Here is a 55,301-nt window from a genome sequence, read left to right on the forward strand (position 1 = left end):
GCCGGCGTCGCGTCACCGCCGGCCACCTGGAGCGAGTTCCTCGCGCTCTGCGACAAGCTGAAGAAGGCCGGCGTGGTGCCGATCGCGCTGGGCGCGCAGACGCCGTGGGTCACCCAGCTCATCACGTACGCGCTGGTGCCCTCGACCGTCTACGCCAAGGACCCGTCCTTCGACGACAAGCAGCTGGCCGGGCAGGCGAGCTTCGCCCAGTCGGGCTGGCGCCAGGCCATGGAGATGTACCTGGAGCTGCAGAAACGCGGCTTCTTCAACGACAAGCCGAACGGCACCACCTTCGAGCAGCAGACCTCCATGGTGGCCACCGGCAAGGCCGCCATGGCGATCCAGGTCTCGGCCGTCCTGCCGGACTTCCGCAAGGCCGCCTCCTCGCCCGACGACCTGTCGATGTTCCCCGTGCCGGGCGCCGACGACGCGAGCTCCGTGTGGATCCCGGCCGGGGTGGTCGTCGGGCTCGGCGCCGGCGCCAAGGGCAAGAACGCCGAGGAGGCCAAGGCGTTCATCGACTTCCTCGGCAAGCAGGAGAACATCAACGCCTGGGCCAAGGAGATCGCCGCCATCCCGCTCACCCAGGACGCCTCCTCGGCCATCGACCCGGCCGTGGAGTCGTTCCTGCCGTTCACCAAGGACCGGGCGGTGCCGTTCATGGACCAGCGCTGGCCCAACGCCGAGGTGCAGCCCGTGCACTTCGCGGTGATCCAGGAGCTGCTGGCCGGTGATGCGACGATCGACGAGGCGCTGAAGAAGATGGACGAGGCGTACCGGAAGTGACCTCGATGACCGCTCGGCGGGCGCGCCGGGCCGGCGTCGCGCGGCGCCGTCGATTCGGGGGGCGCTTCAGCGCCGAAACCCCGCCCTGGCTGTTCGCCGCGCCCGCTCTCGTGGTGTACGCGCTGGTCGTGCTCTATCCGGCGGTCAGCGGCGTGGTGTACGCGTTCACCGACTGGAGCGGGATCGGCCGGGACATGTCCTTCGTCGGCCTGGCCAACTTCCGCACGCTGCTGGGCGACGAGCAGGCCATGGGCTCGATCGGCAACACGTTGCTGCTGACCCTGGCCATCGTGGTCGTCCAGAACGGCGTCGGGCTGCTGCTGGCCCTCGGCGTGCACGCCAGGCTGAAGAGCCGCGCCCTGCTCCGCGTGATCTTCTTCGCGCCGGTCGTGGTCAGCCCGGTCATGGTGGCGTTCCTGTGGAAGTACATCTACAACCCCGACCCGTCCGCGGGCCTGAACGGGCTGCTCGGCCTGCGCGTCGACTGGCTCGGCGACCCGTCGGTGGCGCTGTGGTCCATCGCCGGCATGGTGGTGTGGCAGTACGCCGGGTACTCCATGGTCATCTTCCTGGCCGGGCTGGAGGGCGTGCCTCGCGAGCTGCACGAGGCGGCCATGATCGACGGGGCGGGCACCTTCCAGCGTTTCCGCTACGTGACCTGGCCGCTGCTGGCCCCCGCCGTGACGATCAACCTGATGCTGTCCACGATCGGCGGCCTCAAGCTGTTCGACCAGGTCTTCGCCGCCACCAACGGCGGCCCCGGCTATGCCACCGAGACCCTGTCCACGGTGCTGTACAAGCAGGCGTTCGTGTTCGGCAAGTTCGGCTACAGCACCGCGGTCGCCCTGGTGCTGGCGCTGTTCGTGGCCGCGGTCTCCCTCGTCCAGGTCTCCTACCTGCGCGGCCGGGAGGTGAGCACGTGAGAAGGACCTTCCTCCTGGAAGTCGTCATGATCGCGGTGGCGGTGGCGTTCCTGTTCCCCGTCTACATCCTGGTCTCCCTGTCGCTGAAGGATCCGGCGCAGATCGCCCAGACACCGCTGGCACTGCCGGACCCGCCCACGTCCGGCAACTTCACCACCGCCTGGTCGGCCGCGGCGCTCGGCCCGTCTCTGGTGAACAGCACCGTGATCACCGTGGCGAGCCTGGTGGCGCTCATCGTGCTCGGCTCCTTCGCCGCCTACTTCCTGGCCCGCGTGCGGACCCGCCTCGGCTACGGCCTGTACATCCTGTTCCTGCTGGGCATCGTCCTGCCGTTCCAGCTCGGCATGATCCCTCTGTACGAGCTGGTGAGCGATCTGGGGCTGATCGGCACGCACGCCGGGATGATCCTCTTCTACACCGGCATCCAGCTGCCGTTCACCGTCTTCCTCTACACGGGATTCATCCGGGCGCTGCCCCGCGAGTACGCCGGCGCCGCCCAGATCGACGGCGCCTCGCACCTGACGGCGTTCACCCGCGTGGTCTTCCCGCTGCTGCGGCCCATCACCGGCACCGTGCTGATCCTCAACGCCGTCTTCATCTGGAACGACTTCTTCACCCCGCTGGTCTACCTGGGCGGCTCCGGCTACGAGACGGTCCCGGTGAGCATCTTCGCCTACGTCGGCCAGTACGTCTCGCAGCACGGCCTCGTCTTCGCCGGGCTGGTGCTCGGCGCGCTGCCGATCGTGGCGGTGTTCCTGGCGCTGCAGCGCTATGTGATCAAGGGCTTTTCCAGCGGGCTCAAGGGATGAACGTCTTCGACGTGTTCCGCGGCGAGCCGCCCCGGGCGTACTCCCCGGCGGCCATCTGGTGGTGGAGCGGCGAGCCGCTGCGCCGCGACCGGCTGCGCTGGCAGCTCGAGCGGCTGGTGGCCGGGGGAGTGCGCAACCTCGTCATCCTGAACCTCGCCCCCTCGGGGCCGATGTTCGGCGCCGACGCCGACGACCCGCCCTTCCTGTCCGAGGCGTGGTGGGAGCTGCTCGACGGGGTGTGCGCGGACGCGTACGAACTGGGCGCGTACCTGTGGTTCTACGACCAGCTCGGCTTCTCCGGCGCCGACCTCCAGGCCCGGCTGGTCCAGGAACGTCCGGAGTTCGCCGGCCAGTGGCTGGCCGCCGACGGCTCCGTCAGGCTCCGCGGCTTCGACTACCTGTCGCCGGAGGCGTGCGCGGTGCTGCTGGACCGGGTGCACGGCGAGTTCGAGCGGCGGGCCGGGCACTGGTTCGGCCGGGTGATCGCCGGGTCGTTCCAGGACGAGCTGCCGACGCTGCCCACCTGGTCTTCCCGCTTCGCTCAGGAGTACCGCACCAGGCGGGGCGCGGAGTTCTCGGCGGCCGAGCCGGACTGGCAGGCCTACCAGCGGACCAGGGCGGAGCTGGCCGAGGAGGCGTTCTTCCGGCCGCTGGCCGAATGGCACGCGCGGCACGGGCTGCTGGGCGGCTGCGACCAGCAGGACCCGGCGCGGGCCGGGCATCCGGTCGACGGGGTGCGGCTGTACGCCGACTACGCGCGTACGCACCGCTGGTTCGGCGCGCCCGGCTCCGACCACCACGGCGACGCCCGCCTGCACTCCTCCCTGGCCCACCTGTACGGGCGGCCGCGCACCTGGATCGAGGCGTTCCACTCCAGCGGCTGGGGCGGCACGCTGGAGGAGACTTTCGACTGGCTTCTGCCTTGGCTGCGGGCCGGGGCGACGCTGTACAACCCGCACGCGGTCTACTACACGACCAAGCGCGGCTGGTGGGAGTGGGCGCCGCCGTCCACCGACTGGCGGCAGCCGTACTGGCGCCACCACCGCGTCTTCGCCGACGCCGTGACCCGCCTGTGCGCCGCCCTGTCCCTGGGGCGCCACGCCTGCGACGTCGCGGTCCTCCTGCCCACCGCCACCGCCCAGGCGGGCACCGCGCTGGACGGGACTCCTGGCCGGGCCGTATCCGATCTGCCCGCGTCCGTGGCGCGGGTCGATGCGGCGCCGTCCCACCCGGTCCCTTCCGGCCCGCTTCCAGACGTGGCCGCTTCGGGCGCCGCGGCATCGGGCACGGCACTGCCGTCCGGCGTCCGGCCGGAGTGCTCCGGGCCGGAGGTGCCTCATGGTGAGAGGGCCGGGCCGGAGGTGCCCCGGGGCGAGAGGGCCGGGGCGGGCGGGGACGTGCTGGACGAGGCGGCGTCCCCGGCCGGCGGGGCCGGATCGCAGGTGGCCGGTGAGGCCGGAAGGCGGGCCTTGCGGGCGCAGGAGGTGTACCGGGAGATCGTCGGTGACATGGCGTGGTTCGCCGCCAAGCCCGGCGTTCTCGACCGGCTCCGCCTGGACGCCGACGTGATCGACGAGGACTCGGTGCGGCGCGCGGCCGTCGCCGGCGGACGGCTGACGGTGTCCGACGAGGCGTACCGGGCGATCATCCTGCCCGCCGTGACGGTCCTCGACGACGACGTCGCCGCCAGGCTGGGCGAGTTCGCGGCGGCCGGCGGCCTGCTCGTCGCCGTCGGCGCGGTCCCGGACGCCCTGCGCGGCCGGGTCCGCTACGTGGAGACCCCCGGCCACCTGGGCGAGGCGCTGGCCGGGATGCCCCGGCGGGTCGAGGCCCCGGTGCCCACCCTGGTGCGCGAGGCGGGCGACACCACGCTGGTGTTCCTGACGGCGGCCTTTCCCATGGCCAGCAGGATCTCCGTCGGACGGCCGGAGGAACGCGGCGTGGAGCTGGGCTGGCTGGACGCCGAAATCGACTTCGACCCGGCCCGCTACGCCCGCGAGACGCGGGTCGTCGTCCGCGGCGTGCGAGGCACCCCGAAGCTGGCCCGGCCCTTCGCCGGCGGCGAGCCCGTCGCGCTGCCGCACACGCGGGACGGGGACGCGGTGGAGGTGGTCGTGCCGTTCGACGACGGGCCGGCCGCGCTGCTGGTGTTCGACGGATCGCAGGTGGAGCCCGCGCCGCCCCGGCCCGCGTACCCGGTGGAGGCCGAACTCGGGGACGAATGGGACGTCGAGCTCGTTCCCACGCTGGACGACACCTGGTCGGACTTCGGCGGCGGCGCGACAGTCGAACGCTGGACGCTGCGGACGCCGGACGGGGAACCCGTGGCCGTGACGTTCGGGCCGCGGGGGGAGCAACGCGTAGGCGACGGCCCGTGGACGCCCTCGGTGTGGTCGGCCTCGCGTGGCCTGCGCAAGGATCCGATCCACCGGGAGACGCTCGGCCCCAAAGGGCACGTCCCGGCGGAATTCCTCGCATTCGGCCGCGTGTCGGCGGGCGCGCGGGCCCGTTTCCGTACGGTGCTCACCGTGCCGCCCGGCGGCGGCCGGCTCGCCATCGGCGCCGGGGCCGCCAAGACCCTCTGGCTCGACGGCGTGGAGCGGACACTGGACGACGCGGGGTACGCCGCCGTCGCCCGCTCGCCCGTCGCGCCCGGCGAGCACCTGCTGGAGCTGCTGCTCGTCCCGGACGAGGAGCTCGACCTGCGCGCCTACGTCTGCCTGGTGGCCGACCCGGCCGACGCCGCCCGCCCCGAATGGATCTCCGGCACGCCGCTGGAGACCGTCGTACGCCCCGATCACGGCGATGCGCTGCTCCAGGTGGCCTCCACCGCGTTCTGCCGGGTGCTGGTCAACGGGTCGGAGGCGGGCCGGCAGGGCGGCTTCGACCCCTACGCGGAGGCCGACGTCCCGCGTGTGCGCCGCTACGACGTGTCCTGCCTGCTGCGACCGGGCGACAACACGATCCGGATCGAGTCGGACGGCTGGGTTCTGGTCGACGGCCTGGCCGTCTCCGGCCCCGGCTGGTCGCCCCGCCCCCGGGTACGCAGACGCCAGCACGGCGACCCCGCCGCCCTCTGCCTGCGCCCACGCCCGCACCCGCTGCCCGAGGCCGGCTGGCTCGACGGGCGTCCGACCGCCCTGCCCGCCACGTTCGCGGTCCCCGGCGCCCGCGCGCGGGCCGAGCGCTTCCTCCTGGACCCGCCGCCCGGGATGACCGGCGTCGACGTGGACGCGGCCGGCCCGGTGGAGGTCGTCCCCGCGAGCGGCGGGGGCCTGGAGCTACGCGTGGCCACGGTCCCCGGCGCGCAGGCGGGGGCGGCGTTCGCCGGACCCGTCCGGTTCACCTGCGGGCCCGGCCGCATGCGGCTCGGGGACTGGGAGGAGCAGGGGCTGGCCGGCTACAGCGGCGGCGTGCGCTACCGCACCACCGCCGCGGCCCGGTCCGGGCCGGGCGTCGTAGATCTGGGCCGGGTGCGGGGCACGGCGGAGGTCACGGTCAACGGGCGGCCCTGCGGCGTCAGGGTGTGCTCGCCGTATGTCTTCGACGTCGAATGGGACGACGGCGACAACACCGTCGAGATCCTCGTGCTCGGCACCCTGGGTCCGTACCTCGACGAGGTCAGCCCCACGCACTTCGTCTTCCCCGGCCAGCGCGGCACCGGCCTGTTCGGCCCGGTGCGCCTGCGGCACCCATGACCACGCGCACGGAAGCTCACCCGCCCTCGGTCGCGTAGCTCACCGCCCGCTCCTGGCCGAGCCGCGTCCCGCCCTGGAACGCGCGCTCGAACGCCCGCTGGCCCAGAACGCCGCGGGCCTGCTCGGCGCAGTGCTCGTGCCAGGTCGCGTGGTAGCACAACCGCTCCGGCGCGGCGCCCACCGCCTGCCACAACGCGTGCGCGGCGCCCAGCAGCCCGGCCGCCCGTTCTTGATCGCCGCGCGCGCCGGCCACCCACGCCAGCACCTCCAGGCACTGGGTGAGGCACCACCGGTCCTCGATCCGGCCGGTGAACTCGGTGGCCTCCGTCACCAGCGCCTCCGCCCGCGAGCAGTCGCCCAGGCTCCACCGCGCCACGCCGAGGGCCAGCTGCGCGTACGCGCGGGTGACCAGCGCGTGGTGCCGGTCGCACAGCGTCAGCAGCTCCTCGCCGAACTCGGCGGCCAGGCGGGGATCCTCGATCGAGCCGTACGCCGCGGCGAAATAGAGGTTGAACATCGTCCCGTCCACATCGTCCAGAGCCCGGTGCAGGTCCAGGGACTCACGCAGCAACTCCAGGCCGCGCCGTGCGTCGCCGGTGGAGAACGCGGCCACGCCCGCGGTCCGGATGGCGTACGGCAGGATGTGCTCGTACCCGCCTTGACGCACGAGGACGAGGCATTCCTGCAGCCGCGGCAGCGCCGCCTCGACGTCGCCCTGGCGCAGGGCCAGCATGCTGTCCACCCACAGCGCCGTGGCCCGCGCGCGGCCGCGGTCCGGCACCAGCTCCAGCCCGCGCTCCAGCCAGTAGCGGCCCTCGGCCAGCGAGCCGACGAGCATCCAGAAGCACCACATGGCCGACGCGGTGCCCAGCCCCACGAGCGCCAGCCGCGGATCGCCCAGGCACGCCTGGAGCGCCGCCCGCACGTTGGGCAGCTCCCTCCGCAGCAGCCGGTACCGCTCCAGCTGGTCGGGAACTATCCGGTCGATCCGGTGGGTCTCCACCAGATCGCGGTAGTGGTGGACGTAGCGGGAACGCAGAAGCCGCCGGTCGGCGGGCGGCAGCCGCTCGCCACCGTAGGCGCGCAGGCTCTCCAGCATGCGGTACCTGACCGCGCCGTCGCGCCGCTCGCCGACCAGGACCGACTTGTCCACCAGCCCGGCCAGCAGGTCGAGCACCTGCGGGGAGGCGATCCCCTCGCCGGTGCACACGCCCTCGACGGTGTCCAGGTCGAACCCGCCGGGGAACATCGACAGCCGCGCCCAGAGCCGCCGCTCCCCGGCCGAGCACAGGCCGAAGCTCCAGTCCATGGTGGCGCGCAGGGTGCGGTGGCGCGGCAGGGCGTCGGGGGCGTCGGCGGCCAGCACGTCGAACCGCTCGTCGAGCTCGCGCGCCAGCTGCTCCAGCGACGAGGTATGCAGCCGCGCCGCGGCCAGCTCGATGGCCAGGGGGATTCCCTCCAGGCGCTGGGCCACGTGCACCACGTGCGCCATGTTGCCCGTGGTCAGCGTGAAGCCGGGCAGGACGCGGGCCGCGCGCTCCACGAACAGGCGGACGGAATCGTGGCGGGCGATCTCCCGCAGGGTGTGGCCGGGCTCCGGCACCGACAGCGAGGGCACGGCGAGCACTTGCTCGCCGTACACGCCGAGGGTGTGCCTGCTGGTCACCAGGAGCCGCAGCCGGGGTGCGGCCCGTAGCAGCCGGTCCACGAGGCAGGCGCAGCCCGTGCGCAGATGCTCGCAGTTGTCCAGCACCAGCAGCATCCGCTTGCCCGACAGGTAGTCCACCATCACCTTCATGGGGTCCGGGGCCGCGTCGCGCAGGCCCAGCGAGGCCGCGATCGTGGCCTCCAGCAGGTCGGCGTTCTCCAGGGCGGCCAGCTCGACGACCTCCACGCCGTCCGGGAACGCGTTCTGGACGGTCTCGGCGATCCGCTGCGCCAGCCGGGTCTTGCCGACGCCGCCGGGGCCGGTCAGGGTGAGCAGCCGGCTCGTGAACAACATCCGCCTGGCCGTGGACAGTTCGAGCCGGCGCCCGACGAAGGTGGTCCCGCCTGTCAGCAGACCGGCGGTCATGACGAGCTCCCGGGGGGCGAGTGGCCCTGCTCGCCGACCCAGGCGGCGATCTGGGCGCGCGAGTTGAACCCGAGCTTGCACAGAATGTGCTCGACGTGGGCCTCGGCGGTGCGCTGCGCGATGACCAGCTTCGCCGCGATCTCCTTGTTGCTCATGCCCTGCGCGACGAGGCGGGCGATCTCCAATTCGCGCCGGGTCAGCGGCGAGGGCTCGCTCTTGCGCTTGGCGGACGGCGGCGGCGTGACGCGGCCCATCGCGTACGCGAGCGTCTCGGCGGAGCCCAGCTCGGTCCCCTTGCGGAAGGCGGCCTCGAAGCCCCCTTCACCCAGGCGCTCCCGCGCCACCGTATCGGCGGTGTCGTGGTAGCCGGAAAGGTAGCCGAACAGCGGGCCGCCGAACGACCGCCAGCTCTCCCGCGAGGCCCCGAGCAGCACCGCGGTCCGCTCGGGCGCGTCGTCGGCGGCCATCCACGCCAGCGCCTCGACACAGAGCGCGATGCCCAGACGGTCGTCGAACGGCTGCTTGAGCCGGATGGCCTCGCGCTCCATCTCGATCGCCCGCGCCGTGTCACCCTGCCGCCACATCTCGATCCCGAACAACCACAGCGTGTACGACTTGAACCAGTGCTCGCGGCGGGTCTCGCAGATCGCCAGGCACTCCTTGAACTGGGCGGTGGCCTGGTCGGAGTGGCCGAGCAGCGAGTGCGCGGTGGCCAGGTACATCAGCGCGTTCACGACGCCCATCTCGTCGCCCACCGCGAGGTTGCCCTCGGCCGCCTCGCCGAGCTGGTCCACGGCGCCGGCGGGGTCGCGCTGGATCAGCGACGAGAGGCCGGCGACGTAGGCGGCGCCGGCGAGCACGGTCGCGTCCCCGAGCCGGCGGCCCAGGTCCCGGCACTCGTCCAGCAGCGCCCCTGCGACCCCGAAGTCGCTCTGCAGGACCGCGAGCCGGGCGTTGACGCACAAGGCTTTGGCCCGCGCGGGCGTCGGCCCGGATGTCGTCACCGCGGCGGCGGCCAGCAGCCGGTCGAGCCAGCCGCGTCCCTCGCGCAGCGCGCCCGCCGCGATCCAGTAGAACCGCAGCGCCGTGGCGATGGCCAGCCCGGCCTCCGCCTCGCCCGGCGTGGTGAGGCAGTAGTCCATGGCCGTGCGGAGGTTGCCGTGCTCGGCGCGCAGGCGGGCGAACCAGGTCACCTGGCCGGGACCGTACCAGTCGTTCTGGGCGCGGGTGGCGAGGTCCAGGTACCAGTCGCGGTGCCGTCTCTTCAGCGCCACCTCCTCGCCCGACTCGCGCAGCCGGTCGCGGCCGTACTGGCGGATGGTCTCCAGCAGCCGGTAACGCACTGCCTGCGGCTGCTCCTCGCGGGCCAGCACGGACTTCTCCACCAGGCCGTTCACCAGGTCGAAGACCTCTTCGGACGCGATGCCGTCGCCGGCGCAGACATGCTCGGCCGCCTCCAGGTCCAGCCCGCCGGAGAACACCGAGAGCCGGCTCCAGAACAGCCGCTCCTCGTCGGTGCACAGCGCGTAGCTCCAGTCGATCAGCGCACGGAGCGTCTGCTGACGCGGCAGGGCGGTCCGCGGCCCCGTCGTGAGCAGCCGGAAGCGGTCGTCCAGCCGGGTCAGCAGCTGCTGCACGGAGATCGCCCGCAGCCGCACCGCCGCCAGCTCGATGGCCAGCGGGATGCCGTCCAGCCGCCGGCAGATCCGCGTCACGCTGTCCCGGTTGGCGTCGGTGACCTCGAAGCCGGGGACAGCGGCCTGTGCCCGCTCGACGAACAGCCGCACCGCGTCGGACTGCCGCAGCGCATCGGCGGGGCCCGCGCCGTCGGTCTCCGGCACCGACATCGTGGGCACCGGCATCATCCGCTCGCCCGCGGCGCCGAGCGCCTGCCGGCTGGTCGCCAGGATGTGCAGGTCCGGCACGGAGCGCATCAGCGCCTCCGCCATTTCGGCGCACTCGGTCAGCAGATGCTCGCAGTTGTCCAGGATCAGCAGGATCTGCCGGTCCCGCAGGTGGTCGACGAGCACCTGCACCGGAGGCCGGAGGGAACGGTCATGGATCTCCAGGGTTTCGGTCACCGTCTGGAGAAGCAGCTCGGGGCTCTCCAGCGCCGCCAGCTCGACCAGCCACACCCCGTCGCGGAAGGCCCGCCGCAGGTCGAAGGCGACCCGCAGCGCCAGCCGGGTCTTGCCGACGCCGCCGACTCCGACCAGCGTCACCAGCCTGCCCTCGGACAGCAGCCGCTTGATCTCGGCTATCTCGTGTCGTCGGCCCACGAAGGTGTTCAGCTCCGCGGGGAGTGCGCAAACGCTCGGAACGTTCGGCGCGGCCATGGTCATGATCGCTCCAACGGCTCGGTCGAACTCCGAGCCCCATAACCAGGTTATGTCCAGTCCCTTTTCCTCCTCACCAGGCCGCGTCCCCGAACGGTATGGCGCGGGTAAAACCCGCTCATGCGTTGAGCGCCGAGTGGCGGCGGCTGTAGGCGAAGTAGACGAGCAGGCCCAGCAGGAACCACAGGACGAAGCGGAGCCAGGTCTGCGGATCCAGGAAGGTGATCAGCCAGAGCGAGAAGACCACGCCGATGGCCGGCACCACGGGCATGCCCGGCGTGCGGAACTCCCGGTGCAGGCCGGGCTGCCGGTAGCGGAGCACGATCACCGCCGCGCACACCACCACGAACGCCAGAAGGATCCCGATGTTGGTCAGCTCGGCCGCCTCCCTGATGGGCAGGAAACCGGCGATCAACGCCGAGACGGCGCCCACGATCCAGGTGACGCGTGTCGGCACCCGCCGTACCGGATGCAGCCGGGCGAACCACTGCGGCAGGAGCCCGTCCCTGCTCATGGCGAACCAGACCCGGGTGACGCCCAGCATGAACGTGAACATGACGGTCAGGATGCCGACGATGGCCCCGGCCGCGATCAGCGTGGCGACACCTGACAGGCCGACGGCGGCGAACGCCGAGGAGAAGCCGCTCTCCGGGTCGATGTCCCGGTAGTTCTGCATGCCGGTGAGCACCAGCGTCGCCAGCACGTACAGGATCATCGAGATCACCAGGGAGTACACGATGGCCTTGGGCATGTGCCGCCGGGCGTCCTTGGACTCCTCGGCGGCGGTGCTCATCGCGTCGTAGCCGAAGACGGCGAAGAACACCGTGGCCGCGCCGGTGATGGCGCCGCCGACGCCGAAGGGGAAGAACGGCGTGTAGTTGGCCGTGTTGACGTAGAAGAAGCCGACCGCGATCACCAGCAGCACCACCGCCACCTTGACGGCGACCACGAACGTCTCGAACCTGGCCGCCGCCCGGATGCCGAGGTTCAGCAGGAAGGCGATCAGCAGGCACAGCACGACCGCGAACAGGTCCACCACGCGCCCGTCCCCGGTGCCCGGCGCGCCCAGCATCCAGGCGGGCAGGCCGAAGCCGAGCTGCTGGACGAGGAAGCCGAAATATCCGGAGATGCCGATCGCCACGACGGCGACGATCGCCGTGTACTCCAGCAGCAGATCCCACCCGATGAACCAGCCCACGATCTCGCCCAGCACCGCGTAGCCGTAGGTGTAGGCCGACCCGGCCTTCGGGATCATGCCGGCGAACTCGGCGTACGAGAAGGCCGCCGCCGCGCTGGCCACCCCGGCGACCAGGAACGACACGAGCACCGCCGGGCCCGCCGTCTGGTTGGCCACCGCCCCGGCCAGGGCGAAGATGCCGGCGCCGATGATGCCGCCGATGCCGATCGCGGTGAGCTGCCACAGCCCGAGGGACCGGGACAGCTCGCCCTCGTGCTCCTCCGCGATCTGCTCGACCGGCTTGCGGCGGAACACGCCGTGCGTCGCAGCCATCACAGCCTCCCGATCACCCGTTGGCCTGCTCTTCCTGGCTCCTTTCCTGTGCTGACCGGCCCATACGGCCCGGCGGCGGGATTTGACGACTTCGTGGCGGTGTTCGCGGCGTTCCTGCGGGCACGGGGGAACGGATGGATCTCGACACGGCGCTCGAACGGCGGACGGTCAGGGTCGGCGACTGGTCGCTGGCCGGGTGGCGGCGCGGGCCGCGGGAGGACGGCGGGACGACGCCGGTGGTCTGCGTGCACGGGGCCGGCGTGTCGAGCCGGGAACTGGGGCCGCTGGTCGCGGCGCTGGGGGAGCGTGTGCCCGCCTGGACGGTCGACCTGCCGGGGTTCGGGAAGAGCACGAAGCCGCCCCGTCCGCTGGACCTGTCCGCTCTCGCCGACGCCCTGGCCGGCTGGCTGGCCGCCGCCGAGCTGCCGCCCGCCTGCCTGGTAGGCTGCTCGTTCGGCTGCCAGCTCGCCGTCGACGTGGCGGTGCGTCACCCCCGGCGGGTGCGTTCGCTCGTCCTGGTGGGGCCGACGGTCGATCCGCGGGCGCGATCCTGGTCGCGGATGATCGGCAGGTGGATGCGCAACTCCGTACGGGAGGACCCGCGCATGACCCCGCTCAACGTCGCCGACTACCGGGACGCGGGGCTGCGGCGGGTCGTGGCCACCTTCCAGGTCGCGATGCGCGACCGGGTGGAGGACAAACTGCCGCACGTCTCCGTGCCCACGCTCGTGGTCAGGGGAGAGCACGACCGGATGGTCCCGCAGGACTGGGCGGAGCAGGTCACCAGCCTGACGCCGGGCGCCAGGCTGGTCGTCGTGCCGGGAATGCCGCACATGATCCCGTTCCGCGGTCCCGAGGCTCTGGCGCCGATCATCACGGGCTTCACCTCGTCGTAGTGCCGAAATCCGCAGGGATCGGGCGGCCGGCTCCCAGCGTGGCGAATAACTCCTCCCACAGCGGCATCACGACCTCGGGCGTGTAGTCGTGGGCCGTCTCGGCTGCGCCGGCGCCCAGGCGCCGGCGCAGCTCCGGGTCGCCCATGAGGCGCCCGAGGGCCTCGCCCAGCTCGTCGACGTCGCGCGGCGGCACCAGCACGCCGTCCCTGCCCGGCGTCAGCACGTCCGCCGGGCCGGTCGGGCAGTCGAAGGCGACGATGGGCAGGGCGTGGCCCATCGCCTCGATCATCGCCATCGGCAGCCCCTCGATCCGGGAGCTGAGGGCGTAGATCGACGCCTTGGCCAGCTCCTCGTGGATGCGGTCGGTGCGGCCCATGAGCCGGATCCGCCCGCCCATTGCGTGCTCGTCGATCCGCTCCTGCAGGCGCTGCTGGGACGGCCCGGTGCCGAAGATCCGCAGCGTCCACTCCGGGTAGGCGTCCGCGACCCCGGCGAAGGCCGGGATCAGCATGTCGAAGCCCTTCTGCGGCACCAGCCGGCCCACCGCGATCACGACCGGGTTGCTCTGGTCGGAGTGCTTGCGGTGCTCCATGTGCACGGCGTTGGGGATGCGCACGATCGGCGTGCCGGGGCTCAGCAGGGCGCGGTATTCGGCCCGGCTGGTCTCGGTCAGCACCACGATCGCGTCGAAGCGGCCGTAGTGACGGGCGACCTGCTCGCGTACGGCCGGGTGGTAAGCGGCCAGGTTCATGTGCTCCTGGGCCACCCGGATGACCTTGCGCGAGGCCCGGCGGGCGGAGATCAGGTTCAGTGCCGGGCGGGTGGTGACCAGGATGCCGTCGTTCAGCGCCGACACGTAGTCCATCGCCGCCGCCTCCACCCGCTCGGTGAAGTACTCGGCGGCGAACTCGCCGTACGGCACGATCTTGCCGCGGGCGCGCCGCCACACCTTGCGGGCCAGCGAGTCCGACGCCACCCCGTCACGCTGGTCCACCAGCGCCGACAGCCGCACCCGCGGGTCGATGGCGAACTGCGGCTTGGTGCGCCGCCGCACCAAGCTGACGATCTCGACGTCGTGGCCCGCCTCGGCCATCGCGCCGGCCTGGTTGATCACCGTGCGGATGGTGCCGCCCATGCCGTAGGCGTGCAGGAGCATGTAGCGGATCTTCACGGCAGGTACCCCCACGTCCGGCACATGCCCGTGAGCGCGCCGGGGATCTCCTCCGGGCGCGGCAGGTCGCGTCCCGGCTGCACCTGCCCGGAGCGGATCTTGTCTTTCCAGTCGCCGAGGCCCTTGGTGACCACGTCCGGCGTGCCGTAGGAGAGCATCTCCGGCGCCCACGGCAGGTCGAGGAACTCGCAGATCCCGCGAAGGGTCTTCTCCGGCTCCGCGGTCAGGTCCTCGTAGCGCACCGTCAGGCCGGGCAGAGCCGCCCTGGCACGCTCCACCGCCTTCATGTACCGCAGCGCGTCGGCCGCCGCCTCGGCCGGGGTGCGCTTGTCCGGGCTGGCCTCGTGCCACGAGGTCGCGATCGAGGCCGGGTGCCGCAGCAGGAACACGTACCGGGCGTCCGGCCAGCACGCCGCGATCCGCTCGTAGGCGAAGGCGTTGGCGGGGGTCTTGTCCACGATGAACCGTTTGCCGGCGCGCACCAGCTCGCGGTGGAGCACCCGGTCCCACAGCAGATGCTCCAGATCCGCCCGGTCGTGCCCGAGCGCGGCCATCGCCTTCTCGGCCAGGCCGGTGCCGAACTCCACGCCCAACCGGCGGACGTGCAGCTCATGGGGCGCGTGAAGGTCCGGGTGGGCGTTCAGCATCGACCGCAGCAACGTCGAGCCGGATCGGACGGGGGACAGGACGAACACGGGAGCCGTGAGCAGGCGATCCACCTGGGGGTCGGCCGGTGGCCGGAACGGCACGTCAGTAGGCTTCTTCGGCTTCTCGGCGGGTTTGCCGGACTTGTTCACCCGTTCGATCCGAAGGCCCGCGTGCCTGGCCAGCGCGCCGGTGATCTTACGCTGCCACTTCATGGCGGGCAGAGTACTGACTTTTTCTGGGGATTGACTGAGAACGAGAGGTACCGTGCCGACGCCCGTGGCCGGCGTGCACCGGCTGCTCGTGCGCGCCGGGGGAGGTTCGCTGCGCGGAGAGCCGTTCACCGGGGAAGTGCTCCGCACCGTCGCGGTGTGGGCCCGCGGCGACGACCGCGTCAACGATGCCTCCGCGTGGACAAGGAGATGCCCGTGCTGCCTTCAGCACGTTGAGCGGCGCGCAGGTGCGCCCGGCTCCCAGAATGCGGGAGCCGGGCGCGGTGCTCGCTGTCCACCGGCTGGAAGGGCCCGCAGACCGTGCCCTTCGCATGCGGCGTCGTCAGCCACGCGTGGTGGCGGGCTCGGGCTCGGCGCGGGCGGCCCTGGGGCTGCGCAGCGTCGCGGCGGCCAGCACGGCGCCGGCGACGGCGATGCCGGCTGCTCCGACGAACGCGGCGGAGAAGCCGCTGGTCAGGGCGGGCAGGTTCCCGAGCTGGGCGGCGCCGTTGGCGGCGGCGACGGCGGTCATGGCGGCCAGGCCGAGCGCGGAGCCGACCTGGTAGCTGGTGTTGACGATGCCCGAGGCCAGGCCGCCCTCCTCGGGGCGGGCGGAGGAGATGGCCGTGCCGAGCGAGGGGATGAAGGCCAGCGCCATGCCGAGGGCGGCGACGAGGCTGGCGGGCAGGACGTCGGCGGCGAAGCTGCCGTCCGGGCTGATCAGCGACAGCCATGCCATGCCTGCGGCGAGCAGGGCGAGGCCGGTGACGGTCATCGCCTTGGGGCCGAACCGGTTGATGGCCCGCGGCGCGAGGACGATCATGCCGATCATGATGAGGACGGTCATCGGCAGCAGCGCGGCTCCGCTGGGGAAGGCGCTGTAGCCCAGGACCTGCTGCAGGTAGAGGTTGAGGAAGAACCACATCGGGATCCACGCGCCGCCGAGCAGCAGCTGGGTCAGGTTGGCGGCGGCCAGGTTCGGCGTGCGGAAGATGGACAGCCGCATCAGCGGCTCGCGGCGGCGGGCCTGGATGGCGACGAACGCGCCGAGCAGCACCACGGCGGCGGCGAGCGCGAGCCACGTCTGCGCCGAGCCCCAGCCCACTTCGGGCGCCCGGACGATGGCGTAGACCGCCGCGCCGAGGCCGGCTGTCACGGTGAGCGCGCCGGTCACGTCGACGGAGCCGCGCTGGGCCTGGGCGGCGGGCATCAGCGGGCCGGTGGCGAGCAGGGCGACGAGCGCGATGGGGATGTTGATGTAGAAGACCCACGGCCAGCTCAGGTATTCGGTGATCACGCCGCCGAGGAACACTCCGGCTGTGCCGCCCGCGGGCGCGGCGGCGCCGTACAGGGCGAGGGCCTTGGTGAGCTCCTTGGGATCGTGGCCGAACAGCATCATGAGCAGGGTGAGGGCCGACGGGGCGATCAGGGCGGCACCGACGCCCTGCACGGCGCGGCCGGTGAGCTCGACCCACACCTCGGGGGCGATGCCCGCCACCAGCGAGCCGATGAGCAGGATGAGCCAGCCGGCGCCGAAGAGGCGGCGGGCGCCGAACAGGTCGGACAGCCGGCCGCCGAGGAGAAGCAGCCCGCCGAAGGCGACCACGTAGGCGTTGAAGACCCAGGACAAGCTCTCCTGGGAGAAGCCGAGCTCTTCCTGGATGCGGGGGAGGGCCACGCCGATGATCGACGTGTCCATGATGACGATGAACTGGGCTGTGGCGATCAGGGCCAGGGCGGTCCATCGCCGGGGGGATGGTGCTGACATGGAACTCTCCAGACGCTAACCCTACGGGGGTAGGGTATAGAGGGATGAAGACGACCCCGTGTAGTACCTCTAGGGGGTATGGGCAGGAACATACATACACCGGGGGGGTATATGTCAAGTGGGGTGTCGGTGGACTTGGACCTCCCCTGCCTCTGAGCGCAGTACTATCGGCCCTAGTCGAGCATGAGCCGCAGTGAGCAGGCGTGTGGCCGCACGTTCGGATTCTGAGTACTAGAGGCATGGTGGAAGGAGGGGCGCATGGGCGGACCGGCCCGGTGGTCGTCCCTTCGCTTGCCGCGATGGCTGTTGCCGGTGGTGCTCGTGCTGGGTGTCTGGGGCATGCACACGCTCGGGCACCTCGCCGCCCATCATGGTCGGACCGCGGTGTCCGGCCCGTACGCTCTGGCGCACGCGGAGCCGCCCGCGAAGACGACACACGGCGGTGAGATGCCGGAGCGCCGCACCGAGCTCATCGGGCCGGCCTCGCCCGCCGAAGGGCCCATGCTCGGCCCCGGGATCTCGCTCTGGCTGGATCCGACCGATGTGTGCCTGGCCGTACTGCCCTTGGTCCTGTCCCTGTTGATCGCGCTGACCTGGGCCAGAACGCGGCCGTGGCCGGAAGAGGCGGCTGCCGGGACGCCGTGGGTGGGCGCAGTGGCCAGGTCGCCGCCACGCCGCCTGGCGCCCACCCTCGCCGGGCTCTCGGTGATGCGGACATAGGCCGATCCATTCGCGGACGATCTCCAGGGTCGTCCGTGATGCCAGGCCATGTACCTCAATCACCAGAGAGATCACGATGTTCAGGAATGTCAGGGACTTCTCCGCCGCCGTCGTCACCTCGGGTGCCGCACTGGTTCTGCTGACCGCATGCGGCGGCGGCACGGACGGCGCCTCCATGGGCGGGCACGACATGTCCAGCAGCGCGCCGGCTGCCACGACGACGAGCGCTCAGCCTGTGGCGGCGTTCAACGACGCGGACGTGATGTTCGCGCAGATGATGATCCCGCACCACGAGCAGGCGGTCGAGATGGCCGGGCTGGCGGAGACGCGGGCGTCGGACAAGGAGATCAGGGAGCTGGCGGCGAAGATCAAAGCGGCCCAGGACCCGGAGATCCAGACCATGCGGGGCTGGCTCACCGAGTGGGGCAAGCCGATGCCGTCCGAGGGCATGGACCACGGGATGGGTCATGACATGCCCGGGATGATGTCCGAGGAGGACATGAAGAAGCTGAAGGACGCCAAGGGGGCCGCGTTCGACCGGCGGTTCGCCGAGCTGATGATCGCCCACCACGACGGCGCGATCGAGATGGCGCGCACCGAGCAGTCGCAGGGGTCCGACCCTGAGGCGAAGGAACTGGCCAAGGCCATCGAGGCCGCTCAGCAGGCCGAGGTGGAGCAGATGCAGGCGATCCTCAAGCGGCTCTAGCGCGAAGGCCGCCTGGCCGGCCGCCGGGCGGCCGGCCAGGCTCGGCCGCTCCGGCGAGCAGTGATGAGCAGGGGATGAGTGCTCCGCGGCACGACATCCGCGTAGAGGTGAGCCGGTTCACGTGTGATCCAGAGCGGGGCCGGAATCCCGGGTTGGAATACCATAGGGGGGTATGGTACGTTCAGGATGCCGGAAGGGGGACGCATGGTTGGATACCGCAGTCCGTCGCCGTCTCCCTGCTCGAGGAACATCTGGCGCACTGCGTCGCCGAAGCCGCCGCCAAAGCGGTCCCGAGGCGCAGGCCAAGGTCAAAGAGGCTTCCGACGCCATCGCACGGCTTGTCCGTTCCTGACGAACACCACTGGAAAGGGTTGATTCACATGGCTACCGCTACCTACACCGTCAAGGGCATGACCTGCGGCCACTGCGTCAGCTCGGTGAAGGAAGAGGTCGGCGAGGTCGCCGGCATCACCTCGGTGGAGGTGGACCTGGCCGGCGGCCTGCTGACCGTTGACAGCGACGAGCCGATCGACGCGGCGAAGATCGTCGCCGCCGTCGAGGAGGCCGGATACGAAGTGGCGAATCAGTCATGAACGCCGCCACCAAGCTCGGCGCTTACGTCCTGGGGCTGGCCGTCGTCTTCGGCGGCGCCCTGGGCGCGGGGCGGGTCGTCGGCCCGGCGGCCGCCCCGCCGCCGGCCGAGGACCACAGCGCCATGGCCCCCGCCCAGCAGGCCACGGCCGACGGCCATGGTGACACGCACGGCGGCGCCACACAGCAGACGACGCAGCAGACGACGCAAAGCGATACCCCTGGGGGGCTCCAAGTGTCCGACAACGGTTACACCCTCAATCCCTTGACCACGATCAAGGCCGGCGAGCCGGCCGATTTCCGCTTCACCGTGACGGGGCCGGACGGCAAGCCGGTGACCGACTACCAGGTCGAGCACGACAAGAAGCTGCACTTCATCGTGGTCTCGCGGGATCTGTCGACGTTCCAGCACCTGCACCCGGTCGAGGCCGGCGACGGCGTGTGGTCGGTGAAGCTGACCCTGGACGACCCGGGCGCCTACCGCGCCTTCGCCGACTTCGTCCCGGCCGGAGGCAGCGGCCTGACGCTGGGCACGGATCTCCTGGTCGCCGGTGACTACGCGCCCAAGGCCTTGTCCGAGATCAGCCGCACGGCGAAGGTGGACGGCTACGCGGTCACGTTGACGGGTGACCTGATCCCCGGCCAGTCCAGCAAGCTCACGTTGAGCGTGAGCAAGGACGGCGAGCCGGTGACGGATCTCCAGCCGTACCTGGGTGCCTACGGTCACCTGGTGGCGTTGCGCGCGGGTGACCTGGCGTACCTGCACGTGCACCCGGACGGCGAGCCGGGCGACGGCAAGACCGCGGCGGGGCCGGAGATCACCTTCTACGCCGAGGTGCCGAGCGGCGGCGACTACCGGCTGTTCCTCGACTTCCAGCACGCAGGCAAGGTCCGCACGGCGGACTTCACCGCCCAGGCCGGGGCCGGGCAGCCCAAGCCGATGGCCGAGCCGAGCGCGAGCCCGTCCCACGGCAACCACACGCACTGATCGCAGGACGCGGAGAAGGAAGAGGTGATGTCCTCCATAACCGCGGGCCGGCCACGCCGACCGCGCTGCTGGACCGGCGGCGGGGATGACCTCAGCCCAGGGTGTGCAGGGTGCGAGGAGACGCGGGCTCGGCGCCGTGGATGCCGGATAGATCATTCAGCAGCGGCTCGGCGTCGCGGGCGGTCTTCAGCATGTGCGGATCGAGTTCGGCGGTGATCACAGCGGGTGCGTCGGGGCCGGCTTCGGCGAGCAGGCGCCCGTCCGGGCCCCAGATGGCGCTCGCCCCGCAGGCGTCCCAGCCCCCCGTTCGGCCGATGTGGTTGGCCAGCAGCGTGTGGCAGGTGTTGTCCAGGGCGCGGGCCGGGAACCAGGTGCGGGACTCGTGATAGCCGACTCCGACGCTGAACAGGCCGCCGACCAGATAGGCGTGGCAGCCGTCCAGTGCCGCCGCGCGGGCGTGCTCAGGGAAGCCGGCGTCGTAGCAGATGCCCAGGCCGAGCCGCCATCCGTCGAGTTCGAGCGTGCAGCCGGTGGTGCCGGCGCGGTAGATGTCACGCTCGGTCCTGAACAACGCCTGCTTGTCGTACCGTGCGACGAGGTCGCCGTTCGCGTCGATCACCAGGGCCGAGACGTACAGATCACGCCGGTCGTGCATGGCAGCGCCGACGATTGCGACCGTGCCGGTTCCGCGGCAGGTTTCTGCGATCGGGTCGAGCCGCGGGTCGCCGGGCTGTACGGCGCGGCGTTGGGGATCGGCCCGGATGAGGCCGGGTTCGTACCCGCTGAGGAACTTCTCCGGAAACACCACGAGCCGGGCTCCGTCCTGGGCGGCCTGTCCGACCATGGCCGCCGCGGTGACCGCGTTGGCTTCGACGTCACCGGCCACGGCCTGGGCCTGAGCGGCGGCGATCCGGATCGGTCTGGAAGGAAGCGGATACACGGGTGGCTGATCTGAACGCTCTGCCATGGATCTTCAGCTCCTCCTGAGTGACCGATCGTGAACCTGTCACGGCGCTGCTTGGTTGAGGCCGCTTTCGTACGCGAAGATCACGGCCTGGACGCGGTCGCGCAGGCCGAGCTTCATGAGGAGCCGCTTGACGTGGGTCCTGATCGTCGATTCCTCGACGACGAGCGCGGCGGCGATCTCACGGTTGGACAGGCCCCGGGCGATGAGGGCGAGGACCTCCCGCTCGCGCGGCGTCAGCCCACCCAGCCTGGACCGGTCGGCGAGATCGGGGATGGGCTGGCGGGCCATGCGGTCGACCACGCGGCGGGTGACCGACGGCGACAGCAGCGAGTCGCCGGCGGCGATGGTGTGCACGGCGGCGATGAGCTCCTCGGGCCGGGTGCGTTTGAGCAGGAAGCCGGAGGCGCCGGCGCGCAGCGCGCCGAAGATGTAGTCGTCCTGCTCGAAGGTGGTCAAGATCAGCACCCGCACCCCGGGCGCGGCGCGCGACAGCTCGCGGGTGGCCGCGATGCCGTCGAGATCGGGCATGCGGACGTCCATGAGCACGACATCGGGCGCCAGCCGGCATGCCCGATCGACCGCCTGCCGCCCGGTCGCCGCCTCTCCGACGATGTCGATCGTCGGGTCGTTGGAGAGCAGCTCGGTGAGCCCGGCACGCATCAGGTCGTCGTCGTCGCTGATCAGCACCCGCGTCATGGACGGTGGCCTCCGTCGGGGATCCGGCCGCGTACGCGGAAGACGTCGCCGGCGCGCTCGACATCGAGACTACCGCCGAGCAGGGTCGCGCGTTCACGCATGCCGATCAGCCCATGCCCGCCGGTGCGGCGGCGGACGCCGTTGACGCGCACGGGGTTGGTGACGGTGAGTCCGACGTCGGTCTCGCCGTAGGTCAGCTCGATGCGGGCGCTGCCGGCGCCGTGGCGGGCCGCGTTCGTGAGCGCCTCCTGCAGGATCCGGTAGACGGCCTGCTCGGCCGGGCCGCCGAGGGCCGGCGGCGGGCCCGAGGGGTGCAGCGTGACCCGCAGCCCCGCCGCCTCGTGGTGCGCGATCAAGCCGTCCAGGGACGCGAGTCCGGGCGGCGCCTCGTCGCCCGGACCCTCCGTGCGCAGGGTGCCGACGATCTGGTCGATCTCCCCGACGGTCTGCCGTGCCAGATCCTCGATGGCCTCGAGCGCCTGGAGCGAGCGGCCGGGATCTTGGTGGTGCCGCAGGCGGGCCGCGCCGGCGCGGACGGCTATCACGCTGATGGCGTGGCCGGCCGAGTCGTGCAGGTCGCGGGCGATGCGGGCGCGTTCCTCGGCGGTGGCGAGCAGTCGCTCGCGCTCGGCCTCGCGCTCCGCGCGCATGGCGCGGGCCCGCAGCTCGGCGATCTGCTCACGGCGCAGCCGCGTCCGCTCGCCGGCGAACCAGGCCACCACCCAGGCGAGCGGAGTGAGGGACAGCGCGGTGACGCCGGGAGCGTCAGGGGCCGCCGTCACGGTCGCGCCCAGATGGGCAAGGCCCAGACCGCCGACGACGGCCGTGGTGCGCCAGGTCCAGGGGTCGTGCCGAGCGCGGCTGGCGGTGAGCAGGTAGAGCGCGGCGCCAGGGCCGAGCACCAGCGTGGAGTGATGGCCGAGGGCCGAGAACAACGTGCCGGCCGCCGCGGTGACCGCGAACACGCCGAGCGGGAAGCGCCGCCAGGCCAGCAGCGGCAGCGCCGAGCAGCCCACCAGCACCAGGGCGAGCATATCGATGTCGCCGGATCCGGTGCGGGGCGGTCCTGTGCCGCGGTGGGGGAGGAGCCCGAGTCCGTGGGCCAGCAGCGTCAGCGACCCGATGAGCACGGCGATGGTGAGCGCGACGTCGAACAGCGTCCCCCAGAGGGGCCGGGCCGCGAAGAGCCGATACGCGCTGGTCTTCGAGGGCACGAGCCACACGCTACCGCCGCGCGCGCCGATGGGAGTCCCCCTGCCGGATGAACCGTGTCCACGCCATGGGGACGCGGATGTTCTCCTCGCGGGGTGACGCGCCACCTCGCCCGCCTTGTGTGGACTGGTCCCATGCCACCGACGCCACGTGGCGGCACGCCGGCGCTCGAACCTGTCACGAACCAGCACGAAAGGACGACCGACATGACCGACTCGCCCTCCGCCCACGACCCCGGTGTGACCCACGACCGCGGATCGCCCCCGCGTATGCCCCGCTGGGTGAAGGCAGCCGTGATCGTCGTCGGCGTCCTGCTCCTGCTGTTCGCCGTGATGCGGATCACCGGTCTCGGCGGTGAGCACGGACCCGGACGGCACAAGCCGGCGGGAATCGGCCTCACCGATCAGCGGGGTGAGGCGTGACGCTGCCACCCGGCCTCCGCAAGGCCGTGCTCATCACGCACGTCACCTGCTCGGTCGGCTGGCTGGGCGCGGTCGCCGCCTACACGGCGCTCGACATCGTGGCGGTGACCAGCCAGGAGGTCGCGACCGTGCGCGGCGGGCATCTGGCCATGGACCTGATCGTCTCGTACGTCATCGTCCCGCTCGCCCTGGCGGCGCTGGTCACCGGCCTCCTGCAGTCGCTGGGAACACCGTGGGGCCTGTTCCGGCACTACTGGGTGCTGGCGAAACTCCTGCTCACGGTCGTCGCCACCGCCGTCCTGCTGGCGGAGACGCGGACGGTGGCCGCCATGGCCGAGTACGCCGCCTCCGGCGCCGATCCCCGCGCCATGCCCGGGACGCTGCCGCATTCCATCGGCGGCCTCGTCGTGCTGCTGCTGATCACGATCCTGTCCGTGGTCAAACCACAGGGCTTGACGCCGTACGGGTGGCGTAAACGGCAGGAGCGCCGGCGGACGAAGCCCGGGGGCCGCATGCCGGTCTCGGGCTAGACGAACTTCCAGGGGGCATGATTTCACCATCACCGCCTCCGCGATCTGTGCCGGCCACCGGGCCGGTCACCTGCTCTTCGGGGACTGCGCGCCCGAGTGGCCCGGACATGCCTGAGCGTGCACGAGGTGGCGACCGACCCGAGCCGGAGCGATCTGGCGCCGTCGATGCAGTCACAGCCCGGGGGACCGGCTGAACCGGCGCACAGTGAAGAGGTACCTGGAGGCCGGCGGACCGGCGGCTCCTCCAGCGGCAGCGGCGCGGACAATGGCGTTAGGCTCGCCCGCGGACTCAGGGGCGTCCCAGCGTGGGCCGTCACCTGTTGATCGACGACTTGGAGAAGTAGATGAGCAGCGCCGACACGGTCATCGCCGTGCTCCGTACCGGGCACGACAATCTTGCCGGACTGGTGTCCGGGTTCAGCGACGAGGACCTGGCCCGGCCGTCCGGCGCGGCCGAGTGGGACATCTCGCAGGTACTCAGTCACCTGGGCAGCGGCGCGGAGATCGCGCGGGCAGTCGTCCAGGCCGCTCTCGCCGGCGAGCCGAGCCCCGGCCATGACTTCAACCAGGCCGTCTGGGACAGGTGGAACGCCATGACCCGGCGGGAGCGCGCCGGCGGTTTCCTGCAGGCGAACGAAAACCTGACCGCGCTCTACGAGTCGCTGGACATGGGCACCCGCGAGAAACTCCGCATCGACCTGGGTTTCCTGCCCGCGCCGGTAGACGTGGCGAGTGCAGCGCGGATGCGCCTCAGCGAGTTCGCCCTGCACTCGTGGGACGTTCGCGTCGTCTTCGACGAGCACGCCACGCTGGCCCCGGATGCCACGGCGGCTCTTCTGCACGGGGCACCTGACCTGCTCGCCTGGCTCGGCAAGGCGGACGAGCTCGACGGCCGGCGACTGGTCATCGAGGTGACCACAACCGAGCCCGCGTCCGTCTTCGCGCTGAGCCTCGAGGCGCCGATCAGCGTGGACTTCGACGTTCCGGAACGGCCCGACGGCACGCTCACCCTGCCCGCCGAGGCCTGGCTGCGGCTGGTCGCCGGCCGGCTCGCGCCCCGACACACCCCCAGTGGCGTGGTCGCGGCGGGCGCTGCCGACCTCCACCTGCTGCGCCGGGTCTTCCCCGGCTACTGAGCAACATGTCATAGGTCAGGCGCTGCCACGCATCCTGGTGGCCTGGGGTGACGATGAATCGGCATTGGCCGCTGCCCCGGGCCTTCCGGGCTCGCGCCCACGCGCCTGCACACCGCTTCTCGTGCGAACGCCCACGTCCAGCCTGGTCGATCACGTACGACGAGACCCACGGCAACGGGCCCTCGCCTCGCCCTGATCGCCGGAGCACCCGGCACGGCGGACTTGAGCCCACCTGCGCTGATGGGCGCTCGTGGCTAGCGGACCTCGGCCGCGCCGAAGGCGAGCCACCCGAGATCGCTGAAACCCGCTGCCTCGGCGACCGCGGCGGAGGCGCGGTTCTCGGGGATGTGCATGTAGGTGGGGACCGCGCCTTCGTCCCGCACCCGCCTGGCGGCCTGGGCGATGAGCCGGCGTGCCAGGCCGCGGCCGCGTGCGTGGGGGGTGGTCACGACGGCGAGCTCGTGCCCGTAGGCGTCGTGCCGTTTGACCCCCACCCCGGACAAGTGCTCACCGGTGGCCGGATCCCTGGCGACCAGGACGTCCCCGCCGAAAGGCCGCAGCCAGTCGGGAACCTCCGGATCAGCGGCGGGTACCCAGACCCCGGCGTCGGGAAAGGGGGCGGGGCGGGTGGTCCACCGATAGACGGCGGTGAACCAGCCGAGCTCGGGAAAGCCGACCAGGGCGGGTATCCGTGGTCCCAGTGAGGCGAGGTCCTTGTCCTTGGCGTACTGCTCCGCCACGGCCGCGGCGTGCTCGGGCGGGACCGACAACACGCCGCCCTCGGGGCTCGCGACTCCGATGGCCGGGTGGATCTTGCCGTCCCAGCCTGGGCGGCCGCGCCCGGGCGTGCCGATGACGTCCAGCCCGGGAGCGGCGGGCCGGCCGCCGAGCCAGCGGGACAGGTGCTCCGCGAGTCGTCGCTCCATCGTCTTCCTCCATATACCTTAGGGGGGTATAGTACATCGACGGACCTCGAGGAGGACACATGCGACGTCTGACCCCGCTCGATCCCGCTGACGCGCCGGAAAAGTCCAGGGAGTTGCTGAACGACATCATCGGCAGGAGGGGCGGCGCGGGCGACATGGTCGCCACCATGGCCCACTCGCCCGCGCTGCTGCAGGGCTACCTGGACCTCTCGCGCGCCATGAAGCGCGTCAAGCTGCCGCGCGCGCTCAGCGAGAAGATCTCGCTCGCCGTCCAGGAATGGATCGGATGCGGCCTCTGCCGTCAGGCGCACGCCGAGGCCGGGCGCGCGGCCGGGCTCAGCGAGACCGACATCGCGCTGGCCCGGCAGGGCACGTCCACCGACGCCAGGGAGGCGGCACTCATCGCCCTGGCCGTGCGCGTGCTGGCCGAGCCCTCCTCGATCACCGATGAGGACGTCGCGGAGCTGCGCGCGCACGGCTGGAGCGACCGGATCGTGGCGGAGATCGTGGGCGTGGTCGCCCTCAATCTCCTGACCGGCGCTTTCAACCTCCTGGCGGGCTTGGAACCGGCGGAGCAGACCTCGTAGGCGTCGGCCGCAGGACATGAAGGTCAGGCCCGCCGGTAGCCGGGCAAGGACATCATGCTTCCGGTGAGCTCCAGTCTGTACGGCGAAGCCGTCGGCGTACGAGACGATCATCCGGTGCCCGGCCGGTCGGCCCCTCGGCGTTCCACGGCAGATGTCGTCCGCCTGCCTGCTGGGGGAGTGCCGCCAGGACTTCCGTTCCGATGGCCGAGGTGAGCCCGATCTCCACGCGGGCCCGCCGTGATCAGGGGGCCATCGTCCACAGCATGACCGACATGCTCGACGCCATCGCGAGATGCGCGGTGAACGCGGCGTCCGCCGAGGCGTCCGCCCCCGGCCTGCGGCGGTGGGTTCCGGCGCTCAGCGGAGCCGCCGCCCGGCCGGGGGACTGAGCCCTCGCCCAGAAGGACGCGGTCATGTACACCAGCAGGTCGACGACACCGTCCAGCATGATGAGCAGGCGGTGGATCACGCGGCCGGGCCGGCCGATTTTCCCGCCCGTCCCGGCGATCGATCGCCTCTCGCCCCGCAGCCACGTCCATATGGAGGCCGCCATGGACAGCAGGAAGTACAACGCCAGCGCGGCGAAGGCACCCGGCCAGAGGGAGCCGGCGCCCGCCGACGCGTGAGCGGACGTATGCGCGCCGGCCGCATGAGCCGCCATTCCCGGCGCCGGCCCCATGTGCGAACCCATGTCCATCGCGGGCATTCCGGCCATGGAGGGCAACCCGAGCGCGAGAGCGGCCCCGGCGGAAGAAGCAGGCGCGGCCATCAGCGCCATGATGACCATCACGCTGCTCGCGAGCACCTGATGGACCCAGTGGACTCCGTGCCGCCAGCCATGACGGAGGGCGTGACGCGTCGCGGCCGCCGTGCTCCCCAGCGCGGCGAGTGCGAACGCGGCGGCCCACCAAAGCCCGGACTGCCCGAACGAGCCGGCTGTCGCCGGCAGGCTCATCAAGGCCATGCCGATGGCCATGAGCAGCTCGATCCCGGCCGCGTACCGGCTCCAACCCCTGGCGGAGACCAGCCGGAGCGCGCTGAGGGCTCCTGCCACGACCGCCACCAGAGCCGTCAACCAGCCCATCGCCACCTCCGCGTCGGCGTTCTCCCCCGGGACGGGCCGCCGCGTCCTCCGAAATGTCCGAGATGTGGTGCGCTTCGCGCCGCACTGACAGACTCGGGCCGCGACCGTCCGCTCAAGTGAGTACTACGCACTGACGTAGGAGGTGGTTCAGAGGGAAGGGTCGGCGCTCCAGCGCTGGCGCCTGAGCCGCCAGTACTACTACCCGCAATCATAGAGACGATGGAGTGGCCGCCGGCGAGGGCTCCCCCGTCCGAATCCGCCATCGGCGCATCCGGGATCAGGTAAAGAATTGGATACGGAAACCCTTGCCCAGCAAGGGATTTCGTTGAGTTCTCCCCTGAATCACCGGAATCTGATTTGCACCGCTCTATGTGAATTACTTACCTTTGAGAGCTTGAGGCGCACGACCAGGTCCCTCTTGGGGATGTGCGCCCATCACCGAGACCGTGTTCTACCTGCGCCGGCAGCGTGCCCGCAGAGTAGCGCGGCCGCCGAATCCGCGAAAAGAGCGGAACCGGGAACCCAATTTCGCCGGGGTGAATCGGAATGCCCGCAGGGCCGCTTCCGTAGGGCACTTCCACGCCCGAACCCGTCAGCTAACCCGGTAGGCGGCATGGAAGCAAGGAGCAAACCCCAGCATGACCAAGACCGTACTTTCCCATGCCCTCACGCCCGCCAACGGCCTGCGCCTCCTCATGGGAGCGACCGTGGCCGCCGGCGCCCTGTTCACCGCAACGCCCGCCTTCGCCGCCGACCACCAGGGCGACCGCGCGACAGGTGTTCAGGCCGCCGCGAAGAAGCCCGCCCAGATCACGGCCGACACCGTCATCAAGATCGCGGAGTCCCAGGTGGGCGTGACCGAGAACGCGGCCGGCGGCGGGACACCCTTCCACGCCTGGTACATGGCCTCGCAGCGCGCCAAGGAAACCGTGGCCCGCGACGGCGGCAGCATCCAGGCCTACGCGAACGCGCCCTGGTGCGCCATGTTCGTCTCCTGGGTCGGCGAGAAGGCCGGCGCCAGGCCCACCGTGGGCTGGGACGCCTACACCATCACCTACGCCAAGTGGTTCGAGAAGAACGGCCACTGGGGCACCCAGGCCAAGCCCGGCGCCGTCGTCTACTTCTCCTGGGACGACAAGAGCATCGACAGCATCGACCACGTGGGCCTGGTCAAGAAGGACAACCAGGACGGCACCGTCACCACGATCGAAGGCAACACCGGCAACGGCAAGGTCGAGGAGCGCATCCGGCCCACGTCCCAGATCGTCGGCTACGGCTACCCGCAGTACAAGGCCTGACGAGCGCAGGACCCGAAGACGGCCTGGTGGATGCGACGTTCTCTGCCCGCCCAGGCCTCTCGCGCCGCACGTACTTCTGGATCTTCCCGGTGGAGGTCTTCGGCAGTTCCCCGAACTCCACCACCTTCGGCGCCTTGAACCGCGCCCGCCGCGCCCGCACGTGATCCATGATCTCCGCAACGGTGGCCGTGGCGCCGTCGGCCGGCATCGACAGCACCGTCGGCGCGCCTTCCAGGTGCGTGACCCCTCGGCCCGGATGGGACGGCGTGACCGCCCGCGGCTCCGCCCCCGCCGGCAGCGCCTCGTGCGGGTGTTGATCGCCACCAGCGGGCGGGGTCCTCACCCGATCATGATCGCCGCCGGCCGCCGTGACCACTCGGTGAACGCCTCGTCGCCGACCCAGGCCGTGTACCGGTCCATCCCCATGGCGGTGATGAGCACGCCGGTCTGGGTCTCCTGGGCCGTCAGCGCACGGACCTTGCGTGCCGCCGTCTCGGTGTCCAGCACCAGGTCGACCGCCAGCCGATGGGCGGGTGTCGTGATCGGGTAGCCGGAAGCGTAGATGCCCAGGCTCTTGCTCAGCTCGCTCCAGCGTGAGGCCCGCCGTTCGGCGACGGTGGCGTGCAGCAGCCGCGCCCCCGGCGGGGCGGAGAGTTCGAAGGCCGCGGTGGTCCAGGCCGACACCGTCTGGTGGTCCAGGTGGCCGGTGATGCCGTCCGGGCCGAAGGTCAGCACGGTGTCCGGGCGAACCCGTCCGATGACGTCGCACAGCCGCGCGATCGCCTCGGGCGCGGGAGCCGCCGCGGGTCGCGGTCACGCACACCACCCGCGATCCGTGGTCGCGAGCCATCGCCATCAGACCGCCCGACAGGTACGCCTCGTCGTCGGGGTGCGCCCAGACCCCGAGGACCGCCCCCAGCTCCGCGACATCGATCATGACCGTCCCTCGCCTTCCGCAGGCATCCGATCGTGGAAGGACGACCTCTCAGAGCGCTGTCACGACGCTGTCAGGCGCCCGTCAGACGACACCGCGGGAGCGCTGAGACGCCTGCGCGGCCGCTCCCTGCGCGGCCGCTCGCCACTCGGGCGCGAGCACGGACCAGATCTCTACGTCATGCCGCTCGCCCCGGTGCGGGTAGCTCTCCCGCAGCATCCCCTCCTTCGTCATCCCGAGCCGCCGGGCCACGGCGATGCTGCCCTCGTTCGCCGCCGAGACCCGCCACTCCACCCGATGGACGCCCCGCTCCTCGACGGCCCAATTGATGATCACGCGCGCGGCCCTGGTCACCAGCCCCTTGCCCACGGCCGACGGCTCCAGCCAGCAGCCCGCCTCGGCGGTGCCGTGCTCGACGTCCATCGTCCGGAAGAGCACTCCGCCGACCAGCTTGCCGTCCGCCCAGATGCCGTGGATCCGCCCGGTGTCGGCCGCGGCCTTCTCCGCGTACGACTGCAGGAACGAGCGGCTCGACTCCAGGTCCGTGACGTTGTCCGCGAGCGGGATGTACTGCCCGATGAACTCCCGCCCCCGGTCCATGTGCGCCAGGAACTCCCCGGCCCGCCACGGCTCCAGCGGACGCAACTCGGCACCGTCGTCCCCCAGGGATATCGCGTACATCCTTGCCCTCCACGGTCAGAACGGAAATTCAGTCGACGGCCACGGCGGCCGCTGCCACCATGGGCGTGATGTACCGAGCGTAGAAGCACCTCGATCACCGCAGGCGACGGGCCCGGAGCCACACCGGCCCGGCATGGCGGCCATCGCCCTGTCCACGCTGTTCGTCATCGGCAGCGCCCTTGGCGTGCGCTGCCTGCCACCGAACGAATGTGATCGAGGTGCGGGCGTCCAGGAACGCCCGGAAGAGGACTCTTCATGAAACTTCACGAGTACGCGCGGTACGACGCCGTAGGAATCCGGAATCTGATCAAGGCGGGCGAGGTCACCGCCGACGAGGTCGAGGCGGCGGCCCGGCAGGCACTGGCCGAGGCGAACGCACAGGTGAACGGCCTGGCGCTGCCGGTGTTCGAGCCGGCGCTCCACCACGCCGGCGACGGGCCGTTCGCCGGGGTCCCGTTCCTCATCAAGGACCACGGGCCGGTGGCCGAGGGCGTGCCGTTCTTCATCGGCAGCCGGAGCCTGCCGGGCATCGTCCCCCAGCATGACACCGACCTGATGACCCGCTTCCGTGCCGCGGGCCTGGCCACCCTGGGCCTGACCACCGCACCGGAGCTGTGCGTCAGTTTCTCCACCGAACCGGCCAGGTACGGGCCCACCCGTAACCCGTGGGACCTGGACCGGGGCGTGGGCGGTTCCAGCGGTGGCGCGGCCGCCCTGGTCGCCGCCGGGGCCGTGCCCGTCGCGCACGCCAGCGACGGAGCCGGCTCCATCCGGATCCCGGCTTCCTGCTGCGGGCTGGTCGGGCTCAAGCCGAGCCGGGGCCGCGTCCCCTGCGGACCGGACACGGGGGAGCCGATGCTCGGCATGGCGTACGAGTTCGCCCTGACGCGCACGGTCCGCGACGCCGCACATCTCCTGGACGCCGTCCAAGGACCCGGGGTCGGTGACAAGTACACCGCGCCGCCGCCGCGCCGCCCGTACGCCGGCGAGCTCGGGACCGATCCCGGGCGGCTGCGGGTGGCGGTGACCACCGATACTTGGTCGGGCACGACGGTCGACGGCCAGGTGGCCGCGGCGGCGGCCCGCGCCGGGCAGGTGCTGGAGGAGATGGGTCATGTCGTCTCCGCGGCGGGCCCGCACGTGGACTGGGACGACGTCATGCGGGCCTGGGTCGCCGAAGGCGTCGCGATCTCCTCCATGCTGCTGCTGGCCCCGCGAGAGCCCGACCCGGCCCTGATGGAGGCGGTCTCCAGGCAGTTCATGAAGGTGGCCAGGGAGTACAGCGCGCTGGACCTGCTGGCCGCCTTCAACGCCCAGAACCGGGTGACGCGGTCGGTGAGCGCGTTCCTCACCGAGTACGACCTGCTCGTCACCCCGGCGCTCGGCCGTCTCCCGGCACCGCACGGCACCCTGCGGTACGACGACCCCGGCCACACCGTGATCAGCTGGCTGGAGTCCCTCACGGACTACGGGCCGTTCACGGTGGTGTTCAACATCACCGGTCAGCCGGCGATCAGCCTGCCGCTGGGCACGAGTGAGGACGGGCTGCCGATCGGCGTGCAGATCGTCGCCCCCTACGGGCGCGAGGATCTGCTGTTCCAGGTCGCCGCCCAGCTGGAACAGGCCATGCCCTGGAAGGACCGGATCCCGCCGGTGTTCGCCGGGAGGCGCTGACGGGGGAGACTCAGGCGGACGTGGCATGCTCCTCGATCACGTGACCCAGTATGGGGCGGTACGGCCGGGTACCCCATAGAAAGTCATGGATCAACGGGCGGATCCGGAACGGAGCAGCCATGACCCGAACGGTGGCCGCGCCGACGGCGTGGACGCGAGACACCCTGCGCGAGGAGGACTGGCTGATCCGGCTCGGCGGCGGACGGATCCCGGACGCCGAGGCCCTGGCGGGCCGGGTCGTGGTCGCCCTGAACCAGGGCCCCGGGCTGATCCTCCTGCGGGGCTGGCCGGGCGACGACCTCGACGCGCTGTACCACGGCTTCGGCGGCCTGCTCGGCACGCCCCGGGCGGGCGGCCCCACCCTGGTCACCCGGGCGGCCGCCGCCCAGGAGCGCGGTGGCATGAGCGACAGGGAGCTGGCCTTCCACACGGACCGGGCGGGCCCGCCCGGTCCGCCGCGGCTGCTGGGGTTGTTCTGCGTACGTGCCGCCGCCCGCGGCGGCGACTCGCTGCTGGTCAGCGGCCACTCCGTCTACAACCGGCTGGCCCGGGACCATCCCGCCGCGCTCGCGGAGCTGCGGCAGGACTTCCACTTCGGCGCCGGGCCCGGCTTCGACCGGGTGTACCCGGTGTTCCGGTGGGAGCGCGGCCGGCTGCGCGTCCAGTACAACCGCTACTGGATCGAGCGCGGACAGCGGGAAGCGGGCAAGCCGCTGAGCGCCCGTACGCTGGCCGCGCTGGACGCCTTCGACGGCGTCCTGTCCGACCCCGGGATGGTCGTCCGCTGCCACCTCCGGCCCGGCGACCTCCTGATGCTCGACAACAACGTGATCCTGCACGGCCGGACGGAGTTCACCGATTCCGGCGCGCCCGGCCATGGCCGCTGCCTGGCCAGGCTGTGGGTGGACTGAGCCGGGCTTCAGCCCGGGAGCGCGTCAACGACGCAGGGACAGCTCGTCGACGATGGCCTCGGCCAGTTTCGCGGCGCTGGGTGCGTACTGGCGGGCCAGGGAGCGGAACAGCTTCTCGGCGCGGATCGCCGGCCAGTCGGCGGGCAGGTGCTCGGCCGGGAGGTGCGGGTCCTGGCGGACGAGCTGGAGCCAGTCGGTGTGCAGGATCAGCTGCCTGGCCAGGTCGTCGGCGGCGGACTGGAGCGGGTGCGGGGTGTCCCAGCGGTGGAGGAAGGTCCGGTAGCGCTCGGCGATCTGGTCGGTGTCGAACGCCTTGCGCACCAGGTCGGCCGACTCCGTCGGCTTGAGCGCCCGCGCCTGGAGCACGGTCACGTTGTCGCCCAGCGCGAGCGGGGCGAGCATCGCCTCGATGTCCTTCGTGCCCGGAGCGATCCACAGTCCGCCCTGCAGCAGCCCGAATCCGGACCAGATGAGCTGGGAACGCAGGTCGTGGCGGGTGCTGCGTTCGCTGCCCGGCAGGGAGAAGCCGACGAGGGTCCAGGTGCCGTCCCAGTCGCGGTTGACCGCGCCGGTCTCCCAGATGCGCCTGCGCCCGTCGTCGAGCACCTGGACGGCGTGTGGGGTGAGCCCGAAATAGACCTTCTTGCCCTGGCGGTGCCTGGTCAGCAGGTTGCGCTTGGCCATGCGGGTGAGTGTGGAGCGGACCGCCTCCTCCGAGACGCCCAGGCGGGCGAAGACGTCGATGACGCTGCCCGAGTAGACCGCGGTGTCGCGTTCCAGCACGTAGATGCCGAGAAAGCTGAACATCAGGGACTGCGGGCGCGCCGATGGCATCTGCGGCTGATCGTGCCCATCCTCGCGCTTCACAGGCAAGAGCGTAGAGGAGCCGAGATGGTGGGCAAAATCGTGACGATAGTCGTCAATGTGCCCGATGTTGAGAGAGCCTGCCGCCGGCGGTCCCCGTCGCGGCGAGTCCCCGCGCGGACGGCGACCTGCCGGGGAGGCGCTGCTCGCCCAGGGGTATGCGACGGGCAGGCATGGGTTGGAGCGGGTGCGAATATTGGGCACATCTTTGACCTAGGTCATGGAAGTGCCTTACATTGGCGAAGTCGGCAGGATCCTGTGTTGTTTGGGGTGGAGAAATGGATTTGTCGGGCAAGGTGGCTGTGGTCACCGGAGCCGGTCGCGGTCTCGGGCGGGCGTACGCCGAAGCTCTCGCCGCCGCCGGCGCGGCCGTGGTCGTCAACGACGTGGACCCCGGAGCGGCCACCGAGGTGGCCGAGGCGATCGCCGCCGCGGGGGGCAAGGCCGTGGCCGAGGCGGGCGCGGTCGGCGGGAGCCAGGTCGCCGAGCGGCTGGTGGACACGGCGGTCAAGGAGTTCGGCCGGCTCGACGTGATGGTGACCAACGCCGGCATCCTGCGCGACCGCGTGTTGTGGAAGATGTCCGACGAGGACTTCGACGCGGTCGTCGAGGTGCACCTGCGCGGCACGTTCACCTGCGCCCGCGCCGCCGCCGTGCGCATGCGCGAGCAGGGCGAGGGCGGCCGGCTGATCCTCATCTCCTCGCCGGCCGGCCAGCGCGGGAACTTCGGCCAGACCAACTACGCCGCCGCCAAGGCCGGCATCGTCGCGATGGCCCGCACCTGGGCCATGGAGCTGGCCCGCTCGAACGTCACGGTGAACGCCGTCGTGCCCGTCGCCGCCACCGAGATGACCAAGACGATCCCGGTCTTCGCGCCGGTCCTGGAGGAGGCCGAGCGCACCGGCGGCCCGCTGCCGGAATGGCTGCGCAAGGACGAGGGCCTCGGCACGGTCGAGGACGTGGCCGGGCTGATCGTCTACCTCGCCTCGGACGCCTCAGGAGGCGTCACCGGGCAGGCCGTCGGCATCGGCGGCGACAAGCTGGCCCTCTGGTCGCACCCGGCCGAGAAGGCCGTCGCGTACGCCGACGGCGGCTGGAGCGCCGACGCCATCGCCGCCTCCTGGGAGTCCACGGCGGGCGCCGAGCCGGAGACGTACGGCATCCCGGCACCCAAGGGGCCCTCGTCGTGAACCCGAAGGAGATGGACGTCGACGAGCTCGTCGCGATCGACGTCCACACCCACGCCGAGGTCTCCAAGGACGGGCACGGCTCGCTCAGCCCGGCGCTGTTCGGGGCCTCGGAGGAGTACTTCGGCTCCCACGAGCGGCCCACGATCCCGCAGATGGCCGCCTATTACCGGGAGCGGAAGATGGCGGCGGTGGTGTTCACCGTGGACGCCGAGCACACCACCGGCCATCCCCGCATCTCCAACGAGGAGATCGCCGAGAGCTGCGCCGAGCACCCCGACGTGCTGATCCCGTTCGCCAGCGTCGACCCGTGGAAGGGCCGGGCGGGCGCGCGGGAGGCACGCAGGCTCGTCACCGAGCACGGCGTGCGCGGCTTCAAGTTCCACCCGAGCATCCAGGGCTTCGACCCCAACGACCGGATGGCGTACCCGCTGTACGAGGTGATCGAGGAGCTGGGCGCGGTCGCGCTGTTCCACACCGGCCAGACCGGCATCGGCGCGGGCGTGCCGGGCGGCGGCGGCATCCGGCTGAAGCACTCCAACCCGATGCTGGTCGACGACGTGGCCGTGGACTTCCCGCACCTGAAGATCATCCTGGCCCACCCGTCGTTCCCCTGGCAGGACGAGGCCCTCGCCGTCGCCACGCACAAGCCGTACGTCCACATCGACCTGTCCGGCTGGTCGCCGAAGTACTTCCCGCCGCAGCTGGTCCGCTACGCCAACTCGCTGCTCAAGGACAAGGTGCTGTTCGGCTCCGACTACCCGGTGATCACGCCGGACCGCTGGCTGGCCGACTTCGCCAAGCTCGACATCAAGCCAGAGGTGCGGCCCAAGATCCTCAAGGACAACGCCGCACGCCTGCTCGGCCTCACCCCCAAGGACCCCAAGGAGCTGCCATGACGACCATCGCGAACGGCCTGGAGGAGCTGAAGGCGCTGGCCGGGACGGACCTCGGCCGCAGCGACTGGCTGGAGATCACCCAGGAGCGGGTGAACACCTTCGCCGACGCCACCAACGACCACCAGTGGATCCACGTGGACCCGGAGCGGGCGAAGGACGGGCCGTTCGGCGGCACGATCGCCCACGGCTACCTCACCCTGTCGCTGCTCATCCCGCTGTTCAACGAGCTGCTCGACATCCAGGGCATGAAGATGAGCATCAACTACGGGCTGGACAAGGTCCGCTTCCCGAGCCCCGTCAAGGTGGGCGCCAAGATCCGCCTCGCCGCCACGGTCGCCGAGGTCGCGGACGTGCCCGGCGACGGCGTCCAGATGCTGCTCGACTTCACCGTGGAGATCGACGGCGCGGCCAAGCCCGCGTGCGTCGCCCGTGCCGTCTACCGGCACTACGCCTGATCCACCCGATCTGAGGAGCCCCCCACTCATGTCGAACCCCGTCCAGCTGCGCCGCGCGGTGGCGTCGAGTTTCCTCGGCAGCGTCATCGAGTACTACGACTTCCTGCTGTACGCCACGGCCTCCGCCGTCGTGTTCAGCAAGGTCTTCTTCTCCAACCTCGACCCGCTGGCCGCCACGGTGGCCAGCCTCGGCACGTTCGCCACCGGCTACCTGGCCAGGCCGGTCGGCGGCGTCGTGTTCGGCCACTTCGGCGACCGGCTGGGCCGTAAGCGCATGCTGGTGCTGACCATGGTCCTGATGGGTGTGGCCAGCTTCCTCATCGGGGTGCTGCCCACGTACGAGCAGGCCGGCGTGCTTGCTCCGATCGCGCTCGTGCTGCTCAGGCTCGTGCAGGGGATCGCGGTCGGCGGCGAGTGGGGCGGCGCGGTGCTGATGTCGGCAGAGCACGCCACCGGCCGCCGCGGCCTGTGGGCGAGTTTCACCAACGCCGGGGCGCCGTTCGGCATGGTGCTGTCCACGGGCGCGCTGAGCGGCACCGCCGCCGTCCTCGGCAACGAGGCCTTCCTGGCGTGGGGCTGGCGGGTGCCGTTCCTGATCAGCATCGTCCTGCTCGCGATCGGCCTGTTCGTCCGGACGCGCGTGGAGGAGACGCCGGTGTTCAGCGCCGCCGTCAAGGAGGCCGCCAAGGAGAAGGCCTCCCGGTCCCCGCTGATGGACGTCCTGCGCGACCACCCCAGGACGCTGCTGCTGGGGGTCGGGGTCGGCCTGGCCGCGTTCGTGGCCCAGGGCACGCTCACCACCTTCCTCATCGCGTACGGCGTGCAGGCCGGCTTCGAGCGGCAGGCCGTGCTGAACGGGCTGACGCTGTCGTCGGCGCTGGCCGTGCTCGGCATCCTCGGCTGGTCGGCCCTGTCGGACCGGGTCGGGCGGCGGCCGGTCGTCGTCACCGGCGCGCTCATCATGGCGGTGTTCGCGTTCGCCCTGTTCCCGCTGGTGGACAGCGGCAGCGTGGTGCTGCTCACCGTCGCCCTGGTCCTGGGCCAGTCCGTCGTCCACCCGATGATGTACGGGCCGCTCGCCGCCCTCTACACCGAGCTGTTCAGCACCCGCTCCCGCTACACCGGCGCGTCGCTCGGATACCAGCTGGCCGGGCTCGGAGCCGGGCTGGCGCCGGTGCTGTTCGCCCAGATCCTGGCCGCGAACGCCGGCGGCGGGACGCTCGTCGTCTCGGCGGTCATCGCCGCCGCCTGCCTGCTGGCCGTGGCCTGCACGCTGGCGCTCAAGGAGACCAGCCGCGGCGACCTGGCGGACGCGGCGACGGCACCTGATGCGGTCACGGGCGCCACCCGCGCCCCTTCGTCCTGACAGGAGAACCACCCCCATGCAGAACTCCGGGATTGGCGGCTGGCCGGCGCGGCGGGCCCGGATGACGCCGGACCGCACGGCCTTCGTCTTCGGCGCGCGCTCGCTGACGTACGCCGAGGTCCACGAGCGCGTGACGCGGCTGGCGGCGCGGCTGCGGGACAGCGGCGTGCGCGCCGGGGACCGGGTCGCCTACCTCGGCCCGAACCACACCGCGTTCGCCGAGACCATGTTCGCCACGCACGTGCTCGGCGGGATCTTCGTGCCGCTGAACTTCCGGCTCACGGCGCCCGAGATCGACTACATGCTCGGTCACTGCGGCGCCAAGGTCCTGATCCACGCGCCGCAGTGCGCCGGCGTGGTCGAGGCGCTGGCGGGCACCGCGGCCCTGGATGAGATCGTGGCGCTGGAGGACTACGAGAGCTGGCTCGCGCAGGGGGACCCCATGCCGATCGACGTGCCGGTGAGCCAGGACGACCCCGCGCTCATCCTGTACACGTCGGGCACCACCGGCAGGCCCAAAGGCGCCACGCTCAGCCACGCCAACCTGGTGTGGAACACCTACAACATGCTCATCGGAGTGGACGTCGCCGGCGACGAGACGACGCTGGTCAGCGCCCCGCTGTTCCACGTGGCGGCGCTGAACCAGACGCTGCTGCCGACGTTCATCAAGGGCGGCCGTTCGGTGATCATGCCGTCGTGGGACGTGGACGCGTGCTTCGACCTCGTCGAGAAGCACGGCGTCACGTGGATGTTCGGGGTGACCACGATGTTCGCCGCGCTCGCCCGCTCGCCGCGCTGGGCCCGCGCGGACCTGTCCTCGCTGCGCACGCTGATGTCCGGGGGAGCGTCGATCCCGCCCGCGCTGATCCGCACCTACCAGGAGCGGGGCCTGGTGTTCTGCCAGGGGTACGGGCTCACCGAGACCTCGCCGGGGGCGACCTTCCTGGAGGCGAGCGAGAGCGAGCGCAAGGCCGGCTCGGCAGGCGTGCCCGTCTTCTTCGCCAACGTCCGGGTCGTCCGGCCCGACCTCACCGACACCGGGCCCGGCGAGCCCGGCGAGGTCCTCATCCAGGGTCCGAACGTCACCCCCGGCTACTGGAACGACCCCGCGGCCACCGCCGCGTCCTTCGCCGAGGGCGGCTGGTTCCGCTCCGGCGACGTCGCCACCCTCGACGAGGAGGGGCATCTGTACATCGTGGACCGCGTCAAGGACATGTACATCTCCGGCGGCGAGAACGTCTATCCGGCGGAGGTGGAGGCGGCCCTCTTCGAGCACCCGGCGGTGGCCGAGGCGGCGGTGATCGGCGTCCCCGACGCGACATGGGGGGAGACCGGGCGCGCGTTCGTGATCGCCCGTCCCGGCCACGCCGTCACGGAGGAGGAGCTCCAGGACTACCTCCGGGCCCGTCTGGCCAAGTACAAGATCCCCCGCTACGTCACGTTCGTGGACAACCTGCCGAAGACCGGCTCGGGTAAGATCCAGAAACTCAAGCTCCGCGATCTGTCCCTAGGTGGACGAGGCGCGTAGGAAAAAAATCTACCTGTAGTGAACTCAGGCGCCCGGCCACGGGTGGCGGGCTCATCCGCACCTGGTGGCGGGAGCGGTCCACCAAGACCTTCCGAGCGGCGCCGCGAACGCGGTCCCGCATGTGGCGGGCCACGGCTCCTGGCACCTCATCCACCTGGTCGCGGTGCCGGGGATCGCCCTGTGGCCGGTGGGGCTTCGCCGCGTTGGCCGCCACACTGGCCGACGGCATGAGCCGGGCGCTCGGCCACGTCGCCACCGGATCGCGGAGGCCGTCTACCGGATTCTGCAGGGCACGTTCGTGGCCTACATCATCTGGCTGATCGGCGTACCGTTCCTGATCATGGGGTCGCGGTCGCCGTCGGCCGCGCCTACGCGCGGTGGCGCGGGCCCGGCGGGCTCGCATCAACGGCCGGCGCTGCGGTCCTGAGGAGGCCCGGGCCGGCCTGCATCAGTGGGGCGGGATGTCGGACAGGGCCGTCCGGCAGCGGTTGAGGTAGGCCTCCAGGTCGCGCCGCTGCCGGTGGGTGAGGCCGGAGAGCATGCGCTCCTCCAGGTCGTCCATCGCCGCGTCGTAGGTCGCGAGCAGCTCGCGGCCGGCGTCGGTGAGGCTGATCAGCATGGCGCGCCGGTTCTCCGGGTCGCGGCGGCGGCTGATCAGGCCGCGCCGCTCGAGCGAGGTGATCATGTCGGCCATGGACTGGGCCGTGACGAAGGAGTTGCGGGCCAGCTGAGCGGAGCTGAGCCCGTCCCTGCGGCGCAACACGGTGAGCGCGGTGTACTGCAGGGCGGTGATGCCGGCCGGCCTGAGCAACTCGTCCATGTGTGATCGCGCGGCGAGCTCGACCTGTTTCACGACGTACATCAATGACGGGCCCCGGGTCGCGACCTCCGTGGATCCGGCGCCGCCGTCCGCGGTCTGCACCACGTTCTCTCCTTGTCTCGACAATCAGACTTCCTGATTATGCAACACCCTCTTGCGCTCGCCGCCATATGGGCGTAATTATCAGGAAACCTGTTGGTCGCGGCGGCGTGACCAGGATTAACGCGGTGCGGTGTCGACCGTACTGGGAAGGCGAGCGGGCCATGACCGACTCCGTGGCACAGAACGTCCCGACCGTAGCCCGGCCGCACGTCGAGCCGGGCAAGCTCTTCATCGGCGGAGAATGGTGCGAGGCGAACGCCAAGGGCAGGCGGGACGTCACCGACCCGTCCACCGGGAAGGTGTTCACGACCGTCGCCGAGGCCGACGCCTCCGACGTGGACGCGGGCGTCAAGGCGGGGCGCGAGGCGTTCGGCGCGTGGTCGCAGACGGCCGGCCGCGAGCGGGCGCGCATCCTGCACCGCGTCGCGGACATCATCCGCAGGCGCGAGGACGAGATCGTCGCGGTGGAGAGCGCCGACGTCGGCAAGCCGGTGAGCCTGTGCCGCGCCGTGGACGTCGCCACGGCCGCCGAGGTCTACGAGTACTACTCGGGCCTCGCGCAGAGCATCCAGGGCGCGACCCGGCACATCCCGATCCCGTCGCACGCCTACACCCGGCGCGAGCCGCTCGGCGTGGTCGGCGCGATCACCCCCTTCAACTTCCCGCTGATCCTCAGCAGCTCGAAGATCGCCCCGGCGCTCGCCGCGGGCAACGTCGTGGTGCACAAGCCGGCGGAGGACACCCCGCTCAGCGCCCTGCTGATGGCGGAGATCCTGGCCGAGGCCGGCGTGCCGGACGGCGTGCTGAACGTGGTCACCGGCGGCGCGGAGGCAGGAAAGGCGCTGCTGCGCCACCCGGGCGTCGACAAGATCGCCTTCACCGGCTCGACCCAGATCGGGCGGTACGCGGCGGGCACGGCGGGAGAGGCGCTCAAGCCCGTCACCATGGAGCTGGGCGGCAACGCCGCGCAGATCGTGTTCGAGGACGCCGACCTCGAGAAGGCCATCGGCTCGGTCATCAAGGCCTTCGTCTTCAACACCGGCCAGTTCTGCATGGGCGGTCCGCGCCTGCTCGTCCACCGCTCCCTGCACGACACCGTCCTGGAGATCCTGTCGGGGGCCGTCGCCGGAGTGCCGGTCGGCGACCCCTTCGACCCGGCCACCGTCATCGGCCCCATGGCCGCCGAGCGGCATCTCGCCAAGGTCGAGGACTACGTGCGCCTCGCCAAGGAAGAGGGCGGCCGGATCGTCACCGGCGGCGAGCGCCTGGATCTCGGCGGCGGCTACTACTACCGGCCGACCGTCATCGCCGGCCTGGAGGACGACTCCCGCGTCGTGCAGGAGGAGATCTTCGGCCCCGTCCTGACCGTCCAGCCCTTCGACACCGAGGACGAGGCCGTGGCCAGGGCCAACGGCACCCCTTACGGGCTCGCCGCGGGCCTGCAGACCCAGGACCTGGCCCGCGCCCACCGCGTGGCCGCGCGGCTGGAGGCCGGCATCGTCTGGGTGAACGACTGGGCGATGCTCGACCCGGCGATCCCCTTCGGCGGCGTCAAGCAGTCCGGCTACGGGCGGGAGTACGGGCCCGAGGCGCTGGAGTCCTACACCCGTGTCAAGTCCGTCGTCATCGCCCTCTGAGCCGTCGTCGCCCCCTGAAAGGAACACCATGACCACCACTTCAGCGGCCGTCGTCGAGTCCGCGGGCGCGGGCTTCGAGCTGAGCGACGTCGAGCTGGCGGAGCCGCGCCCGGACGAGGTGCTGGTCCGGATGGTCGCCGCCGGGATCTGCCACACCGACCTGGGCGTCGCCGCCGGCGGCCTGCCGTTCCCGCTGCCCGGAGTCCTCGGCCACGAGGGCGCGGGCGTCGTGGAGGCGGTGGGCTCGGCGGTGACCCGGGTCAGCCCGGGTGACCAGGTGCTGCTCTCCTTCACCTCGTGCGGGAGGTGCGCCAACTGCCGCGACGGGCACCCCGCGTACTGCGCGGCCTGGCTGCCGCTCAACCTGCTCGGCGGCGCCCGCGCGGACGGCTCGCCCACCGTGACCAGGGGCGGCGCGGCGATCGGCGGGCACTTCTTCGGCCAGTCCTCCTTCGCCAGGCATGCCCTGGTCGACGAGCGCAGCCTGGTCAAGGTGGCCGCCGACGCGCCGCTCGACCTGCTGGCGCCGCTCGGCTGCGGCGTGCAGACCGGCGCCGGGGCGGTATGGAATGTCCTGCGCCCCCGCCCCGGCGCCACCCTCGTCGTGACCGGAGCCGGCGCGGTCGGCCTGTCCGCGATCATGGCGGCCAAGCTCACCCCGGCCACCCGCGTCATCGCGGTCGACCGCCTCCCGGCTCGGCTCGACCTGGCCCGCGAGCTCGGCGCCACGCACACCGTGGACACCACCACGGACGACCTCGCCGAGGCGATCGCCGACCTCACCGGCGGCCAGGGCGCCGACGGCGTGGTGGAGACGACCGGCAACCTGGCGGTCGCGGGCGCCGCCGTCGGCGTCCTGGCCGCCCGTGGCACCGCCGTGCTGGTGGGCGCCCCGCCGTTCGGCTCCGCCATCCCGGTGGACGTCAACTTCATGCTGCCGGGCCGCAGGGTGGTGGGCCTGACCCTGGGCGACAGCGAGACCGAGTCGCTGATCCCGGTCCTCGCGCAGCTCGTGTCCGACGGGCGCCTGCCGATCGGCCGCCTGATCAGGCACTACAAGTTCGAGGAGATCGGGCGCGCGGTGCAGGACATCGCCTCCGGCGGCACGATCAAGCCGGTCCTGCGGTTCTAGGGATTCGTTTTCCGGCATCCGGGAAACGGCGTTCCGCCGGCCACGTGACCGAGGCCACCATCGTTTCATCCCCCCGGACTATCGAAGGAGCCGACCGATGTCGAGCATCCCCCGCGATCAGTGGTACGTGGCCGCGTACGGGCACGAGATCGGCCAGGAGCTGTTCAGCCGTACCGTCTGCGGTGAGTCGATCCTGTTCTGGCGCACCCGCGCCGGGACCGTCACCGCCATGTCGGACCGCTGCGTGCACCGCCGTTTCCCGCTCTCCGAGGCGCCCACCCGGCTGGTCGAGGACCAGGTGGTGTGCGGCTACCACGGCTTCACCTACGGCGCCGACGGCGTCTGCGTGGCCGTCCCCGGCCAGACCCGGGTGCCGCGTACCGCGCGGCTGAAGAGCTACCCGGTCGTCGAGCAGGACTCCTTCGTCTGGGTCTGGATCGGGGACCCGGCCAAGGCCGACGCCACCCGGATCCCGCGGGCGCCCTGGCTCGTCTCGCCCGGCTACACCACCGTGTGCGGGATGGAGCCGCTCAAGGCGCGGTTCGAGCTGCTGGTGGACAACCTGCTCGACCTGTCGCACGAGACGTACCTGCACGGCGGCTACATCGGCACCCCCGAGGTGGCCGCCACCCCGATCACCACCGAGGTGGACGAGGAGGCCGGCATCGTCTACGTCAGCCGCCACATGGACGACGCCGAATGCCCGCCCTTCTACGCCAAGTCCACCGGCCTGACCGGGCGCATCATGCGCTGGCAGGACATCGAGTACACGCCGCCGTGCCTGTACAAGCTGCACTCGCGCATCGCCCCGCTCGGCGTGCTGCCGAACGCCGACGGCAGCGACCCGGACGCCTTCCACGTCGAGGTCGTCTACGCCATCACCCCCGAGACCGAGCACACCACCCACGACTTCTGGGCGGTGGCCCGCGACTTCGCCCTGGACGACCAGGGCGTGTCGGACTTCCTGGCCGAGCAGAACCGCACCGTGGTGCTGCAGGACGTGGCCGCGCTGGACGTGCTGGAGCAGGTGATCGCCACCGAACCGGCCGGCTACCAGGAGCTGTCGATCAACATCGACACCGGCGGGCTGGCGGCCCGGCGCCTGCTCGCCAAGCTCGCCGGGCAGAACGTCCCCGCCGCGGCGTCGCGGTCATGACGTCGTTCGAGCCCGTGCGCATGCTCGCCGGCCGCGAGGTGCTCCGGGTGGTGTGGCTGCCGGGCAGCGACCTGCTGATGGGCACCTGCCACTGCGGCGCGACCCACGTGGCCGAGGGCCCGGTCGAGGTGTGGGAGTGGCTGCTCGCCCACCCGGACGGCCACACCGCGCAGGACGTCCCCGGCGGCCCGCCCGTCCTGTCCGGAGCGGGGGCCGCGCGATGACCACGACCACCGAGGGGATCGCGGTGAGCGGCGCCGCCTCCGAGGCCGAGCGCAAGGTCGTCGTCCACGCCCGCGAGTGGGCGGCCGACGGGGTCGTCGCCCTCGACCTGCGCGACCCGGCCGGCGGCGAGCTGCCCGCCTGGACGCCCGGCGCGCACATCGACCTGGCCCTCGCCGACGGCCTCGTGCGCCAGTACTCTCTGTGCGGCGACCCGGCCGACCGCACGACCTGGCGGATCGCCGTCCTGCGCGAGCCGGACGGCCGGGGCGGGTCGGCGTACGTCCACGACGAGCTCCACCCGGGCACCGCGATCCTCATCCGCGGCCCCCGCAACCACTTCCCGCTCCACCCGGCGCCCCGCTACCTGTTCATCGCCGGAGGGATCGGGATCACCCCCATCCTGCCCATGGTCACCGCCGCCGGCGACGCCGAGTGGAGGCTGGTGTACGGCGGCCGTTCGGCCGCGTCCATGGCGTTCGCCCGCGAGCTCCAGGCGGCCCACGGCGACCGGGTGGTCCTGCGGCCGCAGGACGAGCACGGCCTGCTCGACCTCGACCGCCTCCTCGCGGACGAGCACCCGGACACCCTCGTCTACTGCTGCGGCCCCGCCCCGCTGCTGGAGGCCGTCGAGGCACGCTGCGCGGCCCGGCCGCCCGGCACGCTGCACGTGGAGCGTTTCACGCCCAAGGACGCGGGCGAGCCGACGCGGGCGGAGTCGTTCGAGGTCGAGCTGGCCGCCACCGGCCTGGCCCTGACGGTGCCGCCGGAGCGGTCGATCCTCGAGGTCGTGGAGGAGGCCGGCGTGCAGATCCTGTCCTCCTGCCGCGAGGGCACCTGCGGCACCTGCGAGACCGCCGTGCTCGCCGGCGAGGTCGACCACCGCGACTCGCTCCTCACCCCGGACGAGCGGGCGGCCAACGACACCATGTTCGTCTGCGTCTCCCGCGCCGCCTGTCCCAAACTGGTCCTCGACCTCTGACCCTCCAGGAGCCGTCGATGCAGATGCCCGCGCCCCGGCAAGCGGCCGAGCGGACCGGCCCGGTCGTGGCCCGGGCGCTGCAACTCCTCGCCGCGTTCACCCCCGACCGGCCCGCGCTGACGCTCAGCGAGCTGTCCCGCCGCTCCGGGCTGCCCGTCTCCACCGCGCACCGGCTGGCGGCGGACCTGGTGGCCTGGGGCGCGCTGGAACGCGACGTGGCCGGCTGCTACCACATCGGGCTGCGCCTGTGGGAGATCGGCTCGCTCGCCCCGCGCGGGCTGGGGCTGCGCGAGGCCGCCCTGCCGTACCTGGAGGACCTGTCGCAGGTCACCCGGGAGAACGTGCAACTCGCGGTGCGGGAGGGCACCGAGGTGGTGTTCGTCGAGCGGATCGCCGGCAGCGGCGCCGTGCCGGTGCTCACCCGGGTCGGCGGCCGCTTCGCGCTCACCGCGACCGGCGTCGGGCTCGTCCTGCTCGCATACGCGCCCGTCGAGGTGCAGGAACAGGTCCTCACCGGCCCCGTCACCCGCTACACGCCACGCACCATGACCGCCCCGCAGCAGATCCGCGCCGCGCTCGCCGACACCCGCGCCCGCGGCTACGCGATCAGCGACCGCCAGGTCACCATGGACGCCGTGTCCGTCGCCGCGCCCATCCATGACGCGCAGGGCGAGGTCGTGGCCGCGGTGTCCCTGGTGGTGCACCACGGCGGTCCCTCACTCCACGCGCTCGCCACCCTCCTGCGCACCAGCGCCCGCGCCATCTCCCGCGCCCTCCCACTGCTCGCGCCCCGGCCGCACGCGGGCTCGCGATCCGCGGGGTCACCGATGAGTTCGCCACCGGCGGCGGATCAGACCGGGCAGGACCGCGCATGAGGAGCACGCCGTGTCGCCCGAGGAACTGTTCCGGCGCGGGGGGTGATGCCGACGACGAGTAACGGCTCAGCCTTCCCGATGCCCCGGCAGACCCCGCCGGGGCACGATCATGCACCGCCACCGGGTGAAACGCAGAATCCCGGCGCCGGCGAAGTAAACGATCAAGGCAGGGACGGGCAGGCCGGTGACGCCGTGGTCTCCCGGGCCGGCCGTCGCGACGCCGAGGAGCCCGGCCAGCACGACGCCCATGCCTGCGAACGTGAGCACGCCTGCCGTCACCCCCACCGCGGCTCCCGGCGCCGGGCTCGGACCGGAGCGCCGCTCCACCGGCCCGAACACCACGACCAGCACGCCGAGAATCACCGCCAGCACGACGAGCCAGGGCACCCGCAGCAGCACCCACAGAGGTGTCCCCGGCGGCGGGTCCGGCAGCCACCCGGCCGGGTACAGCGCCAGCACGCCGAGCACGGCGGCGGTCATGTGCCACAGGAACAGCGTCATGATCACCGAGTTGACCGCGACGACGACGGTCCACGGGCGCAGCCGCCGCAGCCACCGGCAGGCCGGGTCATGGACCGCCAGGGCCAGCCCCGCCTGCGTCGCGGCCAGCGCCAGCAGCGCCAGCGTGGGCGGTGAGGTGTTCTGGATCTCCTGCCCCGCCAGCCCGACCATGCTGATCGGATACGGGCCGGGCACGGTGAGCACCACCAGGGCGGCCAGTCCCGCGAACGCCAGCGGCAGACCGGCCCGCGGCCGGGCCGGCAGACGGCCGTCCTGCCAGGCGAAGCCGAGCTGATGAACGGCCAGCCAGGCGAACAGGAAGTTGGCCGACCCCACCGCGGGGAGCCACCCCGTCAGCCGTGCCGCGTCGCCCAGGCCGACCAGGACGGCCAGCGCGACCGGCACCGCCAGGCCGAATCGGCGGTGCAGGGCGTGCATCGGCGGGGTGAGGGTCACCGCCGCCAGGTACGCGACCAGGAACCACAGCGGGATCCCCGCCAGCCACACCGCGGCGCCGACCAGCCCGGGATCGGCGCCCGCGGCCCGCGCGAGCAGCGCGGCACCCGCCAGGACGGCCAGCAGCACGGTGGTGGGGCGCAGGAGCCGGTCGGTACGGCGCAGCGTCCAGGCGGCCGCATCGCCGCCGCGGTCCCGGCAGGCGGCCAGCGAGGCGGCGTTGGCGTACCCGCCGACCAGGAAGAACACCGGCATGACCTGGAACAGCCAGGTCAGCGGGCGCGTCCACGGCACCAGCTCCAGCACGTTGCCGCCCCGCGGGCCCCCGTCGTAGGTCACGTGCACCGCCAGCCAGTGGCCGGCGACCACGGCCGTGATCGCGATGGCGCGGAGCAGGTCGATGTGGCGGTCCCGATGCTCCGGCGTACGCTCGGCCAGCCGCCGAAGCTCCCGCAGCGCGCGTAGCGGAGGCAGACTCATGACACCGTCACCGGGCCCACCGGCAACGACCCCTCCCCGACCTCGGTTGACGCCTCTCGAGAGCGTCTACCCGGGCAGCGGCCGGCCTATCCCCGCGGGGAAGGTCCGGGACGGATGTTGGCTTCTCCGGCCCCTGGGCAGAGTGGCGTTATGCGCGCTACACAACTTTCCACCGACGAGGAGCACAGCTATGCCGTGATCATGGAGGACGGCGACGAGGTGGTGGACGGGCTGACCCGGTGGGCGGAGAAGCACGGCATCCGGGCCGCGCGGCTCACCGGCATCGGCGGGTTCCGGCGCGTCCTCCTGGGCTTCTTCGACCCCTCGACCAGGGACTTCCGGCGGATCCCGGTGGATCGGCAGACCGAGGTGCTGGCCCTGGTCGGCGATTTCGCCATGGCCGACGACGGCAAGCGGCCGGAGTTGCACGCCCACGTCGTCGTCGGGCTGCCGGACGGCGCCACGCGCGGCGGCCACCTGCTCGAGGGGGAGGTGTGGCCCACCCTGGAGGTGATCGTCACCCAGTCGCCCCGCTACCTGCGCCGCCGCCACGATCCGCGCACCGGGCTGACCCTCATCGACCTCGACGCGGGTGCCTGACCTGGAGGTGATCGAGCATGTTCGCCCACCGTACGGAGGCGGGCCGCCGGCTGTCCGCCCGGCTCCGGCATCTGCGTGATCAGGACGTCGTGGTCCTCGGGCTGCCGCGGGGCGGCGTGGTGGTCGCCTACGAGGCCGCTTTGGCGCTGGGGGCGCCGCTGGACGTCATCCTGGTGCGCAAACTGGGCGTGCCGATCCAGCCGGAGCTGGGGTTCGGGGCCATCGGCGAGGACGGCGTACGCGTCATCAACCCGGCGGTGGTCGAGGCCGCACGGGTGAGCGCCGACGACATGGAACAGGTGGAGGAGCACGAGCGGGAGGTGCTCCGGCGTCGCGCCGAGCAGGTGCGCGCCGGGCGGCCGAAGATCTCCCTGGCCGGGCGGACCGCCGTCATCGTGGACGACGGGATCGCCACCGGATCGACCGCCCGCGCGGCGTGCCAGGTCGCCCGGGCCCAGGGCGCCGCCCGCGTCGTCCTGGCCGCGCCGGTGTGCCCGCCCGAGGCCGCCGAACGGCTGCGCGGCGACGCCGACGAGGTCATCTGCCTGGAAACGCCCGTGGACCTGGGCGGGATCGGCCTGTGGTACCACGACTTCCGCCAGGTCGGCGACGCCGAGGTGACGGACCTCCTGCGCCGCGCCGACAGCCGGCCGGACGGAGAGCGGCACGCCGGCGACCGGGGGGATCCGGAGCAGCACCCGGGCGATCGGCCGGTCCCGGAGCAGCACCCGGGCGATGGGCCGGTCCCGGAGCAGCGCCGGAGCGATCAGCCCGTTCCGGAGCAGGGCTCCGGCGAGCGCTCCGGCCCCGGCCGCCGTGCTCGCGCACGGCAGCGGCCGCGATAGCCGGCAGCGCTACGCCGATCGCGCTCGGCCAGGGCCGGACCTGGCCGAGCGCGGAGCCCTATGACTTCTCCAGCGGGAAGTGGCACGCGGCCGCGTGCGCGGGCTCCTCTCCGGACGGTTCCAGGGGCGGCACCTCGTGGGCGCAGAGGTCCTGGGCCTGCCAGCAGCGGGTACGGAACCGGCACCCCGACGGCGGGTCGAGCGGGGAGGGCACCTCACCCTTGAGCAGGATCCGCTCGGTCCGCGCCCCCGGCGTGACGTCCAGCACCGGCGCCGCGGACATCAGCGCGGCCGTGTACGGATGGCGCGGCCGGTCGAACACCTGCCGCGTCGGCCCCGTCTCCACGATCTTGCCGAGATACATGACCGAGACCCGGTCGGCGACGTGCCGGACGACGGACAGGTCGTGGGAGATGAACACGTACGACACCCCCAGCCGCGCCTGCAGGTCGGTGAGCAGGTTGAGCACCTGCGCCTGGACCGACAGGTCGAGCGCCGACACGGGCTCGTCGCACACGATGACGTCCGGTTCGAGCGCGAGCGCCCTGGCGATCCCCAGCCGCTGGCGCTGCCCGCCGGAGAACTCCTGCGGGAACCGGCGGGCGTCGCCCGCCCGCAGCCCCACCATCTCCAGCAGCTCGGCCACCCGCTTGCCGCGCTCCTTGGCCGGCACCAGGTCGCGGTGCGTCCGCCACGGCTCGGAGACGATGTCCTCGGCGCACAGCCGCGCGTTCAGCGACGCGAACGGGTCCTGGAACACCATCTGCACCCGGCGCCGCCACTTGAGCAGTTCCTTGCCGCGCAGCCCGAACGGGTCCGTACCCTCGAACCTGACGTGCCCCTGGTCCGGGCGCTCCAGCATGAGCAGCACCCGGGCGAGGGTCGACTTGCCGCAGCCGGACTCCCCGACCAGCCCCAGCGTCTCGCCGCGGGCCAGCCGCAGGTCGACGCCGTCGAGCGCGCGCAGCCGCTTGCGGCCGGCCACATGGAAGGTCTTGCTCACCCCCGCCACGTCCAGCAGCGGAACGTCCGCCTCCTTCGCGGCGAGCGCCGTCGTGGCCGGCTCAGTCATCGGTCAGCTCCCTCCAGTGGTGACACGCGGACAGGCGCCCGGGCCCGGACTCGACCAGGACGGGGCGCTCCTCCGCACACACGTCCGAGGCCATCGGGCAGCGCGCGCGGAACGCGCAGCCCGAGGGCACCGCGTGCAGATCGGGCGGGCTGCCCGGGATGGACTTGAGGGTGACGCCGCGCGCGACCTCGGCCGGCACCGAGTCGAGCAGCCCCCGGGTGTACGGGTGGCGCGGCTTCGCGAACACGTCCGCGACCCGGCCCGTCTCGACGATGGCGCCCGCGTACATGACGGCCACGTGGTCGGCCTGCTCGGCCACCACCGCGAGGTCGTGCGTGATGAGGATCAGCGCCGTCTGCTGCTCGGTGCGCAGCTCCCGCAGCAGCTCCATGATCTGGGCCTGCACGGTGACGTCGAGCGCCGTGGTGGGCTCGTCCGCGAGCAGCACCTTCGGCTGCAGGGCCACGGCCACCGCGATGAGCAGCCGCTGCCGCATGCCGCCGGAGAACTGGTGCGGATAGGCGCCGGCGCGGGCGCCCGGCTCGGGGATGCCGACCCGTTCCATCAGCTCGACGGCCCGCTCCCGCGCCGCCCGCCGCGACAGGCGCTGGTGGATACGGAAGGGCTCGGCGAGCTGGGCGCCCACCGTCTGGACGGGATTCAGCGCGGTGAGCGCGTCCTGGAACACGATGGACAGGCCGGGTCCGGCCAGCCGCCGCCGCTGCGCCGGCGGCAGGGCGAGGACGTCGGTCCCGTCCAGGCGCACCTCGCCGCCCGCCACGTGCGCGACCGGGTCGAGCAGCCCGACGATGGCCTGCGCCGTCATGCTCTTGCCGCAGCCGGACTCGCCCAGCAGCGCCAGCGTCTCGCCGGAGCGTACGGAGAAGCTGACCTCACGTACGGCGCGGACCGTTCCCGCGGGGGTGCGAATGTCGACCGCCAGCCGGTCCACTTCGAGCACCGGGGTCACGGCTTCACCTCCTTGACACGTCGCGAGCGGGGCAGCGTGAGCCGCCACCGCTGGCCGGGGTCCATGGCCAGCCGCGCCCAGGACGCGAGGACGGTCGCCGACACGGTGGTCACCACGATGGCGAGACCCGGGAAGACGGCGATCCACCAGGCGCTCTGCAGCACCTGCCGCCCCTGGGCGACCATCAGGCCCCAGCTCATGTCCGGCGGCTGGATGCCGATGCCCAGGAAGCTCAGCGACGATTCGGTCAGCATCACGAAACAGAAGTCCAGGGTCGCGACGGTGAACAGGGTGGGCAGCACGGTCGGCGCCACGTGCCTGCCGATGATCGCCCAGCTCCGGGCGCCGAACGTGCGCGCCGCGTCCACGAACAGCCGGCTCTGCAGCTCGGCCGACTCCGCCCGGGCGGCCCGCAGGTAGATCGGGATCCGCGCGATCGCCAGGACGAGGACGATGTTCAGAGCGCTGGGGGAGAAGACGTACAGCACGACCACGGCCAGCAGCAGGGAGGGGAAGCTGAGGATGACGTCGGCGACGCGCATCGACACGCTCTCCCGCCGGCCGCGGTGGTAGCCGGCCCACATGCCCCAGATGGAGCCGACGACGAGGGAGATCAGCACGGCCGGGATCGCGACGGACAGCGTCGTGCGGCTCGCCACGACGAGCCTGGCCAGCAGGCTGCGCCCGAGCGAGTCGCTGCCCAGCGCGAACGCCCAGCCGTCGCCGAAGCTGAACGGCGGCCGGTTGACCGCCCGCAGGTTCTGCTTCACGGCGAGGTCGCCGAGCAGCAGCGGCCCCGCGAGCGCGGAGACGGCCACGACGACCAGGATCACCACCGCCAGGCAGGCGAACTTGTCCCGCAGCAGGAGGCGCCCCCAAGGGGTACGCCGGGTATCGGCGAGGGTCATGCCGTCACCCCCTGGCGTACCCGGGAGTCCAGCAGCGCGTAACAGGCGTCGATGACGATGTTCAACGCGAAGATCGTCACCGCGGTCACCAGGACCGCGGCCTGCAGCACCGCGAAGTCCCGCTGCAGGATCGAGGTGATCATCAGCTTGCCGATGCCCGGCCAGCCGAAGATCGTCTCGACGACCACGGCCCCGTTGACCAGCCCGACGGTGAGGTCGCCGGCCACGGTGAGCGCCGGCGGCGCGGCGTTGCGCAGCGCGTGCCCGAAGACCACCCGGACCTCGCCCGCACCCTTGCTCCGGGCGACCTTGATGTACGGCGCCGACAACGCCGAGACCATCGCCCCGCGCACCACCTGCACGAGCACCCCGAAGGGCCGGATCAGCAGGGTGACCACCGGCAGCACCCACGCCGCCGCGCCCGCCGTGCCCGACGTGGGCAGCCAGCCCAGCGCCACGGCGAAGACCAGGACACCCATGATCGCGAACCAGAAGTCCGGCATGCTCGCCGCGGTCGTCGAGGTGAAGCTCGCGACCCGGTCCGCCACGGAGTTGGGGCGGTAGGCGGCCCAGCTCCCGACGACGACAGCGCCGAGGATCGCCAGGATCATCGTGGCCCCGGCCAGCTGCAGCGTCGCCGGGAACGCCCGCAGCACGGCCGCGGCGGCCGGTTCGGCCGTCCGCAGCGACTCCCCGAAGTCCAGCCGGACCACCTGGGCGAGGTAGTCGCCGAACTGGACGAGCAGGGGCTGGTCGAACCCGTGCCTGGCGGCGAACTCCGCCCGCATCTCCGCGGTGGCGCTGAGCGGCAGGTAGAGATTGGCCGGATCGCCGGTGAGCCGCGCCAGGCAGAACACCCCGAGGACCACGACGACCAGCGGGATCGCGCTGGAGGTGATGCGACGCCGCAGGAAGGTCAGCACACTTGCTCCTCTCAGCCGGCCGGGTGCACGTCGGCGAGGCGCATCTCGTCGTTCGTGGCGGCGTTCGGCTTGTAGGTGACCTTCTTCGACAGGGCGAGGATGCCGGTCATGTGCGCCATGACCGCGTCCCGGACGACCTCCTTGCTCTGGTACTCCAGCGCCTTGGCGAACGCCGCCTGGCGCTCCTCGCCCGACGCCTGCTCGGCGGCGCCGATCAGCTCGTCGAGCTCCTTGGTGCCGTAGCTGCTCTGGGCGCCCTTGGTGCCGTAGATCTGGCCCATCGTGAAGGCCGCGTCACCGGCCTGGTTGCCGTGCTGGGCCTGCAGCAGGGTGGGGCCGGCGTCCTTGGGGAACGGGGCCAGCAGATACTCCAGCCAGGCGTTCACGTCGAGCATCTGGATCTTCACCGAGAGCCCGGCCTCGATCAGCGCGTTCTGCACGACCTCCATCGCCTCGGCGGCCTTGGGGTAGATCCCGTTCCGCCCGATGATCGTGATGGGGGTGTCGGTGGGGACGCCGTCCGCCTTGGCCTCCGCGATCAGCTTCTTGGCCTGAGCCATGTCGAACGGCCACGGCTGGATCGCCGTGTTGTGACCGGTCACTCCTTCCGGCACCAGTTGTCCGGCCGGCTTGCCGAGCCCGGCGAAGACCGAGGCGACGAGCCCGTTCTTGTCGATGGCGTAGTTGATGGCCTGGCGTACGCGGACGTCGTTCAGCGGCGGCTTGGCGGCGTCGATGCGCAGGTAGGAGGTCTCGTTGTTGGGGAACTGCACGGCGCCGTCCCCGGCGCCGTCCTCGGGGGCGAGGCCGATGGCGATGTCCGCCTCGTCGCTCTGGATCATGGCCGCGCGGATGCTGCCCTCGGCGCGCCAGACGTACTCGGCCGCGGCGAACTCGGGCGCCTTGCCCCAGTATCCGGAGAACCGCTCCAGCCGCAGGCTGCGGCCGGTGTCCCACTTGGCGATCTTGTAAGGGCCGGTGCCGACGGGCTCGCGGACCTTGCCGGTCGTGCTCGTCGTGGCCGGCACGATCTCCACGAACGACAGCCGCAGCGGCAGGATCGGGTCCGGCTTGGCCGTCTTCACCTTGAGGGTCGAGGCGTCCGGGGCCGTGGCCGTGAGCTCGATGCCGCCGAAGACGTAGCCGTCCACGTTGCAGTCGATCTTCGAGCCGACGGTCCGGTCGATGGAGAACGCGGCCGCCTTGGCGTCGAACGCGGTGCCGTCGTGGAACTTCACGCCCTGCCGCAGGGTGAAGGTCCACTCGGTGGGCGAGTCCTGCTTCCACTCGGTGGCCAGCGCCGGCTGGAGCTGACCGGTGGCCGGGTCGCGCTCGGTGAGTGCCTCGGTGATGTTGGCCCGGGTGACGCGTCCGGTCGCGGTGAGCGAGGCGTCACACGGCTCCAGCGTCGGGGGCTCCTCTGGCAGCACGATCCGGACAGTGCTCGCCACGTTGCCGCCGGACGAGGGTTCCGGACCGCTGTTCGCGACCGTGCAGGCGCCGGCCGACAGGATGGTGCCGAGCGCCAGCAGGGCAGAGGCCGCCTGGCGGCGGCGCGGGGTGGTGATCATGGTTCCTCCGAAAAATGCCTGCCTCTGATGCCGGGCAGGCGCGTGCGCCGTTCAGCGGCGGGACAGATCCACGTCCCCAGATTCCGTGAACGGTATGACGGGGAAGGCGAGCAGCCCGGATGGGGCGGCGGTGACTCGCCTGGTGGAGAGGGATATCAAGCGCAAACCTCTTGTCTACATATAGAGACACTGGCTATATGTGTAGCCGAGACATTAAGTTGGTGTTTCACCAAACGTCAAGAGGTGGTCGATGACGCAACACCCGCCACACCCGTCCGGTGAGACCACAGGAGGTGTACGCAGCGTCAAGTCGGCCGAGCGGACCATCGCCGTGCTCGAATACCTCAGCGCCACCACGCAGGCGTGCTCGCTGCGTGCGGTGGTCACCGCCCTCGGCATGCCCCGGGCCAGTGGTTACGCGCTGCTCACCACGCTCGTGAACACAGGGTGGGTCGAGAGCGACGACGCCGGCCGTTACCGGATCGGAATCCGCGCGCTCCGCGCCGGCGCGGCGTACGTGGAGCGGGACGACGTCGTCCAGCGGGCACAGTCCGTGATGGCGGAGCTGAACGACGAACTCGGCGAGACCGTGCACCTGGCGCGCCTCGACGGCGCGGAGGTCGTCTATCTGGCCACCAACATCTCCCGGCACTCCCTCACCGTCGTCTCGCGGCCCGGCCGCCGCCTGCCGTCGTGGGCGACCGGGCTCGGCAAGGCGATCCTCGCCGGGCGCCCGTGGGAGGAGGTCGACGAGCTCCTGCCGGACACCCTGGCGTCGCGGACCCCGCATACGATCGTGGACCGGGCGGCGTTGCGGGCGGAGCTGGCGGAGATCCGGCGCCGCGGCCACGCCGTCGAC

The 55,301-nt window shown here is 71.9% G+C and carries 52 protein-coding genes, 1 pseudogene and 1 riboswitch (2 of these 54 cut by a window edge); of the genes and pseudogenes, 31 read left to right on the top strand and 22 right to left on the bottom strand.

Annotated elements, in window-relative coordinates; all coding sequences use genetic code 11:
* The 4 genes in view from ACIBX3_RS38840 to ACIBX3_RS38855 are tightly spaced (at most 5 nt apart) and all read left to right on the top strand, a layout consistent with a single transcriptional unit that may run on beyond the window.
* Positions 1-786 carry the 3' portion of an extracellular solute-binding protein gene (locus tag ACIBX3_RS38840; RefSeq protein ID WP_397125538.1) on the top strand. It extends 528 nt beyond the left edge of the window, so the window shows 786 of its 1,314 coding nt (coding positions 529-1,314); its start codon lies beyond the left edge, outside the window; the stop codon is at positions 784-786.
* 5 nt (positions 787-791) lie between these two features.
* Positions 792-1,709, top strand: a complete 918-nt coding sequence (locus ACIBX3_RS38845) for a carbohydrate ABC transporter permease (RefSeq protein WP_397125539.1) — start codon at positions 792-794, stop codon at positions 1,707-1,709.
* Positions 1,706-2,518, top strand: a complete 813-nt coding sequence (locus ACIBX3_RS38850) for a carbohydrate ABC transporter permease (RefSeq protein ID WP_397125540.1) — start codon at positions 1,706-1,708, stop codon at positions 2,516-2,518. The genes ACIBX3_RS38845 and ACIBX3_RS38850 overlap by 4 nt, the downstream gene beginning before the upstream one ends.
* Positions 2,515-6,216, top strand: a complete 3,702-nt coding sequence (locus ACIBX3_RS38855; RefSeq protein WP_397125541.1) for a hypothetical protein — start codon at positions 2,515-2,517, stop codon at positions 6,214-6,216. Before ACIBX3_RS38850 ends, ACIBX3_RS38855 begins: the two co-directional genes overlap by 4 nt.
* 16 nt (positions 6,217-6,232) lie before the next feature.
* Here ACIBX3_RS38855 and ACIBX3_RS38860 read toward each other — a convergent pair whose 3' ends face one another.
* From ACIBX3_RS38860 to ACIBX3_RS38870, 3 genes are all read right to left on the bottom strand, one after another.
* The gene (locus ACIBX3_RS38860) at positions 6,233-8,290 is read right to left on the bottom strand and encodes an ATP-binding protein (protein WP_397125542.1); all 2,058 of its coding nucleotides are present in this window, start codon (positions 8,288-8,290) and stop codon (positions 6,233-6,235) included.
* Positions 8,287-10,632 carry an ATP-binding protein gene (locus ACIBX3_RS38865; RefSeq protein ID WP_397125543.1) on the bottom strand — a complete coding sequence of 782 codons (2,346 nt, stop codon included), beginning with the start codon at positions 10,630-10,632 and terminating at the stop codon, positions 8,287-8,289. Before ACIBX3_RS38865 ends, ACIBX3_RS38860 begins: the two co-directional genes overlap by 4 nt.
* A 112-nt stretch (positions 10,633-10,744) precedes the next feature.
* A complete protein-coding gene (locus tag ACIBX3_RS38870; protein WP_397125544.1) occupies positions 10,745-12,136 on the bottom strand; it encodes an amino acid permease in 1,392 nt (463 codons plus the stop codon).
* 134 nt (positions 12,137-12,270) lie between these two features.
* Here ACIBX3_RS38870 and ACIBX3_RS38875 point away from each other — a divergent pair, with 134 nt between their 5' ends.
* Positions 12,271-13,032 (top strand): alpha/beta fold hydrolase, encoded by a 762-nt coding sequence (locus ACIBX3_RS38875; protein WP_397125545.1) that lies wholly within the window; start codon positions 12,271-12,273, stop codon positions 13,030-13,032.
* Here ACIBX3_RS38875 and ACIBX3_RS38880 read toward each other — a convergent pair.
* The 3 genes from ACIBX3_RS38880 to ACIBX3_RS38890 all read right to left on the bottom strand — a co-directional run bounded on the left by ACIBX3_RS38880 (position 13,019) and on the right by ACIBX3_RS38890 (position 16,828).
* Positions 13,019-14,203: a glycosyltransferase family 4 protein gene (locus ACIBX3_RS38880; protein ID WP_397125546.1), complete on the bottom strand. Its 1,185-nt coding sequence runs from the start codon at positions 14,201-14,203 to the stop codon at positions 13,019-13,021. The genes ACIBX3_RS38875 and ACIBX3_RS38880 overlap by 14 nt on opposite strands.
* Positions 14,200-15,063 (bottom strand): sulfotransferase family protein, encoded by an 864-nt coding sequence (locus ACIBX3_RS38885; protein WP_397125547.1) that lies wholly within the window; start codon positions 15,061-15,063, stop codon positions 14,200-14,202. Before ACIBX3_RS38885 ends, ACIBX3_RS38880 begins: the two co-directional genes overlap by 4 nt.
* A gap of 340 nt (positions 15,064-15,403) precedes the next feature.
* On the bottom strand, positions 15,404-16,828 hold the full coding sequence (locus tag ACIBX3_RS38890) for an MFS transporter (protein WP_397125548.1): 1,425 nt from the start codon (positions 16,826-16,828) through the stop codon (positions 15,404-15,406).
* Positions 16,829-17,086: 258 nt separating this feature from the next.
* Here ACIBX3_RS38890 and ACIBX3_RS38895 point away from each other — a divergent pair, with 258 nt between their 5' ends.
* The 4 genes from ACIBX3_RS38895 (at position 17,087) to ACIBX3_RS38910 (ending at position 19,833) form a co-directional block, all read left to right on the top strand.
* Entirely contained in the window at positions 17,087-17,548 is a 462-nt protein-coding gene (locus ACIBX3_RS38895) for a hypothetical protein (protein WP_397125549.1), read from the top strand.
* 76 nt (positions 17,549-17,624) lie between these two features.
* The gene (locus tag ACIBX3_RS38900; protein WP_397125550.1) at positions 17,625-18,254 is read left to right on the top strand and encodes a DUF305 domain-containing protein; all 630 of its coding nucleotides are present in this window, start codon (positions 17,625-17,627) and stop codon (positions 18,252-18,254) included.
* A 380-nt stretch (positions 18,255-18,634) separates the two neighbouring features.
* Positions 18,635-18,847 carry a heavy-metal-associated domain-containing protein gene (locus tag ACIBX3_RS38905; protein ID WP_397125551.1) on the top strand — a complete coding sequence of 71 codons (213 nt, stop codon included), beginning with the start codon at positions 18,635-18,637 and terminating at the stop codon, positions 18,845-18,847.
* The gene (locus ACIBX3_RS38910) at positions 18,844-19,833 is read left to right on the top strand and encodes a hypothetical protein (protein WP_397125552.1); all 990 of its coding nucleotides are present in this window, start codon (positions 18,844-18,846) and stop codon (positions 19,831-19,833) included. Before ACIBX3_RS38905 ends, ACIBX3_RS38910 begins: the two co-directional genes overlap by 4 nt.
* A gap of 91 nt (positions 19,834-19,924) precedes the next feature.
* Here the strand turns inward: ACIBX3_RS38910 and ACIBX3_RS38915 are convergent, their stop codons facing one another.
* From ACIBX3_RS38915 to ACIBX3_RS38925, 3 genes are read right to left on the bottom strand one after another with little or no spacing between them, the layout of a single operon-like run.
* Positions 19,925-20,800 (bottom strand): carbon-nitrogen hydrolase family protein, encoded by an 876-nt coding sequence (locus ACIBX3_RS38915; RefSeq protein WP_397125553.1) that lies wholly within the window; start codon positions 20,798-20,800, stop codon positions 19,925-19,927.
* A gap of 39 nt (positions 20,801-20,839) precedes the next feature.
* Entirely contained in the window at positions 20,840-21,496 is a 657-nt protein-coding gene (locus tag ACIBX3_RS38920; protein ID WP_397125554.1) for a response regulator, read from the bottom strand.
* Positions 21,493-22,710, bottom strand: coding sequence for a sensor histidine kinase (locus ACIBX3_RS38925; protein WP_397125555.1), 1,218 nt, complete (start codon positions 22,708-22,710; stop codon positions 21,493-21,495). The genes ACIBX3_RS38920 and ACIBX3_RS38925 overlap by 4 nt, the downstream gene beginning before the upstream one ends.
* Positions 22,711-22,914: 204 nt before the next feature.
* On the opposite strand from ACIBX3_RS38925, the gene ACIBX3_RS38930 reads away from it, so the two are divergent.
* From ACIBX3_RS38930 to ACIBX3_RS38940, 3 genes are all read left to right on the top strand, one after another.
* Entirely contained in the window at positions 22,915-23,130 is a 216-nt protein-coding gene (locus tag ACIBX3_RS38930; RefSeq protein ID WP_397125556.1) for a hypothetical protein, read from the top strand.
* Positions 23,127-23,660 (top strand): hypothetical protein, encoded by a 534-nt coding sequence (locus ACIBX3_RS38935; protein ID WP_397125557.1) that lies wholly within the window; start codon positions 23,127-23,129, stop codon positions 23,658-23,660. The genes ACIBX3_RS38930 and ACIBX3_RS38935 overlap by 4 nt, the downstream gene beginning before the upstream one ends.
* A gap of 344 nt (positions 23,661-24,004) precedes the next feature.
* A complete protein-coding gene (locus ACIBX3_RS38940; protein WP_397125558.1) occupies positions 24,005-24,796 on the top strand; it encodes a maleylpyruvate isomerase family mycothiol-dependent enzyme in 792 nt (263 codons plus the stop codon).
* A 254-nt stretch (positions 24,797-25,050) separates the two neighbouring features.
* On the opposite strand, the gene ACIBX3_RS38945 is transcribed toward ACIBX3_RS38940, so the two are convergent.
* Positions 25,051-25,722, bottom strand: a complete 672-nt coding sequence (locus tag ACIBX3_RS38945; protein WP_397125559.1) for a GNAT family N-acetyltransferase — start codon at positions 25,720-25,722, stop codon at positions 25,051-25,053.
* Positions 25,723-25,781: 59 nt separating this feature from the next.
* On the opposite strand from ACIBX3_RS38945, the gene ACIBX3_RS38950 reads away from it, so the two are divergent.
* Positions 25,782-26,309, top strand: coding sequence for a carboxymuconolactone decarboxylase family protein (locus ACIBX3_RS38950; protein WP_397125560.1), 528 nt, complete (start codon positions 25,782-25,784; stop codon positions 26,307-26,309).
* 241 nt (positions 26,310-26,550) lie between these two features.
* Here the strand turns inward: ACIBX3_RS38950 and ACIBX3_RS38955 are convergent, their stop codons facing one another.
* Positions 26,551-27,393 carry a hypothetical protein gene (locus ACIBX3_RS38955; protein ID WP_397125561.1) on the bottom strand — a complete coding sequence of 281 codons (843 nt, stop codon included), beginning with the start codon at positions 27,391-27,393 and terminating at the stop codon, positions 26,551-26,553.
* A 479-nt stretch (positions 27,394-27,872) separates the two neighbouring features.
* A riboswitch (cyclic di-AMP (ydaO/yuaA leader) is annotated at positions 27,873-28,019 on the top strand.
* A gap of 12 nt (positions 28,020-28,031) precedes the next feature.
* On the opposite strand from ACIBX3_RS38955, the gene ACIBX3_RS38960 reads away from it, so the two are divergent.
* Positions 28,032-28,691 (top strand): CHAP domain-containing protein, encoded by a 660-nt coding sequence (locus tag ACIBX3_RS38960; protein WP_397125562.1) that lies wholly within the window; start codon positions 28,032-28,034, stop codon positions 28,689-28,691.
* Positions 28,692-29,030: 339 nt separating this feature from the next.
* Here ACIBX3_RS38960 and ACIBX3_RS38965 read toward each other — a convergent pair whose 3' ends face one another.
* The 3 genes and pseudogenes from ACIBX3_RS38965 to ACIBX3_RS38975 all read right to left on the bottom strand — a co-directional run bounded on the left by ACIBX3_RS38965 (position 29,031) and on the right by ACIBX3_RS38975 (position 30,306).
* Entirely contained in the window at positions 29,031-29,426 is a 396-nt protein-coding gene (locus tag ACIBX3_RS38965) for a hypothetical protein (protein WP_397125563.1), read from the bottom strand.
* 52 nt (positions 29,427-29,478) lie between these two features.
* Positions 29,479-29,628: pseudogene (locus ACIBX3_RS38970) on the bottom strand (PIG-L family deacetylase); the annotation flags it as partial.
* Between the two features lie 81 nt (positions 29,629-29,709).
* On the bottom strand, positions 29,710-30,306 hold the full coding sequence (locus ACIBX3_RS38975; RefSeq protein ID WP_397125564.1) for a GNAT family N-acetyltransferase: 597 nt from the start codon (positions 30,304-30,306) through the stop codon (positions 29,710-29,712).
* A 255-nt stretch (positions 30,307-30,561) separates the two neighbouring features.
* Between ACIBX3_RS38975 and ACIBX3_RS38980 the strand changes: the two genes are divergently transcribed.
* Both ACIBX3_RS38980 and ACIBX3_RS38985 read left to right on the top strand, forming a co-directional pair.
* Entirely contained in the window at positions 30,562-31,980 is a 1,419-nt protein-coding gene (locus ACIBX3_RS38980; RefSeq protein ID WP_397125565.1) for an amidase, read from the top strand.
* 119 nt (positions 31,981-32,099) lie between these two features.
* On the top strand, positions 32,100-32,891 hold the full coding sequence (locus tag ACIBX3_RS38985; protein ID WP_397125566.1) for a TauD/TfdA family dioxygenase: 792 nt from the start codon (positions 32,100-32,102) through the stop codon (positions 32,889-32,891).
* Between the two features lie 24 nt (positions 32,892-32,915).
* On the opposite strand, the gene ACIBX3_RS38990 is transcribed toward ACIBX3_RS38985, so the two are convergent.
* Entirely contained in the window at positions 32,916-33,758 is an 843-nt protein-coding gene (locus ACIBX3_RS38990) for a PaaX family transcriptional regulator C-terminal domain-containing protein (protein WP_397125567.1), read from the bottom strand.
* A 275-nt stretch (positions 33,759-34,033) separates the two neighbouring features.
* Here ACIBX3_RS38990 and ACIBX3_RS38995 point away from each other — a divergent pair, with 275 nt between their 5' ends.
* The 6 genes from ACIBX3_RS38995 to ACIBX3_RS39020 all read left to right on the top strand — a co-directional run bounded on the left by ACIBX3_RS38995 (position 34,034) and on the right by ACIBX3_RS39020 (position 39,617).
* Positions 34,034-34,945 (top strand): SDR family oxidoreductase, encoded by a 912-nt coding sequence (locus ACIBX3_RS38995; protein WP_397125568.1) that lies wholly within the window; start codon positions 34,034-34,036, stop codon positions 34,943-34,945.
* A gap of 11 nt (positions 34,946-34,956) precedes the next feature.
* Complete coding sequence (locus tag ACIBX3_RS39000) at positions 34,957-35,841, top strand: amidohydrolase family protein (protein ID WP_397125629.1); 885 nt, start codon at positions 34,957-34,959, stop codon at positions 35,839-35,841.
* Positions 35,838-36,296 (top strand): MaoC family dehydratase, encoded by a 459-nt coding sequence (locus ACIBX3_RS39005; protein ID WP_397125569.1) that lies wholly within the window; start codon positions 35,838-35,840, stop codon positions 36,294-36,296. The genes ACIBX3_RS39000 and ACIBX3_RS39005 overlap by 4 nt, the downstream gene beginning before the upstream one ends.
* 28 nt (positions 36,297-36,324) lie before the next feature.
* Positions 36,325-37,662: an MFS transporter gene (locus tag ACIBX3_RS39010; protein ID WP_397125570.1), complete on the top strand. Its 1,338-nt coding sequence runs from the start codon at positions 36,325-36,327 to the stop codon at positions 37,660-37,662.
* Positions 37,663-37,678: 16 nt separating this feature from the next.
* The gene (locus tag ACIBX3_RS39015) at positions 37,679-39,190 is read left to right on the top strand and encodes a long-chain fatty acid--CoA ligase (protein WP_397125571.1); all 1,512 of its coding nucleotides are present in this window, start codon (positions 37,679-37,681) and stop codon (positions 39,188-39,190) included.
* Between the two features lie 64 nt (positions 39,191-39,254).
* A complete protein-coding gene (locus tag ACIBX3_RS39020; protein WP_397125572.1) occupies positions 39,255-39,617 on the top strand; it encodes a hypothetical protein in 363 nt (120 codons plus the stop codon).
* 21 nt (positions 39,618-39,638) lie between these two features.
* Here the strand turns inward: ACIBX3_RS39020 and ACIBX3_RS39025 are convergent, their stop codons facing one another.
* On the bottom strand, positions 39,639-40,115 hold the full coding sequence (locus ACIBX3_RS39025) for a MarR family winged helix-turn-helix transcriptional regulator (RefSeq protein ID WP_397125573.1): 477 nt from the start codon (positions 40,113-40,115) through the stop codon (positions 39,639-39,641).
* A 158-nt stretch (positions 40,116-40,273) separates the two neighbouring features.
* Between ACIBX3_RS39025 and ACIBX3_RS39030 the strand changes: the two genes are divergently transcribed.
* The 6 genes from ACIBX3_RS39030 to ACIBX3_RS39055 all read left to right on the top strand — a co-directional run bounded on the left by ACIBX3_RS39030 (position 40,274) and on the right by ACIBX3_RS39055 (position 46,116).
* On the top strand, positions 40,274-41,749 hold the full coding sequence (locus tag ACIBX3_RS39030) for an aldehyde dehydrogenase family protein (protein ID WP_397125574.1): 1,476 nt from the start codon (positions 40,274-40,276) through the stop codon (positions 41,747-41,749).
* Between the two features lie 28 nt (positions 41,750-41,777).
* A complete protein-coding gene (locus ACIBX3_RS39035) occupies positions 41,778-42,881 on the top strand; it encodes an NAD(P)-dependent alcohol dehydrogenase (protein WP_397125575.1) in 1,104 nt (367 codons plus the stop codon).
* A 97-nt stretch (positions 42,882-42,978) separates the two neighbouring features.
* Complete coding sequence (locus tag ACIBX3_RS39040; RefSeq protein ID WP_397125576.1) at positions 42,979-44,037, top strand: Rieske 2Fe-2S domain-containing protein; 1,059 nt, start codon at positions 42,979-42,981, stop codon at positions 44,035-44,037.
* Positions 44,034-44,261: a hypothetical protein gene (locus ACIBX3_RS39045; protein ID WP_397125577.1), complete on the top strand. Its 228-nt coding sequence runs from the start codon at positions 44,034-44,036 to the stop codon at positions 44,259-44,261. Before ACIBX3_RS39040 ends, ACIBX3_RS39045 begins: the two co-directional genes overlap by 4 nt.
* Complete coding sequence (locus ACIBX3_RS39050; protein WP_397125578.1) at positions 44,258-45,241, top strand: PDR/VanB family oxidoreductase; 984 nt, start codon at positions 44,258-44,260, stop codon at positions 45,239-45,241. Before ACIBX3_RS39045 ends, ACIBX3_RS39050 begins: the two co-directional genes overlap by 4 nt.
* Positions 45,242-45,258: 17 nt before the next feature.
* Positions 45,259-46,116, top strand: coding sequence for an IclR family transcriptional regulator (locus ACIBX3_RS39055; RefSeq protein ID WP_397125579.1), 858 nt, complete (start codon positions 45,259-45,261; stop codon positions 46,114-46,116).
* A gap of 66 nt (positions 46,117-46,182) precedes the next feature.
* Here the strand turns inward: ACIBX3_RS39055 and ACIBX3_RS39060 are convergent, their stop codons facing one another.
* A complete protein-coding gene (locus tag ACIBX3_RS39060; protein ID WP_397125580.1) occupies positions 46,183-47,553 on the bottom strand; it encodes an acyltransferase in 1,371 nt (456 codons plus the stop codon).
* A gap of 150 nt (positions 47,554-47,703) precedes the next feature.
* Between ACIBX3_RS39060 and ACIBX3_RS39065 the strand changes: the two genes are divergently transcribed.
* A complete protein-coding gene (locus ACIBX3_RS39065; RefSeq protein WP_397125581.1) occupies positions 47,704-48,153 on the top strand; it encodes a PPC domain-containing DNA-binding protein in 450 nt (149 codons plus the stop codon).
* A 17-nt stretch (positions 48,154-48,170) separates the two neighbouring features.
* Entirely contained in the window at positions 48,171-48,998 is an 828-nt protein-coding gene (locus ACIBX3_RS39070; RefSeq protein ID WP_397125582.1) for a phosphoribosyltransferase, read from the top strand.
* 58 nt (positions 48,999-49,056) lie between these two features.
* Here ACIBX3_RS39070 and ACIBX3_RS39075 read toward each other — a convergent pair whose 3' ends face one another.
* Genes ACIBX3_RS39075 through ACIBX3_RS39095 form a run of 5 tightly spaced genes read right to left on the bottom strand, consistent with a single transcriptional unit; the run spans position 49,057 to position 54,442 of the window.
* Positions 49,057-50,070, bottom strand: coding sequence for an ABC transporter ATP-binding protein (locus ACIBX3_RS39075; RefSeq protein WP_397125583.1), 1,014 nt, complete (start codon positions 50,068-50,070; stop codon positions 49,057-49,059).
* On the bottom strand, positions 50,063-51,040 hold the full coding sequence (locus ACIBX3_RS39080; protein ID WP_397125584.1) for an ABC transporter ATP-binding protein: 978 nt from the start codon (positions 51,038-51,040) through the stop codon (positions 50,063-50,065). Before ACIBX3_RS39080 ends, ACIBX3_RS39075 begins: the two co-directional genes overlap by 8 nt.
* On the bottom strand, positions 51,037-51,948 hold the full coding sequence (locus ACIBX3_RS39085) for an ABC transporter permease (protein WP_397125585.1): 912 nt from the start codon (positions 51,946-51,948) through the stop codon (positions 51,037-51,039). Before ACIBX3_RS39085 ends, ACIBX3_RS39080 begins: the two co-directional genes overlap by 4 nt.
* Positions 51,945-52,871 carry an ABC transporter permease gene (locus tag ACIBX3_RS39090; RefSeq protein ID WP_397125586.1) on the bottom strand — a complete coding sequence of 309 codons (927 nt, stop codon included), beginning with the start codon at positions 52,869-52,871 and terminating at the stop codon, positions 51,945-51,947. The genes ACIBX3_RS39085 and ACIBX3_RS39090 overlap by 4 nt, the downstream gene beginning before the upstream one ends.
* An 11-nt stretch (positions 52,872-52,882) precedes the next feature.
* Positions 52,883-54,442 carry an ABC transporter substrate-binding protein gene (locus tag ACIBX3_RS39095; RefSeq protein WP_397125587.1) on the bottom strand — a complete coding sequence of 520 codons (1,560 nt, stop codon included), beginning with the start codon at positions 54,440-54,442 and terminating at the stop codon, positions 52,883-52,885.
* A gap of 250 nt (positions 54,443-54,692) precedes the next feature.
* On the opposite strand from ACIBX3_RS39095, the gene ACIBX3_RS39100 reads away from it, so the two are divergent.
* On the top strand, positions 54,693-55,301 hold the 5' portion of the coding sequence (locus ACIBX3_RS39100; protein ID WP_397125588.1) for an IclR family transcriptional regulator. It continues 168 nt past the right edge of the window; the window shows 609 of its 777 coding nt (coding positions 1-609); its start codon is at positions 54,693-54,695; its stop codon lies beyond the right edge, outside the window.

It is taken from the genome of Nonomuraea sp. NPDC049480, from assembly GCF_044465905.1.
Lineage (GTDB): Bacteria > Actinomycetota > Actinomycetes > Streptosporangiales > Streptosporangiaceae > Nonomuraea.

What these genes read in the sequence shown, in the direction of transcription:
- ACIBX3_RS39010 (WP_397125570.1), top strand. Translation starts at nt 36,325, where the DNA reads ATGTCGAACCCCGTCCAGCTGCGCCGCGCGGTGGCGTCGAGTTTCCTC.
- ACIBX3_RS39085 (WP_397125585.1), bottom strand. Translation starts at nt 51,948, where the DNA reads ATGACCCTCGCCGATACCCGGCGTACCCCTTGGGGGCGCCTCCTGCTG.
- ACIBX3_RS38895 (WP_397125549.1), top strand. Translation starts at nt 17,087, where the DNA reads ATGGGCGGACCGGCCCGGTGGTCGTCCCTTCGCTTGCCGCGATGGCTG.
- ACIBX3_RS38980 (WP_397125565.1), top strand. Translation starts at nt 30,562, where the DNA reads ATGAAACTTCACGAGTACGCGCGGTACGACGCCGTAGGAATCCGGAAT.
- ACIBX3_RS38975 (WP_397125564.1), bottom strand. Translation starts at nt 30,306, where the DNA reads ATGTACGCGATATCCCTGGGGGACGACGGTGCCGAGTTGCGTCCGCTG.
- ACIBX3_RS38915 (WP_397125553.1), bottom strand. Translation starts at nt 20,800, where the DNA reads ATGGCAGAGCGTTCAGATCAGCCACCCGTGTATCCGCTTCCTTCCAGA.
- ACIBX3_RS39055 (WP_397125579.1), top strand. Translation starts at nt 45,259, where the DNA reads ATGCAGATGCCCGCGCCCCGGCAAGCGGCCGAGCGGACCGGCCCGGTC.
- ACIBX3_RS38870 (WP_397125544.1), bottom strand. Translation starts at nt 12,136, where the DNA reads ATGGCTGCGACGCACGGCGTGTTCCGCCGCAAGCCGGTCGAGCAGATC.
- ACIBX3_RS38855 (WP_397125541.1), top strand. Translation starts at nt 2,515, where the DNA reads ATGAACGTCTTCGACGTGTTCCGCGGCGAGCCGCCCCGGGCGTACTCC.
- ACIBX3_RS38875 (WP_397125545.1), top strand. Translation starts at nt 12,271, where the DNA reads ATGGATCTCGACACGGCGCTCGAACGGCGGACGGTCAGGGTCGGCGAC.
- ACIBX3_RS39060 (WP_397125580.1), bottom strand. Translation starts at nt 47,553, where the DNA reads ATGAGTCTGCCTCCGCTACGCGCGCTGCGGGAGCTTCGGCGGCTGGCC.
- ACIBX3_RS39050 (WP_397125578.1), top strand. Translation starts at nt 44,258, where the DNA reads ATGACCACGACCACCGAGGGGATCGCGGTGAGCGGCGCCGCCTCCGAG.
- ACIBX3_RS38995 (WP_397125568.1), top strand. Translation starts at nt 34,034, where the DNA reads ATGGATTTGTCGGGCAAGGTGGCTGTGGTCACCGGAGCCGGTCGCGGT.
- ACIBX3_RS39035 (WP_397125575.1), top strand. Translation starts at nt 41,778, where the DNA reads ATGACCACCACTTCAGCGGCCGTCGTCGAGTCCGCGGGCGCGGGCTTC.
- ACIBX3_RS39005 (WP_397125569.1), top strand. Translation starts at nt 35,838, where the DNA reads ATGACGACCATCGCGAACGGCCTGGAGGAGCTGAAGGCGCTGGCCGGG.
- ACIBX3_RS39065 (WP_397125581.1), top strand. Translation starts at nt 47,704, where the DNA reads ATGCGCGCTACACAACTTTCCACCGACGAGGAGCACAGCTATGCCGTG.
- ACIBX3_RS38950 (WP_397125560.1), top strand. Translation starts at nt 25,782, where the DNA reads ATGCGACGTCTGACCCCGCTCGATCCCGCTGACGCGCCGGAAAAGTCC.
- ACIBX3_RS38890 (WP_397125548.1), bottom strand. Translation starts at nt 16,828, where the DNA reads ATGTCAGCACCATCCCCCCGGCGATGGACCGCCCTGGCCCTGATCGCC.
- ACIBX3_RS38940 (WP_397125558.1), top strand. Translation starts at nt 24,005, where the DNA reads ATGAGCAGCGCCGACACGGTCATCGCCGTGCTCCGTACCGGGCACGAC.
- ACIBX3_RS38900 (WP_397125550.1), top strand. Translation starts at nt 17,625, where the DNA reads ATGTTCAGGAATGTCAGGGACTTCTCCGCCGCCGTCGTCACCTCGGGT.
- ACIBX3_RS38960 (WP_397125562.1), top strand. Translation starts at nt 28,032, where the DNA reads ATGACCAAGACCGTACTTTCCCATGCCCTCACGCCCGCCAACGGCCTG.
- ACIBX3_RS39070 (WP_397125582.1), top strand. Translation starts at nt 48,171, where the DNA reads ATGTTCGCCCACCGTACGGAGGCGGGCCGCCGGCTGTCCGCCCGGCTC.
- ACIBX3_RS38930 (WP_397125556.1), top strand. Translation starts at nt 22,915, where the DNA reads ATGACCGACTCGCCCTCCGCCCACGACCCCGGTGTGACCCACGACCGC.
- ACIBX3_RS39030 (WP_397125574.1), top strand. Translation starts at nt 40,274, where the DNA reads ATGACCGACTCCGTGGCACAGAACGTCCCGACCGTAGCCCGGCCGCAC.
- ACIBX3_RS38885 (WP_397125547.1), bottom strand. Translation starts at nt 15,063, where the DNA reads ATGAAGTGGCAGCGTAAGATCACCGGCGCGCTGGCCAGGCACGCGGGC.
- ACIBX3_RS38985 (WP_397125566.1), top strand. Translation starts at nt 32,100, where the DNA reads ATGACCCGAACGGTGGCCGCGCCGACGGCGTGGACGCGAGACACCCTG.
- ACIBX3_RS39075 (WP_397125583.1), bottom strand. Translation starts at nt 50,070, where the DNA reads ATGACTGAGCCGGCCACGACGGCGCTCGCCGCGAAGGAGGCGGACGTT.
- ACIBX3_RS39015 (WP_397125571.1), top strand. Translation starts at nt 37,679, where the DNA reads ATGCAGAACTCCGGGATTGGCGGCTGGCCGGCGCGGCGGGCCCGGATG.
- ACIBX3_RS39000 (WP_397125629.1), top strand. Translation starts at nt 34,957, where the DNA reads ATGGACGTCGACGAGCTCGTCGCGATCGACGTCCACACCCACGCCGAG.
- ACIBX3_RS38910 (WP_397125552.1), top strand. Translation starts at nt 18,844, where the DNA reads ATGAACGCCGCCACCAAGCTCGGCGCTTACGTCCTGGGGCTGGCCGTC.
- ACIBX3_RS39095 (WP_397125587.1), bottom strand. Translation starts at nt 54,442, where the DNA reads ATGATCACCACCCCGCGCCGCCGCCAGGCGGCCTCTGCCCTGCTGGCG.
- ACIBX3_RS38920 (WP_397125554.1), bottom strand. Translation starts at nt 21,496, where the DNA reads ATGACGCGGGTGCTGATCAGCGACGACGACGACCTGATGCGTGCCGGG.
- ACIBX3_RS39040 (WP_397125576.1), top strand. Translation starts at nt 42,979, where the DNA reads ATGTCGAGCATCCCCCGCGATCAGTGGTACGTGGCCGCGTACGGGCAC.
- ACIBX3_RS38860 (WP_397125542.1), bottom strand. Translation starts at nt 8,290, where the DNA reads ATGACCGCCGGTCTGCTGACAGGCGGGACCACCTTCGTCGGGCGCCGG.
- ACIBX3_RS38865 (WP_397125543.1), bottom strand. Translation starts at nt 10,632, where the DNA reads ATGACCATGGCCGCGCCGAACGTTCCGAGCGTTTGCGCACTCCCCGCG.
- ACIBX3_RS38905 (WP_397125551.1), top strand. Translation starts at nt 18,635, where the DNA reads ATGGCTACCGCTACCTACACCGTCAAGGGCATGACCTGCGGCCACTGC.
- ACIBX3_RS38945 (WP_397125559.1), bottom strand. Translation starts at nt 25,722, where the DNA reads ATGGAGCGACGACTCGCGGAGCACCTGTCCCGCTGGCTCGGCGGCCGG.
- ACIBX3_RS38845 (WP_397125539.1), top strand. Translation starts at nt 792, where the DNA reads ATGACCGCTCGGCGGGCGCGCCGGGCCGGCGTCGCGCGGCGCCGTCGA.
- ACIBX3_RS39045 (WP_397125577.1), top strand. Translation starts at nt 44,034, where the DNA reads ATGACGTCGTTCGAGCCCGTGCGCATGCTCGCCGGCCGCGAGGTGCTC.
- ACIBX3_RS38955 (WP_397125561.1), bottom strand. Translation starts at nt 27,393, where the DNA reads ATGGGCTGGTTGACGGCTCTGGTGGCGGTCGTGGCAGGAGCCCTCAGC.